Below are 57,671 nucleotides of genomic sequence, written 5' to 3' on the forward strand. Positions count from 1 at the left end.
GCTAAGGGTAAGGTTTACTACCGTCACTCTGAGTTCCCAGGTGGTCTTAAGACTATCACTTTTGAAAAGCTAATTGCTAAGAAACCAGAAATGGTTCTTGAACTAGCAGTTAAAGGTATGCTTCCACGTGGTCCTCTAGGCCGCGCGATGTACCGTAAGCTTAAAGTATACGCTGGTACTGAGCACAACCATGTTGCTCAACAACCACAAGTACTAGACATCTAATTGGGGATTAAGACAATGGCAGAGAATCAATACTACGGCACTGGTCGTCGCAAAAGCTCAGCAGCTCGTGTTTTCATCAAACCAGGCTCTGGTGAGATCGTAATCAACAAGCGTAGCCTTGATGTTTACTTCGGTCGTCCAACTTCTCGTATGGTTGTTAAGCAACCTCTTGAGCTAGTTGAACTAACTGAGAAACTTGACCTTTACATCACTGTTTCTGGTGGTGGTATTTCAGGTCAAGCTGGCGCAATCCGCCACGGTATCACTCGTGCTCTTATGGAATACGATGAAACTCTACGTCCTGCTCTACGTGCAGCTGGCTATGTTACGCGTGACGCTCGTTGCGTTGAACGTAAGAAAGTTGGTCTACGTAAAGCACGTCGTAAACCTCAATTCTCTAAGCGTTAATTTTTCCTTACCGAAAAATACACGCGACCAGTTTTATTACTGGAATTGTGGTTCAAAGCTCGGCTATATGCCGGGCTTTTTGTCTTTCTGGCCCCCGCTAAACGCTTTTCCCTCCTCGTTTTATTCCCAAATTCTTATATTTTGAAAGCTTTTGTAACCCAATGTGCGCTTTGCCTCATGATTGTTACAAAAAGGTAGCTTTATCTTGTCAAAAAGTAGGGTTTTATTTATCATTTGCCGTCAATAAATAGAACTAAATACATATTTTGTTAGCCATGCTCTTTATTCGGAATTATTTCAATCCATAAGGAGCAAATGGGAGAATGTTTGGATGAGCAACGCGCCTTTAAATAACGGTCGCAGGCGTTTCTTAACCGCAACAACAGCCGTTGTTGGTGGTTTAGGAGCAGCTGCTGTAGCCGTGCCTTTTATTAAATCATGGAATCCGAGTGCTAAGGCGAAAGCTGCAGGCGCGCCGGTGGAAGTGGAAGTCAGTAAGTTAGAACCGGGACAAATGGTTCGTGTCGAGTGGCAAGGTAAGCCTGTATGGGTTGTACGCCGAGCTGAATCGGTACTAGAGAACCTAAAAGCGATCGGTGGTCAACTTCGTGACCCTCAATCTGAGACTGAACAACAACCAGACTACGCACAGAACGAGTTCCGTTCGATTAAGCCGGAATTCTTCGTTGCTGTTGGTTTCTGCACACACTTAGGTTGTTCTCCAACTTACCTGCCAGATTCTTTCGCAGAACAGGTTCAGGGTGTTAAGTCTGGTTTCTTCTGTCCTTGTCATGGTTCAAAGTTTGATATGGCTGGTCGAGTATTCCAAGGCGTACCGGCTCCATTGAACCTTGTTGTACCAAAGCATATGTATTTGAGTGACACTAAGATCATGATCGGTGTGGACGAGGGAGACGCATAATGCAAGGATTGCTTGATTGGGTAGAAAAACGTCTACCCGCGATGAATGCTTACAAAAAGCACTTATCTGAATACCCAATGCCTAAGAACTTTAACTTTTGGTACCTTTTCGGTTCTTTGGCAATGTTGGTCCTGGTTAACCAAATCCTTACGGGTATCTGGTTAACAATGAACTACGTGCCGTCTGGTGAAGGTGCGTTTGCTTCTGTTGAATACATCATGCGTGATGTGGAATATGGTTGGTTACTGCGTTATATGCACTCGACTGGCGCTTCTGCGTTCTTCGTTGTTATCTACCTGCATATGTTCCGTGGTCTAATCTACGGTTCTTACCAAAAGCCTCGTGAGCTACTTTGGATCTTCGGTATGTTGATCTTCTTAGTACTTATGGCTGAAGCTTTCATGGGTTACTTACTACCATGGGGCCAAATGTCTTACTGGGGTGCTCAGGTAATCATATCTCTGTTTGGTGCGATCCCTGTAATTGGCGATGACCTAACGCTTTGGATCCGTGGTGACTACATCATCTCTGGTGCAACGCTGAACCGTTTCTTCGCACTGCACGTTATCGCGCTACCAATCGTACTGTTGCTGCTTATCGTACTTCACGTACTAGCGCTGCACGAAGTTGGTTCGAATAACCCTGACGGTATCGAGACTAAGCTTCCTAAAGGCACTATGGGCGACGACTACAAGACTCAGTTCCCATTCCACAAGGATTACACTAAGAAATACGACATCATCGACTCTATTCCTTTCCACCCATACGGGACGGTGAAAGATATGGTAGGTGTTGCTGGTTTCCTATTCTTGTTCTGTTACGTGCTGTTCTTTAACCCAGAGATGGGTGGGTACTTCCTTGAGCCGCCTAACTTTGAAGCTGCAAACCCACTGAAAACACCTGAGCACATCGCTCCAGTTTGGTACTTCACGCCGTTCTACGCGGTACTACGTGCTGTTCCAGATAAGCTACTGGGTGTGGTTGCAATGGGTGCTTCTATTGTTGTGCTATTCCTACTGCCATGGTTCGACCGTTGTAAAGTGCGTTCTTACCGTTACCGTAGCAAACTGCATTTGATTAACATCATCCAATTCACAATAAGCTTTATTGCGCTTGGTGTCCTTGGTGCGCTTCCAGCAACGCCAACATACACATTACTGGCTCAAATCTTTAGCTTAGGTTATTTCATGTTCTTCGTTCTGCTGTGGTTCTACAGTAAAAATGAAGCGACGAAACCATTACCAGAAAGGGTGACATTCAAATGAAAAAGTGGATTGTAATTTTATTTGCTATGTTGCCGTCTCTAGCGATGGCAGCGGGAGCAGGCGTACCATTAGACAAAGCAAACAATGATTTAACAGACAAAGCTTCATTGCAAAATGGCGCTAAGATGTTCATGAACTACTGTTTCGCTTGTCACTCAACGCAGTACCAACGCTATGAACGTGTTGCGAATGATTTAGAGATTCCTTTAGACCTAATGAAGGAAAACCTAATCTTCGATCCTGAAGTGAAAATTGGTAGCTTGATGGTTAACGCTATGCCTTCTGACCAAGCAGCTAGCTGGTTTGGTGCTCCACCACCAGATCTAACATTGGTTGCTCGTGTTCGTGGCGCAGATTGGCTATACACGTACCTTCGTACTTTCTATGAAGATCCGTCTCGTCCATTTGGTGTGAACAACATTGTTTTCCCAAGTGTTGGTATGCCGCATGTTCTGGAAGAGCTGCAAGGTATCCCAACGCCAATCTACGATACTCACATGGTAGATGGTGAGGAAGTTAAGGTTGTTGTTGGTACTGAAACTGACGGTTCTGGTGAATTGAGCACTGGTGAGTATGACAACGCGGTTCGCGATCTTGTTAACTTCCTAGTTTACTCGGGTGACCCAGTACAGCTTGAACGCCACGCTATGGGTTGGTGGGTAATGGCCTTCTTAGTAATCTTCACTATCATTGTGATTTTACTGAAGAAAGAGTATTGGCGTGATGTGCACTAATTGTGCTATAATACCGTGCTAATTCCCAAATTATGTTAATGTTCAATGGAGGCTTTAGGCCTCCATTGTTTTTATTTAAAGTGTACTGGAGGGCTCCATGGCTGTAGCTGCCAATAAACGTTCTGTAATGACTCTTTTCTCAAGTGCTTCTGATATGTATAGCCATCAGGTGCGCATTGTTCTTGCTGAAAAAGGCGTAAGTGTTGAAGTTGAGTTAGTAGATGAAAAAAATCTACCAGCAGAGCTTGTTGAACTGAACCCGTACAAATCAGTACCTACCCTTGTTGATCGTGAGCTTGCTCTATATGACTCAAAGATCATCATGGAATATCTAGATGAGCGTTTCCCTCATCCACCATTGATGCCTGTTTACCCGGTTGCACGTGGTAATAGCCGTCTAATGATGTACCGCATTGAGCGCAACTGGTATTCAGTTGCAGAGAAGATCGTTAAAGGCAACGCTGAAGAATCAGAAGCTGCTCGCGTTAAACTGCGCAATGATCTACTGACTCTTGCTCCTATCTTCGCTGAGTATGAATACTTCATGAGCGAAGAGTTTAGCCTAATTGATTGCTACCTTGCTCCGCTACTATGGCGTTTACCTGAGCTTGGTATCGAACTGATTGGTCCTGGTTCTAAAGAGCTTAAGATTTACATGAACCGCGTATTTGAACGTGATTCATTCCTAGCTTCTCTAACAGAAGCTGAACGTGAGATGCGACTCGTTCGCTAAGCGTATGGATATTTCTAATATGACACCACGCCGACCATACATGCTTCGTGCATTCTATGATTGGTTGGTTGATAACGAACTAACGCCACATCTTGTTGTTGAAGCAACACTACCGGGTGTGCGAGTTCCAGAAGAGTTTGTTCAAGATGGTCAGATCATTCTGAACATCGCGCCTCGTGCGGTTGGGCAACTTGAACTTAGTAACGAAGCTGTTACGTTCAGTGCTCGCTTTAGCGGACGTCCACACTCAGTGATCGTTCCTCTATATGCAGTACAAGCGATTTATGCTCGTGAGAATGGTGCTGGTACCATGTTTGAACCTGAAGAGGCATACATGGACGCGTTTGAAGAAGTGATTGAAGAAAGTCCTTTTGAAGAACCAGAAAAAGGCCCGTCTTTGAGCGTAGCAACGGCAGACGTTGATGCGGAAGAGCCTGATTCAGATCCTGAGCCACCTCGCCCTGCAAAAGGTCGACCAAGCCTTCGTGTTATCAAATAGCGTTATTTTTAAATAACTCCAAATAAAAAAAGCAGCGATTTATCGCTGCTTTTTCTTTTTGTGCTTTCTGGTTTTTATTCGCCTGATTCATTTCGTTAGGCTTTGTTAACTCAGTAGCTCAGTCAGTTAAGCCAGCTAAGTCATTTAAGTCTGTGTAAGTGAGCTCAAGGAACCTTAGTTTACCGAAGCGTCCTCTTCTCCATATTCGAATGCTCGAATCACCTGTTTTACGCCTGAAACATTACGGGCAACTTCTGTCGCGATATCAGCATGCTCTCGAGATACTAACCCCAGTAAAAATACCTCTGAATCTTCAGTGATGACTTTAACCTTAATGCCGTTGAGATCTGCGTTTGCAAGAAGGGCTGATTTCACTTTAGTGGTGATCCAGCTGTCGTTACTAATAGCACTGATGGTCAATGGTTCTTTTACTCGCACCTGATTATGGATGCTTTCTACGCCTGCCACGTCTTTGGCCTGGTTTTCAAACGCGCGACGTTCTGAGTCAGTGGTCGCTTGTCCCATCAATACAACCGAACCTCGGTAAGAGCTAGCAGTGATGCGAACGTTGCCACGGTATGGTTGTTTGTTGGTGATGGCTGCGACTTCAAATTCAATATTGTTGTCGTTCCAAATTTGTTTGGTGGTTCGTGTATCGGTGACTAAGTTCGCTGTGGTTGCTGCACCAGCAATGAAAATGCCAGCACAACCAGATAGGGAAAGTGTAAGTAGCGAAACACTAATCAGCTTAAACAGCGTCATAGAGGTGAATGATTTCATTGTGATGCTCCGTCTATCACTCTTCGTGAGCAGGGAAGAGTACTTGATCGATTAGGTCACATAGGCAGTGCAGTGTCACCATGTGAACTTCGTGAATGCGCGCTGTACGGTGTGAAGGGATACGAATTTCTACATCATGTTCGCCAAGCAAACCTGCCATTTCACCACCGTCTTTACCAGTGAAGGCGATGATAGTCATATCACGTGTTACCGCTGCTTCCATTGCTTTGATGATGTTCTTGCTGTTACCGCTAGTAGAGATAGCGAGCAGAATATCGCCAGTTTGACCAAACGCGCGTACTTGCTTAGAGAAGATCTCTTCATAGTGGTAGTCGTTTGCCACGGCAGTTAGTGTGGTGTTATCAGCCATAAGCGCCATTGCTGGTAGGCTAGGGCGCTCTGTTTCAAAGCGATTAAGTAGGCACGATACAAACTGCTGAGCATTAGACGCCGAACCACCATTACCACAACAAAGGATTTTGTTTCCGTTGAGCAGGGTCGCCACCATTGCTTGTGCGGCATGCGTGATTGCGTCAGGCAGTGCTTCTGCTGCTGCAATTTGGATTTGAATACTTTCTGTAAAACTTTCTTTAATGCTGTCTAGCATGTTTATCCTTGGGTAATGGCGTTTTTAATCCAGTCAATATCGTCATTCGGCCCTTCAATGGCAACAATATCAAACCTAAAATCTGTAGAGTGTACTGACAAACCTTGCTGCATAAGCCAAACATTGGCTGTCTTTAATAGCTTTTGTGACTTCTTTGCTGTCACCATTTCAGCGGCATGTCCGTAGCGTGTTTGCTTGCGGTATTTTACCTCAGCAAACACAACCGTATTGTTATGGCGCATTATAAGATCAATTTCGCCACACTTTGCTATGAAGTTTTGTTCAATTAACGATAAACCGTGGCGAACTAAATAATTCTTTGCCACGGTCTCGTATTTATCACCCACTTGTTTGTGGGTGATTGTTGGTTTGGAGAGAAACTGACGGCTAAAAAGCCCCATGCTCTGCCCAGCTGATTTCACGTTGTACGATGCAATTATTGTCGATAGTCAATACACCGGTTTCACCTGGAATGCTGTAACCTTGAACGGCTTTCATCTGTGGAAGCGCATCCATTAAGTAATAAGCATCCATTCCTAACGCTTGCAGACGTTTTTGGCCATTTGAATGTGCAGGCCATAGGTCGTTTAGCTCTTTGTTCAGCTCGTTCTTGTTCTCAACCAATAGTGGGATGTCGCTGTAGAACACTCCCGTTAGATCTTCGTACTGCTTATCACCGCTGTTGCTGCGTGAGTTTGAGAACAAGGCTGGTTGGTCAGCATCTGGGTTAATCGCGACTTCAATGAAAGGCTTGATCAACGTGAGCTCTGAGTTCTTAGCCACAATATAGACAGAGTCGATATCACGACGGCTACGTGGCTCCGTTTCTAGATCTAGGTTAAGGAGGCCATCCATTTGAGCGATACGCTGTTGGCTTTCTTGTAGTCCAAATACCTGATTCACATTGCGCTGAAGTTGGCGCTTGTCAGAGAACATGGTAATCGCAACTTCGTTACTGCTGTATTTTTTCCACTCTTCTTTAAAGGCTTGCTCTACTCGGTCACCTAAACGTCCTTTCGGCGCTAGGATAAGCGGGTACTTGTAGCCTTGAGCAAAAAGGTGTTTCGCTGCTTGAGCGACTTCTTGTTCTGGTGATAGAGCGAGGTAGCAGATATTAGTATCAGTTTCTAGTTGCGCTGGAATGTTCAGAGCTAACGCAGGAATCGAGTTCTCGTGATTTTTCTGAGCTTGTTGAAGCTTGGTGATGTTGCTCTTAATCAATGGACCAACAATGAAATCAACGTTGTTTTCTTCCAGTGTTGCTTTAATTTCAGCGGCACTTTGTACGTTGGTATCCATAACAGTCAGCGTTGCATCTTCTTCGCGCTCTTTATCATTCATCATTGCAAAGATAAAACCGTCACGAACGAGCTGTGCTTGCTTGCCGTACTTACCTGTTAAAGGTAGTAATAGCGCGGTGCTGGTCGGTTTGCTGATTTCTAACGCTAATATGTCGGTGATCGCTTGAGGCGTATAAAGCGCTGCTGGGTGACGAGAGTTCTCAGCTAACCAGTCAGACAGTGTCTTCTGTAGGTCTGGAAGATTTGAGTTGAGCGTCTTCATGTATATAGACAGCTGTAACCAGCCCGCTAAAACGTCTTCGGTAGGAGATGTTTTAAGCTCTAGAATCTCATATTGAGAATAGCTGTTCAGATTCTGCCAAATACGGTCAGCCGTTTGCTGCTGGATTTCTTCATCAGTATCTGCGTATTCTGAATAAAGCACTAACTCACGGCTCGCTTCGAAATACTCTTTCTTCATCTCAGAAATGTTAGCGCGTAGCTCGTGATAATCTTTCCATTGCTCGTTAGGCAGTTTCCACCACGGCTGGAAATTCAGTTGGCTATAGGCTTGATCTGGTTGTGAGTTATTTACTAATAACTGCGCGCGAGCCAGTTGCCATTCGGCTTGTTGCACTTCGCTAAGCTCTTGCTTTGCTAACCGTTTGATCAGCAAAGTCGCTTGATCGGTTTTGCCGGCCGGCACAGAGGCTTTCAGTGCCATGATTAGCCAATCGTTTTGCAGGCTTCCTTTACTGCTATCCGCTTGCATCATGTAACTTTCAGTTGATTGCGCTGGATCTAGTGTAATATCAACACGCGTTGGTGCTTGAGGGCCTGAAGAACAAGCCGCCAACGTAATTGCTAATGCAATTGGAGTGAGTAAGCGTGGTACACTGAGTCTCTTATGGTTCATCGTTGCCATGAGTTCTTTAAATTCCGTATCAATTTGTATCTATATTAATCGTTGAAGTGATGGTAAACAAATGACAGATAACAAAACCTTGCTCACAGAGAGCCCAACTCTCTATATTGTGCCAACCCCAATCGGAAATTTGGGAGATATCACTCAAAGAGCAATTGAAATTTTATCAAGTGTCGATGTTATTGCAGCCGAAGACACACGCCACACGGGTAAGCTGCTTGCTCACTTCAATATATCCACCAGAACGTTCGCTTTACATGATCATAATGAACAAACTAAAGCGCAAGTTCTAGTTGAAAGGTTATTAGAAGGTCAGTCTATCGCATTAGTCTCTGATGCGGGTACTCCTTTAATCAGTGACCCAGGTTACCATCTTGTATCACAATGTCGTCAAGCGGGTGTGAGAGTTGTGCCACTTCCTGGTGCTTGTGCTGTGATTACCGCACTTAGTGCGTCTGGTTTGCCGTCTGATCGTTTCAGCTTTGAAGGCTTCTTACCGCCAAAGAGCAAAGGTCGTAAAGACAAGTTCTTAGAGATCGCAAAAGCAGAACGCACGTGTATCTTCTACGAATCTCCGCACCGTATTACTGATTCTCTACAAGACATGCTAGAGATCTTAGGCCCTGACCGTGAAGTTGTGTTGGCGCGAGAGCTGACTAAGACATTCGAAACCATTCAAGGGTTGCCACTCGGTGAGCTTATTGAGTGGATTGAAGAAGATTCGAACCGTAAGCGCGGTGAGATGGTGCTGCTGATTCATGGTCATCGTGAAGAAGCGAGCACAGAGCTGCCAGACGAAGCAACTCGCACGCTGGGTATTCTAACCAAAGAGCTGCCCCTTAAAAAAGCAGCAGCGATGACAGCAGAAATCTACAACCTAAAAAAGAACGCTTTATACAAATGGGGCTTAGAGCATCTAGACAACTAGAGGTCGCTTTATAGAGTAGCTAACTTGTATTGAAAAGCTTGTGAGGAGTGAGGGTAATACCGTCGCTCCTTTTTTTGAGCCTGGATTGTGTGAAATTCGTGCACTTGCTTAATGGTTTGAAGCATATTTGTGATCTCGCTAGACACTGCACACTAATCTCTATACAATCCGCCCTCGGAGTTGAACGGGTAATCGCTGCTTTGCTGATGTCCTTCGGGAGACTGACGTTGAGGTCCTTCGGGAAACTGACGTTGAAGTCCTTCGGGAGACTGGTAGAGGGGAGGAACGTCCGGGCTCCATAGAGCAGGGTGCCAGATAACGTCTGGGGGGCGCGAGCCCACGACAAGTGCAGCAGAGAGAAGACCGCCGATGGCCTCATTTCTTCGGAAGAGGCACAGGTAAGGCTGAAAGGGTGCGGTAAGAGCGCACCGTGCGGCTGGCAACAGTTCGTAGCAAGGTAAACTCCACCCGGAGCAAGATCAAATAGGCCCTCGCATTGCGCTGCTCGCGTATGGGGGCGGGTAGATTGCTTGAGCCTGTGAGCGATTGCAGGCCTAGACGAATGGTTACCGCCGCGCAAGCGGAACAGAACCCGGCGTATGTGTCAACTCCACCTATATAAAGAACCCATCATTACTTAACAGTAGTGATGGGTTTTTTGCTTTATATTGACGTAAATTATTTAGATTTCCTTAGAATCCTTCACCCTGATATAAGCTTGGGTCAAAAATTCCCAAAGCCTATACACAATATGGTGGAGATACGGCGTGAAATCAGTACACTAAAACGTTAATAGAACAAATTATTGCCTAACTAACGGCTCAATCCACTCACTGAGAAGACTATGACAGAAGCATTCAAACATATTTCAGTATTGCTTAACGAATCTATTGACGGACTTGCGATCAAACCTGACGGTACCTACATCGATGGTACTTTTGGCCGTGGTGGTCACAGCCGTACAATCCTGTCTAAACTGGGCGAGAATGGACGCCTCTTTAGTATCGACCGCGATCCACAAGCGATTGCTGAAGCTCAGAAGATTGATGATCCCCGTTTTACAATTATCCATGGCCCATTCTCTGGTATGGCTGAATATGCAGAGCGTTATGACTTAGTCGGTCAAGTGGATGGCGTTTTACTGGATCTAGGTGTTTCTTCACCGCAGTTGGATGATGCTGAACGTGGTTTTAGCTTCATGAAAGATGGCCCGTTGGACATGCGTATGGACCCAACAACGGGTATTCCTGTTTCTCAGTGGTTAGTTGAAGCGGATCTTGATGATATCACTTGGGTTATTCGTGAGTTTGGTGAAGACAAACATGCTCGCCGTATTGCGAAAGGCATCATTGCTTATCAAGAAAACGAAGAGAACGAACCGTTAACGCGCACTGGCCAACTGGCTAAGCTTATCTCAGACGTAGCTCCAAAGAGCTTTAAAGAGAAAAAGCACCCAGCGACACGTGCATTCCAAGCGTTTCGTATCTATATCAACAGTGAACTTGAAGAGATCGATACCGCACTGAAAGGCGCAGCAAGCATTCTTGCTCCTCAAGGTCGTATCTCTGTTATCAGCTTCCACTCTCTTGAAGACCGCATGGTGAAGCGCTTTATTCGTAAAGAGAGCCAAGGACCACAAGTTCCTCACGGTTTACCGCTAACAGAAGACCAAATTAAAGCGTTAGGCAGTGCCGATCTAAAACCAATTGGTAAAGCGATCAAGCCTTCTAAAGATGAAGTGGATGAGAATACTCGTTCGCGCAGTTCAGTACTACGAATCGCAGAAAAGCTATAGTCAATGAAGACCTCCAAGCCAAACTTAGCCAAGATAATATTTTTTGATTTGATCTCCGTGGGTAAAGTCCCACTGGTGCTTCTTATCTGTATCTTCGCGAGTGCGATGGGGGTCGTTCTTACGACACATATGTCACGTCAGGCTATTACCCAAAAAGACACAGCATTAGTGGAACGAGAACAGCTTGATGATGAGTGGCGAAATTTAATGCTTGAAGAGACGGCTCTGGCTGAACATAGTCGCGTTCAAGCATCGGCAAAACGAGAGCTAGACATGAAACGTCCAGACTCTGACAAAGAAGTAGTGATCACACTGAAATGACCGGTAAAAAGGAAAAAGCACCCGCGAAAACCGTTAATAAATCAACGAAAGAGCGTGTGAAGAGCGAAAAGGATTCGGATCCAATTCTTATTAAGTGGCGTTTCAACGTCTTGATTGCTTTCGTGTTTCTTGCCTTTGCTGCACTCGTAGGCCGTGTCGCCTATATTCAAATTATTGAACCAGATAACTTAATTCGTCAGGGCGACCTTCGCTCGGTACGTGTTAAGGCAATTCCTTCCGCCCGCGGTATTATTTCAGATCGTAATGGCGAACCGCTTGCTGTGAGTGTTCCAGTTGAAGCGGTATGGGCCGATCCAAAAACGATTTTCGATAAAAATGGTATGGCCCAGATTGATCGTTGGTATGCGTTAGCCGACGTACTTGGCCTGAAACGCCAATCGATGATCGATAAAATCTCTAGCAACAAATCCCGTCGATTTGTTTACCTGCAAAGACAAGTTAGCCCTGCGATGGCTAAGTATATTCGTGAACTAAAGCTGGTGGGTGTTGGCCTTAAAGCGGAATCTCGACGTTACTACCCGGCAGGTGAAGTCAGCGCGCACCTTATCGGTGTGACCGGTATTGACGGGCATGGTTTGGAAGGCGTTGAACGTAGCTATGACAAATGGCTCACGGGCGAGGCGGGTAAACGGACTATTCGTAAAGATCGCTATGGACGTGTTGTTGAAAACATTGCTTTAGAAGAGCGTGAAGAAGGCAAACCACTCGAATTAACGATCGATCAACGATTACAAGCCATTGCCTATCGCGCTATCAAGCAAGCCGTGGCTGATCACAAGGCGACTTCAGGCTCTGCGGTACTACTCGATGTAAAAACGGGTGCTGTGTTAGCCATGGTTAATGCCCCTTCTTATAATCCGAACAACCGTGCTGATTTACAAAGCTTTAAGATGCGTAACCGCGTACTGACCGATGCCATGGAGCCGGGCTCTACCGTGAAACCTTTTGTGGTTTTGGCGGCGTTGGAGAACGGCACTGCAGACCCAGATATCATTATTGATACTGGCAATGGCATTATGCAGATCGGTGGTAGTCGCGTACGAGATTCTTCTAAAGTCGGTAAGGCTGACTTAGCGCTGATCCTCAAGAAGTCGAGTAATATCGGCGTTGCAAAACTGGCGCTTAACATGCCACTTGAAGCTTTGCTTGGTATGTACAGTTCAGTTGGCCTAGGCGAGATGTCTGGGCTCAATTTAGTTGGTGAGACGAGCGGTATTTTCCCGAATCGCCGTCGTTGGTCAAAGTTTGAAATAGCGACCTTAGCGTTCGGTTATGGCTTGTCTGTTACGCCTATGCAGTTGGCACATGCTTATGCAACGTTAGCCAACAAAGGCATGTATGAACCGATTCATATTATTAAGAGTAACGACCAAGATTTTTCTAAGCAAATCATCAAGCGCGAGAACGCGGAACTGGTTCTGAAAATGCTTGAAGGGGTCACTCAAAAAGGCGGCACAGCAACAAGAGCTGCTGTTCCGGGTTACCGAGTTGCAGCAAAAACGGGTACCTCTCGTAAGGCTGAAGCTGGCGGCTACAGTGATGAATACATCGCGGTGACCGCAGGCTTTGCTCCAGTCAGTGACCCAAGAGTCGCGTTGGTTGTTGTGGTTAATGAACCTCAAGGTGACCTTTACTATGGCGGTTCAGTCGCAGCCCCGGTTTTTTCTGAAATCATGAAGGGTGCACTGCAAATACTGAACGTCCCTGCTGATGAAAACAAGTTTCAAGAATAGAGCTAATCAGGATTCAATATGAGTAATAGCCTCACGCTGTCATCTTTACTTTCTCCTTGGGGAGACTTTCGTTCTCCTGAGTTGGAGTCGATTGCTGTTGAGCAATTGGAGTTGGATAGTCGTGCCATCAAGGACGGTGATATTTTTGTTGCCGTAGTTGGGCATGCTGTCGATGGTCGTCAGTTTATAGATAAAGCGGTCGCTCAAGGCGCGAAAGCCGTCATTGCACAAGCTGGCGATGACAAAGCTCACGGCTTGGTTGAGAAGCTAAACTCGGTTCCTGTGGTTTATGTTTCAGACTTAAACTTGATACTCTCTGAATTAGCTGGCCGTGTTTATTCTTCTCAAGCGACCACATTGGTCGGTGTCACTGGCACCAATGGCAAAACCACCATCACCCAGTTGATTGCTCAATGGCTTGATCTCGTCGGTCAACGTTCCGCGGTAATGGGTACAACAGGTAATGGTTTCTTAGATAATCTAAAAACCGCTGCTAACACCACGGGGAGTGCTATTGAAATACAGCGCACACTGAGTGAGTTAGCAGCAGATAAGGCGGTTTATACCGCAATGGAAATCTCTTCTCATGGTTTGGTGCAAGGTCGGGTAAAAGCGTTGGACTTTGAGGTTGGTGTATTTACTAACTTGAGTCGTGATCATCTTGATTATCATGGCACGATGGAAGAGTACGCATTGGCTAAGAAGAGCCTGTTTACTCAACATAAATGCAAGCACGCAGTCATTAATGTGGATGACGAAGTGGGTAAAGCTTGGGTGTCAGATTTATCCAATGCCATAGCCGTTTCACTGTCACCGCTAACGGGCTATCAACAATCGGTATGGGCATCTGATGTCGCTTATGCAGAAACTGGTATTCAGCTGTCTTTCGATGGTAGTTGGGGACAAGGGAAGCTTTCTGTTCCACTGATTGGTCAGTTCAACGCATCAAATGTACTGGTTGCTTTTGCGACTTTGCTTTCGTTGGGTATAGACAAACAAACCTTGGTCGACAGCGCGTCTCAGCTTCAGCCTGTTATTGGTCGTATGGAGCTTTTCCAAACTCCGAACAAAGCAAAAGTGGTTGTCGATTACGCTCATACGCCCGATGCGTTAGAGAAAGCATTGGCAGCACTGCGCGTGCATTGCTCTGGACAATTGTGGGCAATCTTCGGCTGTGGTGGTGATCGCGACACCGGTAAACGCCCAATGATGGCAGCAACCGCAGAGCAGTTCGCCGATAAAAGCATTATTTCAGATGACAACCCTCGCAGTGAAGACCCTGCGTTGATTGTTAAAGATATGCTGGCTGGCTTAAGTGAACCTGAAGCTGCATTTGTGGAACACGATCGCTATCAAGCCCTTAAGTTTGCTCTAGAGCAGGCTGGCAGCAATGACATTATTCTTCTGGCAGGTAAAGGTCATGAGGATTACCAAGTATTGAAAGACAAAACGGTACATTATTCAGACCGAGAGTCTGCGCTACAACTTTTAGGTATTTCATAATGATTGATGTATCACTCGAGCAGATTTGTTTTGCTGTTAATGGCGAGCTGATTGAGGCAGGAAACTCGAACAATACCGTAATCAATGCAGTTTCAACGGATACTCGTACCGTTGAAGAAGGCGCATTGTTTGTCGCTATCGTTGGAGAGCGCTTTGATGCGCATGACTTTTGCCATCAAGCCGTTGAGGCAAACGCGAGCGCGTTGTTAGTCGAACGAAAACTTGACCTAAATATTACTCAAGTTGTTGTTGAAGACACTAAACTTGCTTTAGGTCAGCTAAGTGCTTGGATCCATGAGCAATGTAATGTTCCAACCATGGCGATTACAGGCAGCTGTGGCAAAACGACCGTCAAAGAGATGGTGGCAAGTATTCTACAACAGCGTGGCAAGGTGCTGTTTACGGCAGGTAACTTCAATAATGATATTGGTGTGCCTTTGACTTTGTTACGCAGTGAACTAAGCGATGACTATGCGGTGATCGAATTAGGCGCTAATCATATTGGTGAAATCGCCTACACCACGCAGCTAGTCAAACCACAAGTTGCCTTGGTGAATAATGTGGCCGCGGCTCACTTAGAAGGCTTTGGTTCTATCGATGGCGTGAAACAAGCGAAAGGTGAAATCTTTCAGGGGCTTGCTGCCGGTGATACTGCTATTGTTAATTTAGAGAGCAACGGTGGGGGCTTTTGGAATGAAGTACTCGCGGATAAAACGGTACTGACTTTTTCTGAAAGTAACCATGAAGCCGATTATTTTGCTGAAAATATCGAAATCAACGACCAAGGCGAAGCTTGCTTTGATATGCAAACGCCATTAGGTGCTACGGCTGTTGAACTTGGTATTATTGGTCAGCAAAACGTGGCGAACGCGTTGGCGGCTGCAGCGTTGAGCATTCAATTTGGTGCAACGCTTGATGAAATAAAAAGTGGTTTAGCGAACCTTATCTCGGTCAAAGGACGAGTTGAGGTTCAACAATTAAGTCAGAATATCAAGCTGATAGATGACAGTTATAACGCTAGCGTGCCTGCAATGAAGGCGGCAGCTAAACTGCTGTCGAGCTTTAAAGGTCAACGTTGGTTGATTTTAGGCAATATGGCTGAATTAGGCGACGAAAGTCTTGCACTTCACCGTCAAGTCGGTGAATATGCTGCCCCATTCGCTTTTGAGCATGTACTCACTTACGGTGATGATACCAAGGTGATTAGTGAGGTCTGTAATGGCACCCACTTCGCAACGCATCAAGCGATGATCGCACACATAGAGCAGCACTTATGCTTGCCGAATAACGCGTCACACACCTTGTTGGTGAAAGGCGCAAACAGTGCAGGGATGAGTAAAATAGCCGCTGCTTTAAAGGAGAACTTTTCATGATAATTTGGCTTGCAGAGCTACTACAGCCATACTTTTCTTTTTTCCGTTTGTTCGAATACCTATCGTTTCGAGCAATCGCGAGTATTTTGACGGCTTTATGTCTGTCGCTGTGGATGGGACCTCGTTTAATTGAGCGTCTGCAAATGCTACAAATTGGCCAAGTTGTTCGTAATGACGGCCCTGAATCTCATTTCAGCAAACGTGGAACGCCAACCATGGGCGGTGTGATGATCCTGGCTGCGATCATTATTACGGTATTGATGTGGGCTGATCTCTCTAATCCTTATGTTTGGGCTGTATTAGTTGTACTTGCAGGTTATGGCGCGGTTGGCTTTGTTGATGACTACCGTAAAGTCGTTCGTAAGAACACTGATGGTTTGATTGCGCGTTGGAAGTATTTCTGGCAATCGGCTATTGCATTGGTTGTGGCGTTTGCTCTGTATGCTCACGGGCACGATACTGCAGCAACTCAATTGGTTGTTCCTTTCTTTAAAGATGTGATGCCACAACTTGGTTTACTGTATATCGTACTAACTTACTTTGTTATTGTGGGTACCAGTAACGCGGTGAACCTAACAGACGGCCTAGATGGTTTGGCCATTATGCCTACGGTTATGGTTGCGGCTGGTTTTGCTGTGATTGCTTGGGCGACAGGTAACGTTAACTTCGCGGCATATCTACACATTCCATACATTCCATACACCTCTGAGCTGGTTGTGGTTTGTACCGCTATCGTGGGTGCCGGACTTGGTTTCCTATGGTTCAACACCTACCCAGCACAAGTATTCATGGGTGATGTTGGTTCGCTAGCACTTGGCGGTGCATTGGGTGTGATTGCTGTGTTAGTTCGCCAAGAGTTGGTACTGGTTATTATGGGCGGTGTGTTTGTAATGGAGACTCTGTCAGTGATTCTGCAGGTGGGCTCTTACAAATTGCGTGGTCAGCGTATTTTCCGCATGGCACCGATTCACCACCACTATGAACTGAAAGGTTGGCCAGAACCGCGTGTAATCGTGCGTTTTTGGATCATCTCAATGGTATTAGTACTGGTTGGCCTAGCAACGCTGAAAGTTCGTTAATCCTATGTGAGCCTCTTAATGAGAGGCTCTTTAAAACTATTAAGAGCATCTTGTTTAAATGGAACGTTGGCAAAATATTCAAAATGTAGTGGTTGTGGGGCTCGGTATTACCGGGCTCTCTGTCGTTAAACATCTCGTAAAATATCAGCCTCACACTCATGTGAGAGTGATTGATACACGAGAACTACCACCAGGCCGAGAATCTTTGCCTGAATCGGTAGAACTGCATTCTGGAAGTTGGAATAGCCAATGGTTAGCGGAAGCTGATTTAGTGGTTGCTAACCCAGGTATCGCCTTAGCGACCCCTGAAATACAAGATGTTATTCAAGCGGGAACTTCGGTTGTTGGCGATATTGAACTGTTTGGTTGGGCGGTAGACAAACCCGTCGTGGCAATAACAGGTTCTAATGGCAAAAGTACGGTGACCGATCTAACGGGTGTGCTTGCTAAGGCTGCCGGTCTTAACGTAGGTGTTGGTGGCAACATCGGTATTCCTGCCTTAGACCTTCTTGAGCTTGATGCTGATTTGTATGTCCTTGAGCTTTCGAGCTTTCAGCTAGAGACAACATCCAGTCTAAATCTTGCAGCGGCGGCCTTTTTGAACCTGTCAGAAGATCATATGGATCGCTATCAAGGCATGGCCGACTACCGTGACGCTAAATTAAGAATTTTTAATAATGCTCAGTACGCGATTGTAAACCGCGAAGACAAAGAGACTTATCCTGACCATACGATGTCATTGGTGACATTTGGACTTGATGACCAAGAGTTTGGTGTATCAATGGTCGATGGCACCGAATGGCTAGTGGATAATGGTAAGTCAGTACTTGCTACTCAAGATTTAACATTGGTTGGACGTCATAACGTGGCGAATGCGTTAGTCTCGTTAGCATTATTGAAGCAAGTTGGTATTGATTACAGCAAAAGCCTTGAAGCTCTGAAAGCCTACAACGGTTTAACGCATCGCTGCCAAGTAGTGGCTGACAAACGCGAAATCAAATGGGTTAACGACTCGAAAGCGACCAACGTAGCCAGTACATTAGCGGCTTTGTCGGGATTAGAATACCAAGGTACTTTGTATCTCTTAGTCGGAGGTGTGGGCAAAGGTGCTGACTTTAGCGAGCTTAAACCCGTGTTGGCGCAACTAGACCGCGTACAACTGTGTTGCTTCGGTGAAGATGCTGCGCAATTTATGCCATTACATCCATCGGCTAAGACGTTTGATACCATGCGTGACATCATCGAGAGTATCTCTGCACAATTGGTGTCGGGTGACATGGTGATGTTGTCTCCTGCATGTGCAAGCTTCGATCAATTTAATAACTTCATGGCGAGAGGTGATGCGTTCACTGAACTTGCTCATGAGTATGCCTAACGTGTTGAAGGACTAACATTCAGTGCAAAGAGTGAAAGAGATTAATCAATCTATTTGGCAATGGCTTAACCGTGCCACACCAGAGGCGCTCTACGATCGTCAGTTGGTATGGATTGCTCTTGGACTGATGCTGACGGGCTTGGTAATGGTAACGTCGGCTTCGTTCCCAATCAGTGCTCGTTTAACCGATCAGCCGTTTCACTTTATGTTCCGTCACGCCATTTTCTTGGTGTTAGCGTTAATCGTATCCAGCGTCATATTGCAAATTCCAATGAAGCGTTGGTTTCAATACAGCATGTATCTACTGGGTTTATCCTTCTTTTTACTGGTCGTGGTATTGGCTGTCGGTAAGTCGGTGAACGGTGCATCGCGCTGGATTCCGCTTGGGTTGTTTAACTTACAACCGGCCGAAGTCGCTAAACTATCGCTGTTTATCTTTATGGCGGGTTATTTAGTTCGTAAACAAGACGAAGTGAGGAAAACCTTCTTCGGTGGTTTTGGTAAGCCAATTATGGTGTTTGGTGCCTTTGCAGTATTACTCCTTGGCCAACCCGATTTAGGTACCGTTGTTGTAATGCTGGTTACCTTATTTGGCATGCTATTTATCGCGGGCGCCAAGCTTTCACAGTTTATTGCCTTAATGGTGGCGGGTATTGCTGCGGTCGTCGGCTTGATTGTTATTGAACCCTACCGTGTTCGACGTGTGACCTCATTCTGGGAACCTTGGAATGACCCGTTTGGCAGTGGCTACCAGTTAACTCAGTCATTGATGGCATTTGGCCGTGGTGATTGGATGGGACAAGGTCTTGGTAACTCGGTTCAGAAGTTAGAATATTTACCAGAAGCACATACCGATTTTGTGTTTGCTGTATTGGCTGAAGAGTTGGGCTTTGTTGGCGTGACTCTAGTGCTTATCCTTATTTTTAGTCTGGTGCTTAAAGCTATTCTAATTGGTAAGAAAGCCTTCGAAAACGACCAGTTATTCAGTGGCTACCTTGCCTTTGGTATTGGTATTTGGTTTGCTTTTCAAACGCTTGTTAACGTGGGCGCGGCGTCAGGAATCGTTCCAACCAAAGGTCTGACATTGCCATTGATCAGTTACGGCGGGTCAAGTTTGATTGTGATGTCGGTGGCGGTTTCGATGCTGCTACGTATCGATCACGAGTGCCGAATACAACAAAAAAAACAAGCCGACAATCAAAACGAATTAGTAGAATAAGAATCTAACGCGATGAAAAAAAACAAAAAACTTTTAGTGATGGCTGGTGGTACTGGCGGTCACGTTTTCCCTGGCTTAGCCGTGGCTAAAAAGCTTCAGCAACAAGGTTGGGAAATTCGCTGGTTAGGAACTGCGGACCGAATGGAAGCGGATCTGGTGCCAAAGCATGGTATTGAGATCGACTTCATTAAGGTGAAAGGCCTGCGTGGTCAAGGCATTAGCAAGCTAATTAAAGCGCCTTTCCAGATTATTAATGCCATACTTCAAGCAAGACAGCACATCAAAGCATGGCAACCAGATGTTGTACTTGGAATGGGTGGTTACGTGAGTGGTCCCGGTGGCATCGCGGCATGGTTATCCGGTATTCCTGTGGTTCTACATGAACAAAATGCAGTGGCAGGTTTAACCAACCAATGGCTCTCTAAAATTGCTAAAAAAGTCTTCCAAGCTTTCCCAGGCGCGTTTCCTACTGCACAGGTGGTGGGTAACCCAGTACGTGAAGATGTTGTTGCCTTAGCTGAACCCGAGCAACGCATGGCAGAGCGTGACGGCGATATTCGTATCCTTGTGATGGGTGGCAGTCAGGGCGCTAAGATCCTGAACGATACCTTGCCCGTTACCATGGCTCAACTTGGTGAAGGTTTTACTGTGGTGCATCAAGCCGGTAAGAACAATCAACAGCAAGTGATTGAACAATACAAATCACATTCTGTAGATAATGTTCAAGTGACTGAATTTATTGATGATGTGGCGCAAGCTTATGAGTGGGCAGATCTATTAGTGTGTCGCTCAGGTGCATTAACCGTATCTGAAGTTTCTGCTGCTGGTGTAGGTTCTATTTTCGTTCCGTTTATGCACAAAGACAGACAGCAAGCGCTGAATGCCGATCACCTCGTTGAATGTGGCGCGGCGTTAATGATTGAACAGCCTCAACTGACGGCTGATAAGCTAGCGAATACTATCGCTCAGCTTGATAGAAATGAATTAAAAATGATGGCAACAAAAGCTCGTCAAGCAGCCAAGCTTGATGCGGATGTGACCGTCGCTGAAGCGATTAAAGCTTTAGCAAAATAATGAGATTGAATTGATGACGATTGAACATACCCAAGACTTAGCGCAAATCCGTGCAATGGTGCCAGAGATGCGCCGTGTTAAATCTATCCACTTCATTGGTATTGGTGGCGCAGGAATGAGCGGGATTGCTGAAGTCTTGCTTAATGAAGGCTACCAGATTACAGGTTCTGACATTGCTCAAAATCCAGTGACCGCTCGTTTAGTTAGCAAGGGTGCGACCGTTTATATCGGTCACCAAGCAAGTAACGTTGCCGACGCAAGTGTGGTAGTGGTTTCAACCGCTATCAACGAAGAAAACCCAGAAATTATTGCCGCTCGTGAAGCGCGCACACCTATCGTTCGTCGTGCTGAAATGCTGGCTGAGCTGATGCGTTTTCGTCATGGCATTGCTGTGGCAGGTACGCACGGTAAAACCACGACAACTGCGCTAGTGACACAGATTTACTCGGAAGCGGGTTTAGATCCAACCTTCGTAAATGGTGGTTTGGTGAAGAGTGTGGGCACGAATGCTCGTCTAGGCTCGAGTCGTATTCTTATCGCTGAAGCCGATGAAAGTGATGCGTCATTCTTACATCTGCAACCAATGGTTAGTATCGTTACTAACATTGAAGCGGATCATATGGATACCTACGGCGGCGATTTTGAAACGCTAAAGCAGACGTTCATTGATTTCTTACACAACCTGCCATTCTACGGTCAGGCGGTGATGTGTGTTGATGATCCGGTAGTGCGTGAGCTTATTCCTCAGGTTAGTCGTCAAGTGATTACCTACGGCTTCTCAGAAGATGCGGATATCCGTATTGAAAACTACGTACAAGAAGGCCAACAAGGCAAGTTCACTGTGGTACGTGAAGGCAAAGCGAACCTAGGTATTACGTTGAACATTCCAGGTCGCCATAACGCACTGAACGCTTCAGCGGCGATTGCGGTTGCGACTGAAGACGACATCAGCGACGAAGCGATTCTAAAAGCAATGGCGGGAACGGAAGGCACTGGCCGTCGTTTCGATCACCTTGGTGAGTACGAAACGGGTAAAGGTATTGCAATGTTGGTTGATGATTACGGTCATCACCCAACCGAAGTCGATGTAACGATTCAAGCTGCCCGTAGTGGCTGGACAGACAAACGTCTTGTGATGATTTTCCAACCACACCGCTACAGCCGAACTCGTGATCTGTATGATGACTTTGCTAACGTTCTTGAGCAGGTTGATGTTCTAATCTTATTAGATGTGTACTCAGCAGGTGAGAAACCGATTGCAGGGGCTGACGGACGCTCGTTAAGCCGAACTATTCGTGGGCGTGGTAAGATTGATCCGATCTTCGTTGCTGATATCAACACGCTACCATCGGTTCTAGCCAACGTCATTCAAGGCGGTGACCTTGTTTTAACGCAGGGTGCAGGTGATGTTGGTCGTGTTGCTAAGCAACTCGAATCGTTACAGTTAGACATTAATAATATGCAGAACGCGTAGCAGAATACTGTCTACAGACTGTGGTCAATCACTCACTTCTTGCGATTGACCTAAAATTGACCAAAAATCTTATTATCAACGTTTGATAGTTTGATTTTGCTCAGTATAATTCATAGGTTAAAGTAAGTGCTTTTACCTCTATTACGAAGATAGGGAATAGAATTGCGAACCAACGACAGGGAATGCGGGCTTTGGTAGAAAGTACTTTTAGCGAAAACCGCCACCTATTCAGTTTACCATCGCTCAAGAAACACGCCTTAGGCGGGTCTTTTTTAGTCGTGGTATTGCTATTCATTGGGTTTCTTTTCTATACCACACTGACTTGGATGTGGGACGATCAGCGATTGCCTCTTTCCAAAATAGTACTTCAAGGCGACTTAACTTATGTAACGGCTGGTGATGTTCAGCATGCTTTTGGCGAGTTAGAACATATTGGCACCTTCATGTCGCAAGATATTGGGGTGTTACAAGACAGTTTAGAGGCGTTACCTTGGGTATCTGTTGTCTCGATTCGTAAACAGTGGCCAGACACAATAAAAGTATTTTTGACTGAATACCAAGCGGCAGCAATCTGGAATGGCAACATGCTGCTGAACGAAAACGGTCAAGTGTTTAATGGCGATATCGGCCTGTTAAAGGGTGATAGAGTTAAGCTTTACGGCCCGGAAGGGACCAGCCAAGAAGTGATAGCAAAATGGCGACAGATTACTCCTTTGATTAACAGTCTAGGATTAACCGTTACCTCACTCGTTCTTAATGAACGTCGCGCTTGGCAAATAATCCTAGATAACGGTATCCGTTTAGAACTAGGTAAAGATTCTTTAGATGAGCGTGTTGAACGCTTTATTTCGCTTTATAACGAATTAGGAAGTAAAGCGAATCAAGTGAGCTACATCGACCTCAGGTATGATACGGGAGCCGCTGTAGGCTGGTTTCCAGAGCAAGAGTTAGAAGAGAGCAGAAATGACTAAGACCGCAGATGACAACATAATCGTTGGTCTTGATATAGGCACTGCGACCATATCAGCTCTAGTTGGTGAAATACTGCCTGATGGTCAAATCAATATCATTGGTTCAGGGCAAAGCCCATCCAGAGGTATGGATAAAGGTGGTGTAAACGACCTAGAGTCGGTAGTGAAGTCGGTTCAGCGAGCGATTGATCAAGCAGAGTTGATGGCTGAATGCCAAATCAGCAATGTATTTATTTCGCTGTCCGGTAAGCATATCGCAAGCCGAATTGAAAAAGGCATGGGCACTATTTCAGATGAAGAAGTGTCTCAAGACGATATGGATCGAGCGATCCATACCGCGAAATCGATTAAAATAGGTGATGAGCAGAGAATTCTGCACGTGATTCCACAAGAATTTACCATCGACTACCAAGAAAGCATTAAGAATCCACTTGGTTTATCTGGTGTTCGAATGGAAGTCAGTGTTCATCTAATTTCTTGCCATAGCGACATGGCGAGAAACATTATTAAAGCTGTTGAACGATGTGGTCTCACTGTAGAACAAATCGTGTTTTCAGGACTTGCCTCAAGTAATGCGGTAATTACTGACGACGAGAGAGAGCTCGGAGTATGTGTTGTTGATATTGGTGCCGGTACGATGGATATTTCCATTTGGACTGGCGGCGCACTGCGACACACAGAAGTCTTTTCCTACGCAGGAAATGCAGTAACCAGTGATATTGCCTTCGCTTTTGGCACGCCAGTGAGCGATGCTGAAGAGATAAAAGTAAACCATGGTTGCGCTCTGAGTGAGCTCGTAAGCAAGGATGATTCTGTTAACGTCCCTAGTGTAGGTGGCCGTCCATCGAGAAGTTTGCAAAGACAAACTTTGTCGGAAGTGATTGAACCACGTTACACTGAACTTATGGGTCTCGTTAACCAAACTATTGATACGGTTCAATTGCAGCTACGAGATGAGGGTATTAAGCACCACCTTGCAGCTGGCGTCGTTCTCACTGGTGGAGCGGCACAAATTGACGGATTGGTAGAGTGTGCGGAACGTGTTTTCCGCAATCAAGTTCGAGTTGGTAAGCCGTTAGAAGTTAGTGGCTTAACTGACTATGTTAAAGAGCCGTATCATTCTACGGCGGTTGGTTTACTTCATTACGCAAGAGATTGTCAGATAAGTGATGAGGGTGATTACAGCGAACCTAAGCGTTCAGCACCTTCTATGTCAGGTTTATTTGGTAAATTGCGTAATTGGATACAAAAAGAGTTTTAACCTGAGTTGCAGGAAAAAACGGAGATAACACATGTTTGAACCGATGATGGAAATGTCTGACGATGCAGTAATTAAAGTCGTTGGAGTTGGTGGCGGTGGCGGTAACGCTGTTGAGCACATGGTACGTGAGTCAATTGAAGGCGTGGAATTCATCAGTGTTAACACTGATGCTCAAGCTCTTCGTAAAACAAGCGTGAGCAGCGTGATCCAGATTGGTGGTGATATCACTAAAGGCTTGGGCGCTGGTGCAAACCCACAAGTAGGCCGTGATGCAGCTCTCGAAGATCGAGAAAGAATTAAAGAAGTTCTAACTGGCGCCGATATGGTATTTATCGCAGCTGGTATGGGCGGTGGTACAGGTACTGGTGCTGCTCCAGTGATTGCTGAAGTTGCGAAAGAGTTGGGTGTGCTAACGGTTGCTGTTGTAACTAAGCCATTTAGCTTTGAAGGCAAAAAGCGTTTAGCGTTTGCTGAGCAAGGTATCGAAGAGCTTTCTAAACATGTGGATTCTTTAATTACGATTCCAAATGAAAAGCTACTTAAAGTACTTGGCCGTGGCGTAACACTGCTAGAAGCTTTCGCAAGTGCAAATGATGTACTTAAAAACGCTGTACAAGGTATCGCTGAGCTAATTACTCGCCCTGGTATGATCAACGTCGATTTCGCGGATGTTCGCACTGTGATGTCGGAAATGGGTCATGCAATGATGGGTAGCGGTATCGCAAAAGGTGAAGACCGTGCTGAAGAAGCTGCTGAAACGGCAATTTCTAGCCCATTATTAGAAGACATCGACCTAGCTGGTGCTCGTGGCGTTCTTGTTAACATCACTGCTGGCCTAGATATGCGCTTAGATGAATTCGAAACTGTGGGTAATACAGTTAAGGCATTCGCTTCTGATAACGCAACGGTTGTTATTGGTACTTCTCTAGACCCTGATATGACGGATGAAATCCGCGTAACTGTTGTTGCAACAGGTATCGGCACAGAGAAAAAACCAGACATTACTTTAGTTGCTGGTGGTAAAGCAAAAGTAGCGCCAACGCCTCAACCTCAAGTTGCTGTTCAAACAGCAGCAAAAGTGGAAGAGAAAGTGGCACAACCATTGCAGGAAAAAACTGAGGTAAAACCTCAAGTTAAACCACAGCCAACAACGTCACCTGTTTCTTCAGGTACAGGCGCTAGCCAGAGTGCTGCACCTAAAGCTGAGAAAGAGAGCGGATATTTAGATATCCCAGCATTTTTACGACGTCAGGCTGATTAACAAATACCCAAAATTTGACTATCGTCGAATTAATGGTAAAATTCGCGGTCGGTAAATACTGACCGTGATTTGTAGCACTGATAACGAGGCAAGCAGATGATCAGACAACGTACTCTGAAAGAAATTGTGAAAACAACTGGTGTGGGTCTCCACTCTGGTCGTAAAGTCACACTTACTCTTCGCCCGGCAGCTGCAAATACAGGTATTGTTTATCGTCGTACAGATGTAAATCCACCTGTAGATTTCCCAGCTGATCCAGCATCAGTTCGTGACACTATGCTATGTACCGCTCTTGTTAATGACGAAGGCGTACGTATCTCTACAGTGGAGCACCTTAACGCAGCTCTAGCCGGAATGGGTATCGACAACATTATTGTTGAAGTAGATGCTCCAGAAATTCCAATTATGGATGGTAGCGCAAGCCCATTCGTATACTTGCTACAGCAAGCGGGTGTAGAAACACTGAATGCAGCGAAGCGTTTTATTCGAATCAAAAAGCCTATTCGTTTTGAAGATGGCGATAAGTGGGCAGAGTTTGTTCCATTTAACGGCTTCCGTATGGACTTTGAGATCGACTTTAACCACCCTGCAATTGAATCCGATGAGCAACGTTTGTTGTTTGATTTCTCATCACAAGGTTTTGTGAAGCAGATTTCTCGTGCTCGTACTTTCGGTTTTATGCGCGATATTGAGTACCTTCAGTCTCAAAACCTAGTACTTGGCGGTAGCTTTGATAATGCTATCGTACTGGACGAATACCGAATTCTTAATGAAGAAGGCCTTCGTTTCGACAATGAGTTTGTAACTCATAAAGTATTGGATGCGATTGGTGACCTTTACATGTGTGGACACGCTATTATTGGTGAGTTCCGTGCATACAAATCAGGTCACGGCCTAAACAACCAACTTTTACGTGCAGTTCTTGCTGACGCAGAAGCTTGGGAATGGGCAACATTCGAAGAAGAAGCTGGCTCTCCAGTTGCTTTCGCAGAACCGGGTATGGTTCTAGCGTAATTGTTGTTTACAACAATATAAGATTTCAAAAACCAGGTCATCGGCCTGGTTTTTTTGTATCTATTTTCCAGATACAGTGTCGTTAACCTCCGGAAATTGCTGGCCAATGGGCCGCAGTCTGCTTAATCCATCAGCAATTAGAAAGAAAAGTTCCAAGCACATCAAACAAATGGTGTTCTAAATGGTCGTTAGTGTGAAAATTACTTACACTAAAGGGCATTAATTTTAACTCAAGCCTTGAAAACTCTACTCTCAAGTACAATATCAAAGATACTAGATTTATCTCAGTATCCTTGGTTAGTAACTGAAGACTAGTTCATAGCTAGTAGAGACTGACGGCATTTAAAATAGATCGCGGACGATCTGAGAACGAAGAGATTCCAAGCACATGATTACTAAGCTGCTGACAAAGGTAATTGGCAGTCGCAATGACAGAACACTGCGCCGCCTTAGAAAAATTGTAAAAGAAATTAATAACTACGAACCAACGTTTGAAGCACTTTCTGATGAAGAGCTAAAAGCAAAAACGGTTGAGTTTCGTGAGCGCTTAGATAAAGGTGAATCGTTAGATCAACTTCTACCTGAAGCATTCGCTACGGTACGTGAAGCGTCGAAGCGTGTTTACGGCATGCGTCACTTTGACGTGCAAATGATTGGTGGCATGGTTCTAAATGCTGGCCAAATTGCAGAGATGCGTACTGGTGAAGGTAAGACACTTACCGCAACCCTACCAGCTTATCTAAACGCGCTACCAAGCAAAGGTGTTCACGTAATAACGGTGAACGATTACCTAGCGAAGCGTGATGCGGAAACAAACCGCCCATTATTTGAATTCCTTGGCATGACTGTTGGCGTGAATGTGGCAAACATGGCTCCGCCAGAGAAAAAAGAAGCGTACCAAGCTGACATCCTATACGGAACAAACAACGAGTTTGGTTTTGATTACCTTCGTGACAACATGGCTTTCCGTGCTGAAGACCGAGTTCAACGTGAGCGCTTCTTTGCTGTAGTCGATGAGGTTGACTCAATCTTAATTGATGAAGCTCGTACTCCGTTAATTATCTCTGGCCCCGCTGAAGATAGTTCTGACCTTTATACGCGCATTAACACTCTAATTCCTTCTCTAGAGCGTCAAGATAAAGAAGATTCAGAAGAGTACCGTGGTGAAGGTCACTACACCATGGACGAAAAGTCAAAACAGGTTCACCTGACTGAAAACGGTCAAGAATTTGTAGAAGAACTAATGGTCAAAAACGGCTTGATGGAAGAGGGTGACACACTTTACTCTCCAACCAATATCAGCCTATTGCACCACGTAAATGCGGCTCTGCGTGCACACGTATTGTTTGAGAAAAACGTCGACTACATCGTTACTGAAGAAGGCGAAGTGGTTATCGTTGATGAACATACTGGTCGTACTATGCCAGGTCGTCGTTGGTCTGAAGGTTTACACCAAGCTGTTGAAGCTAAAGAAGGTGTGAAGATTCAGAATGAAAACCAAACATTAGCATCGATCACATTCCAGAATTTCTTCCGTCTGTATGAAAAACTGTCAGGTATGACAGGTACTGCTGATACAGAAGCGTTCGAATTCCAGTCTATCTACGGCCTAGAAACGGTGGTTATCCCAACCAACAAGCCTATGGTTCGTAACGATATGCCAGATGTGGTTTATCGTACTGAAGAAGACAAGTTCAATGCGATCATTGAAGACATCAAAGACCGTGTAGCGGCTGGTCAGCCATCACTGGTTGGTACAGTTTCTATCGAGAAATCTGAACTGCTGTCTAACGCATTGAAAAAATCAAAAATTAAGCACAACGTTCTAAATGCTAAGTTTCATGAAATGGAAGCTGAGATCGTTGCACAAGCTGGTATGCCTGGTGCGGTAACTATCGCAACTAACATGGCCGGTCGTGGTACCGATATCGTGCTAGGTGGTAGCTGGCAGGCACAACTTGAGAAGATTGAGAACCCAACCAAAGAGCAGATCGAGAAGATCAAAGCTGATTGGAGAATCATTCACGATAAAGTACTTGAGTCAGGTGGTCTGCACATTATTGGTACTGAGCGTCATGAATCTCGCCGTATCGATAACCAGCTACGTGGTCGTTCTGGTCGTCAAGGTGATGCGGGTTCTTCTCGTTTCTACCTATCAATGGAAGATTCTCTGCTACGTATCTTTACGTCTGATCGTATGGCTGGTCTTATCCAAAGTGGTATGGACGAAGGCGAAGCGATTGAATCTAAGATGCTGTCTCGCTCAATTGAAAAAGCACAACGTAAAGTGGAAGGTCGTAACTTCGACATCCGTAAGCAGCTTCTTGAGTACGATGATGTAGCCAATGACCAACGTAAGGTTGTTTATGAGCTACGTGATGAACTGATGAGTTCAGATGACATCAGTGAAATGATCGAACACAACCGTGAAGATGTACTGGCGTCAGTTATTGATGAATACATCGCTCCTCAGTCTCTTGAAGACATGTGGGATATCGCAGGTCTGCAAGATCGTCTGAAGAACGACTTCGATCTAGACTTTGACATTCAAGGTTGGTTAGACGAAGACGACAAGCTTTATGAAGAAGCATTGCGTGAACGCATTCTTGGTATGGCAGTAGATTCGTACAAACAGAAAGAAGAAGTGGTTGGTGCTCAAGTACTGCGTAACTTCGAGAAGTCTGTGATGCTACAAACGCTAGACGGCCTTTGGAAAGAGCACTTGGCTGCGATGGATCACCTTCGTCAAGGTATCCACTTACGCGGTTATGCTCAGAAGAACCCGAAACAAGAGTACAAGCGCGAGTCGTTTGAACTGTTTGAAGGCCTACTAGATGTACTGAAAACAGACGTTGTTACCATCCTTTCTAAAGTTCGCGTTCAGCAACAAGAAGAAGTTGAAAAGATGGAAGCTCAACGTCAAGCTCAAGCTGAACAAGCGGCGCGTCGTGCACAAGCACAACATGCAACGGCTGAAAACCAGCTAGCTGACGATGAAGCTGATGCGGCATCTCCACAAACGGTAGTGCGCGATGAGCGTAAAGTGGGTCGTAACGAACCATGTCCATGTGGAAGTGGTAAGAAGTACAAACAGTGTCACGGTAAAATAGACTAAGTCTGGTGAATCGTTGCTGTAACGGATGATTGCAGTGTCGGAGGTACTCACTTACTAACGTAAGCTCCGTGCCTCCTCCTTGCACTCACCACGTCACAGCTTAGCTTCACACAAACTTATTGATAAAAAGAGTCGCTTAGGCGGCTCTTTTTGTATGTGAATTTCATGGCTTACCTTTAATTAGAAGGTAAGTCGTCATTCCCTACAGCGAGGAACGAGCGCAGTAGGGAATCTCGTTTGATAGTTAGGCTCACGCTGTTGTATTAGATCCCCAACTCAGTCGCTCCTCCTTCTAGAGGATGACTTGTTGAGGAGTTGCGTGAGCAAAGCGTTTTATTAAGGAACATCATCATATGAAAAGAATCCACATTGTAGCTGGCATCATCTTCAATCAAGATAAGTCGCAGGTATTTATCACTAAGCGCCCAGACGACAAGCATAAAGGCGGCTTCTGGGAGTTTCCTGGAGGTAAGGTTGAAGTGGGTGAAACCATTGAGCAGGCGATGGCTCGTGAACTTAATGAAGAGATTGGTATTAAGGTGACAGAACAGTTTCTGTTTGAACACCTTGAGTTTGATTACAGTGATAAGTCACTTAAGTTTGATTTCATCCTTGTGACCGATTTCGAGCAACAGCCTTATGGTAAAGAAGGGCAACAAGGTGAATGGGTCGATCTTGAATCATTGAGCCAATACGCCTTCCCCGAAGCAAACGTGCCAATTTTAGAGCGAGTAATAAAAGAGTTTTCGTAATTGCTAGCCTGAGTTTGAGATTGTTGTTAGTTTAAAGATATTAATCGAATGAACGTTGCTGCGACAGATGAGCAGTGACGGTAACCAAAACAATGGAGATATTCGCAGTGGTAAGAATTGCAATTGCAGGAGCAGCTGGCCGTATGGGTCGTAACTTGGTGAAAGCCGCTCACCATAATTCAGAAGCAAGCGTTGGTGCTGGTTCAGAGCGTCCAGAATCATCTTTGGTCGGTGTTGACGTTGGCGAGTTATGCGGTGAAGGTCGTTTTGATGTGGCTCTAGTTGATGACCTTTCGAAAGCGGTCGAAGAGTTTGACGTGATCGTCGACTTTACCGCACCTGTAAGCACATTAGCGAATATTGAACTTTGTAAACGTCACGGTAAGAAACTGATTATTGGTACTACAGGTTTCTCTGAAGAAGAGAAGCAGGTTATTGATGCGGCTTCAAAAGAGATGGCTATCGTAATGGCACCGAACTATAGCGTTGGTGTGAACTTGGTTTTTAAGCTGTTAGAGAAGGCCGCTAAAGTGATGGGCGATTACTGTGATGTTGAAATCGTAGAGGCTCACCACCGTCATAAAGTCGATGCACCTTCTGGTACTGCGATTGGTATGGGCGAAGCGATCGCTGGTGCGATGGGCAATGAGCTAAACGATGTCGCTGTATGGTCACGCGAAGGCATTACGGGCGAGCGTACCAAAGATGAGATTGGTTTTGCGACAATCCGTGCCGGTGACATCATTGGCGAGCATACCGCAATGTTTGCTGATATTGGTGAGCGCGTTGAAATTACCCATAAAGCAACGGATAGAATGACCTTTGCTAATGGTGCGATAAAGGCAGCTGTTTGGCTAAATGATAAGCCAGCAGGCTTTTATACCATGACAGACGTCCTTGGTTTAAACGATCTATAAATAGATATTTATGCGCTGGCAATTGCCGGCGCTTTCTTTATTTGCCCCTTTTTTCTACTTAAACTCCTCTTGGTCACTTTCTTCTTATTCTCTAATTTTCCTGATTAGAACTGCACTTAGCTGTTATTTATCACTGCTTGGTTGTTGTTTTTGATTTAAAGCTTCAAATCTATATGTTTACTCATTGTATTTATCGATTGCGTTTTGTTGGTGATATTTTTGCCACCTAATGGTGGGTGAAAATGACGGGTGAAAATTAGAAAATCGTAATATTCCTATTAATAGAGTATGAAAGTTGAACTTTTGAAGCTTTGATGGGAGAAATTGAATTAGTTCTTACAAATGTTTAATTTCTTTTGCGTTAAATGTTGACACGTATCACGCAGATCACTAAAATACCGCCAATTTGTCTAATTTCCATAAACACGCAGTTTTTGGTGTTGCAGGAAGGTAGATTTGCAAATTAAATCAATTTTAATGCATTTTTATTTCTGGAGGTTGTCTTGAAGAAGTCAGCACTACTCGTCCTAGAAGATGGGACAGTATTTCACGGTGAAGCCATTGGCGCTGTAGGTTCTGCAGTTGGTGAAGTCGTTTTTAATACCTCGATGACGGGGTACCAAGAAATCCTCACTGATCCTTCCTATTCTCAACAAATCGTTACCCTTACTTACCCTCACATTGGCAATACCGGAACCAATTCCGAAGACGAAGAATCTTCTTCAATCCACGCTCAAGGCCTTGTGATTCGCGATCTCCCTCTAATCGCTTCTAACTTCCGTAATGAACAATCCCTTTCTGATTACCTTAAGTCGCAAAACGTTGTTGGTATCGCTGATATCGATACTCGTAAGCTGACGCGTATTCTTCGTGAAAAAGGCGCACAGAACGGTTGTATCGTAGCGGGTAACAATTTAGACGAAGCTTTGGCTCTAGCTAAAGCAAAAGAATTTCCTGGCCTGAAAGGTATGGACCTTGCGAAAGAAGTTACAACAAAAGAAGCGTATCAATGGAAACAAGGTTCGTGGACGCTTACGGGTGGACTTCCTGAAGCGAAAGCAGACTCTGAATTGCCATACCACGTTGTTGCTTATGACTTCGGTGCAAAACGAAACATCCTACGAATGCTTGTTGACCGCGGCTGCCGCCTAACGGTTGTTCCTGCTGAAACTTCAGCAGAAGAAGTGCTCGCTCTAAACCCAGATGGTGTTTTCCTTTCAAATGGCCCTGGTGACCCAGAACCATGTACTTACGCAATTGAAGCAACAAAAGTGTTCCTAGAAAAAGGCTTACCAATCTTTGGTATCTGTCTAGGTCACCAGATTCTTGCTCTTGCGTCAGGCGCTAAGACAGTGAAGATGAAGTTTGGTCACCACGGTGCAAACCACCCGGTTAAAGATTTAGATCGTGATGTTGTGATGATTACTTCACAAAACCACGGCTTCGCTGCTGACGAAGATACGCTTCCAGAGACATTACGAGCGACTCATAAGTCTCTATTTGATGGTTCTCTACAAGGTATCCACCGTACAGATAAACCAGCATTTAGCTTCCAAGGTCACCCAGAAGCAAGCCCAGGTCCAGAAGATGCGGCGCCGCTATTCGACCACTTCATTGAATTAATTAAACAGCACACAGCGTAATCCGGAGTAGTAGATAATGCCAAAACGTACTGACATTAAAAGTGTTCTAATTCTAGGTGCTGGTCCGATTGTTATCGGTCAAGCATGTGAGTTTGATTACTCTGGTGCTCAAGCTTGTAAAGCACTTCGCGAAGAAGGTTACCGAGTTATTCTTGTAAACTCGAACCCAGCGACAATCATGACTGATCCAGACATGGCTGATGCGACTTACATCGAACCTATCCAATGGGAAGTGGTTCGTAACATCATCGCTAAAGAGAAGCCAGATGCAGTTCTACCGACAATGGGCGGCCAAACTGCACTTAACTGTGCGTTAGATTTAGAAAAATACGGCGTACTTGAAGAGTTCGGCGTAGAGATGATTGGCGCAACTGCTGACGCTATCGATAAAGCTGAAGACCGCTCTCGTTTTGATAAAGCAATGAAATCGATTGGTCTTGAGTGTCCAACGGCTGATACAGCGAAAACGATGGAAGAAGCTTATAAAGTTCAAGAAATGGTTGGCTTCCCTTGTATCATTCGTCCATCGTTTACGATGGGTGGTACAGGCGGTGGTATCGCTTATAACAAAGAAGAATTTGAAGAAATCTGTCGTCGTGGTTTGGACTTGTCTCCAACCAACGAACTTCTAATCGATGAGTCACTTATCGGTTGGAAAGAGTACGAGATGGAAGTGGTTCGCGACAAAAACGACAACTGCATCATCGTATGTGCGATTGAAAACTTCGACCCAATGGGTATTCACACGGGTGACTCAATCACCGTAGCTCCAGCACAAACGCTGACAGATAAAGAATACCAACTAATGCGTAATGCATCTCTAGCAGTACTGCGTGAGATTGGTGTTGAAACAGGTGGTTCAAACGTACAGTTTGGTATCAACCCGAAAGATGGCCGTATGGTTATCATCGAGATGAACCCACGTGTATCTCGCTCTTCGGCACTAGCATCTAAAGCAACAGGTTTCCCAATCGCTAAGATTGCAGCGAAACTGGCTGTTGGCTTTACGCTAGACGAGCTAATGAATGACATCACTGGCGGCGCAACGCCAGCATCATTCGAACCAACAATCGACTACGTAGTAACTAAGATTCCTCGTTTTAACTTCGAGAAGTTTGCAGGTGCTAACGACCGTCTAACGACGCAAATGAAGTCGGTTGGTGAAGTTATGGCTATCGGCCGTAACCAACAAGAATCTCTACAGAAAGCACTTCGCGGTCTAGAAGTTGGCGCAACTGGTTTTGACGAAATGGTCGACCTAGATGCACCTGACGCTCTAACGACGATTCGCCATGAGCTTAAAGAAGCTGGTTCTGACCGTATTTGGTACATCGCAGATGCTTTCCGTGCTGGTATGTCAGTTGATGGTGTATTCAACCTAACGCAAATTGACCGTTGGTTCCTAGTTCAAATCGAAGACATCGTAAAACTAGAGCAAGAACTTAAAGCGAAAGGCTTTGCTGGTCTGAATAAAGACGAGCTAATGAAGCTTAAGCGTAAAGGTTTTGCTGATGCGCGCCTATCTAAGATTCTAGGTGTAGCAGAAAGCGAAATCCGTCGTCTACGTGACCAATACGATATCCACCCGGTATACAAGCGTGTAGATACGTGTGCGGCTGAGTTCTCTTCTGATACGGCTTACATGTACTCATCTTACGATGACGAATGTGAATCGAACCCAACAGACAAAGAGAAAATCATGATCTTAGGCGGCGGTCCAAACCGTATCGGCCAAGGTATTGAATTCGATTACTGTTGTGTACATGCATCTCTAGCACTACGTGAAGATGGCTACGAAACAATCATGGTTAACTGCAACCCTGAGACAGTTTCGACAGACTACGATACGTCTGACCGTCTGTACTTTGAACCAGTAACTCTGGAAGACGTACTAGCAATCGTTCGTGTTGAGAAGCCAAAAGGCGTTATCGTTCAGTACGGTGGTCAAACACCACTGAAACTGGCTCGTGAGCTTGAAGCTGCTGGCGTACCAATCATTGGTACTAGCCCTGACGCAATCGACCGTGCAGAAGACCGTGAGCGTTTCCAAGTTGCTGTTGACCGTCTTGGTCTTCTACAACCAGAAAACGCGACAGTAACAACAATGGAGCAAGCGGTAGAGAAATCTCGCGAAATCGGCTTCCCATTGGTTGTTCGTCCTTCTTATGTTCTTGGTGGTCGTGCGATGGAAATCGTATACGACGAGCAAGACTTACGTCGCTACTTCAACGAAGCTGTAAGTGTTTCAAACGAATCTCCAGTACTACTTGATAGCTTCCTAGATGATGCAATTGAAGTAGACGTTGATGCGATTTGTGACGGTGAGCGCGTTGTTATTGCGGGTATCATGGAACATATCGAACAAGCGGGTGTTCACTCAGGTGACTCAGCATGTTCGCTTCCTGCTTACACGCTAAGCCAAGAAATCCAAGACGTAATGCGTGAGCAAGTTGAAAAGCTAGCGTTCGAGTTGGGTGTTCGTGGTCTAATGAATACGCAGTTTGCTGTTAAGAACAACGAAGTGTACCTAATCGAGGTTAACCCTCGTGCCGCACGTACAGTACCGTTCGTATCAAAAGCAACAGGCGCAGCAGTCGCTAAGATTGCAGCTCGTGTTATGGCGGGTCAATCGCTAGAGTCTCAAGGCTTTACGAAAGAAATCATCCCACCATACTACTCAGTGAAAGAAGTTGTTCTTCCGTTCAACAAATTCCCTGGTGTTGACCCACTATTAGGCCCAGAAATGCGCTCTACTGGTGAAGTTATGGGTGTTGGTGCAACGTTTGCTGAAGCATACTCTAAAGCTGAATTGGGTTGTGGCAACATCTACCCAGAAGGCGGCCGTGCACTTCTTTCTGTTCGCGAAGGCGACAAAGAGCGCGTTGTTGACCTAGCATCTAAGCTATCTAAGCTTGGTTACCAGCTAGACGCAACACACGGTACTGCAGTTATCCTTGGCGAAGCGGGTATCAACCCACGTCTAGTAAACAAGGTACACGAAGGTCGTCCTCACATTCTTGACCGTATCAAGAACAACGAGTACACGTACATTGTGAACACTGCAGCTGGCCGTCAAGCGATTGAAGATTCTAAAGTTCTTCGTCGTGGCGCACTGGCTGAGAAAGTGAACTACACGACTACGCTAAACGCTGCATTCGCGACTTGTATGGCGCACACTGCAGACGCGAAAACGTCAGTAACTTCAGTTCAAGAGCTACACGCACAAGTTAAAGCTTCTCAAGCTTAATTGACTCACGTGTATCGCTGTTAAGCGGATATAAATGCTCAAAGCCCACTCTTCGGAGTGGGCTTTTTTATGTCTGTCATCTGGTGAAAATCTGGTAATGGCTAAATGATGAAAATTTGGAATAGGTTACAATCTTGTGTTTCGTTGTTGATTGTTTGCTCGCGGTGGTAAGTTGTCGCTACACGAGAATTTAAGGCGTTGGGTATATGGAAATCACTCTAGAAATATTGGCTATCTTGTTTGTTGTTGCAACGGCGGCAGGCTTTATTGATGCAATGGCTGGCGGTGGTGGGTTGTTGACTCTACCTGCATTGCTAGCGGCCGGAGTGCCACCAACGCAAGCACTGGCAACCAACAAACTTCAAAGCTCATTTGGTAGTTTTTCTGCCAGTTGGTATTTCGTTCGCAACGGTATCGTTAGTATTAAAGAGATGCGCCTCGCGATCTTTTGTACTTTTATTGGCTCTGCAATTGGCGCCGAGTTAGTCCAGCACATTGATGCGAGTTTACTGACTAGCGTGATACCGCTGCTGCTTATCGCTATCTCTCTCTATTTCCTGTTAGCACCCCAAACTAGAGCGTCTGAAGGAAAGCAGAAGATCTCTGAGGCGATGTTTGCTTTGTGTATTGGTGGCGGAGTTGGCTTCTACGATGGCTTTTTTGGCCCAGGAACAGGTTCAATTTTCACGGTATGTTTTGTCGCTATCGGCCATTTCTCTTTAGTGGATGCAACGGCACGCACCAAGATACTTAACTTCACATCGAATATAGCCGCATTGATCTTCTTTATTTTGGCTGGCTTGCCAATTTGGGAATTAGGATTAGTGATGGCAGTTGGTGGTTTTATGGGCGCTCAACTTGGCGCTAAAGTCGTGGTGACAAAAGGGCAGAAATGGATTCGCCCTCTTGTGATCGTGATGTCGATGTTAATGGCGTCTAAACTGCTTTGGGAACAGCATCAACAATGGATTCTATCAGTATTTTAACTCGCGGAGATTGATAGCTGTTCGGCCTTACACAGATATGAATAGGTCGAATTAATCCCTCTAACTCTGGAAAGCTAAACAGGTATTGAGGCTCAATATTGAGTGTCTTTACGATAGAGAGCGGGATCAAAGCCGGCCCTGTCCCACCCAACGCTAGCTGAGCAGCTGCGGTGTAAGCATCCATCTCCATTAAGGGTTTGATGCCGAACTTTTCAAGCACAGATAACTGATACGAGTTTGCCGGATTGGTCATGTCGTTAGTGATGACCCTTGGAGGAAGCTCCGTTAACGGCGACTTACTTACTATGTAAAACGGCTCATCAAACAGGTGGAATGTCATCAATCCATGATGCGGCGGCAGTAAACCAGCACACAAACCCAAGGTCGCCTTACCAGACTGCACTCGCTCGATAATTCTTGGTGTATGGTTAGTGGTGATGGTGATGTATTTATCTTGCTGGATAAATTTCCCCATCATTTCACCTAGATAACCTGCGATCAGCGACTTAGAGCTATCTAAAGTAATGAGAGTGGTATCTTCCAACTCTTGCTGTTCATAAATAAGCCCTCTAAGTTCATTGAATGCGGGGCCAATACTCTCGATGAGCGCGATCGCATCCGGAGTCAGTTTTATCTGTCGGCCACTCGGTTCTATGAGTTTCTTACCTAACTTCTTCTCTAAATTTGCAATCCGTTTACTGACCGCCGATTGGCTGATATAAAGCAAACTGCCGGTGCGGCTCATGGTCTTTGCTTTGCTCAACACCAATAGAGTTTCGATTCCTTCGAGTAACATTGAGTGATATTCATGAAAGTTGGGAATGATTGAACCAAGTTACCTTAAACGCCATTCATTCTCTAGTCTGAGCTCATAGATATCAGACAAGCTAGGAGCTTTGAAGCTAGCTAGGTTCTTTTAACTAGGCTCGCGATGCGTTGCCCAAAATAGAAAGCGGTTTTAAGATCATTACTATGGATGTGATTATTGGTGCTCTCAGCCGTCTGATCATCACTGGCGACCAAACCAATACTAGAACCGGTGCGATTCAAACCTAAGTCATCGATATGCTTTGAGATATCAAGCCCTGCCCAAACCATGCCATGCTGACAAGCCAGAGTGAAAAAACTTAACAAGGTTTGTTGTTGCTCACCGTTCAGGCTACCACCAGTAGTGAAACCTGCAGCGAGCTTATTTCGCCATGCTTTCTTACAGTAGGTATCACTGCTCGCATCCATAAAGCTTTTAAACTGTGCGGCTGGTGAGCCCATATAAGTAGGAGCGCCAAAGATAATCGCATCACAATTGTTTAATGCGTTGAGCTTGCCGTCATTGTCATACCTTCCTTCGACTATTTCAGACGAGAGGACTTCAATGAGCAGTGCTGAGTCAGGTTGTTGAGTGTTAATACCTTCAGCGATTGTCTCAGCGACTTGCTTGGTCGCTCCATTCTTAGAGAAGAAAACAATGCCTACTTTATTGATACTCATCTTGAACTCCCTTTTACCAATGTTAGTAAATAAATTAGTTTATAAAGTTATTTGTTTATTAATATAGCCTGTGAATTGGATAAGTAAACAAAAAAGATTACTAAACTAGTAATGAATGAGCTAACTAGAGTGTTAGGAAAGGAGGGGATCTTTGAATAATGGAAATAGAGGAGATAAGTGATTTGAAAGCGAATTAAAAAAGGCTCCTTTGTGGAGCCCATTTCTATTTTGTAACGCTAGCCTATTTGATAGCGAAGGTTGGTAATGACAAGTGCCAGCGAATAGCGCCAAGCCTAATTAATAGTGTCGTAAACACACCGGCTAAAAAGGCAGTTTCTGAGTCGTGCCCCATGGTAATTGCCATGGTATGGAAAGCGCCGCCAATGATACAAGCAGTTGCGTAGACTTCACTTCTTAGGATCATTGGGACTTCACGAGCAAGTACGTCACGGATAATACCGCCACCACAGCCTGTGATCACACCCATGATAATAGCAACCAATGCAGAATCTTGATAAATCAGTGCCTTCTCAACACCAATGCCAACAAACACCGCTAATCCAATCGCATCACATACTGGCAGGATCCACCAAGCCAGACGCTTTGGACGCCTTACTATAATCATGGTCAGCAAGCAGGTGGTAATGATGACCCAAAGGTAGGTGGTATCGGTGATCCAAAACACGGGAGTTGCACCCAATGCCATGTCACGAATTGTACCGCCGCCAATCGCGGTTACGCTACCTAAAACGGCGACACCAAAGGGATCCATCTTAAGACGGCCAGCGACAAATACGCCTGAGACAGCAAAAATGGCAGTGCCAAATAAATCGATAATATAAAGCAGCATGGAGTCCATGATACTGGTGCTCTTATGGTTGAAATTGTAGGGACAGGTCGGTGGCGAATTGTACGAAAAAACGCAGCAAATAGTTAGTGATTTTGCCTAGCTCTATCGAAGAAATCGCATACTTGTTGGATCGCTTTCAAAGTTCTCGTCGTCGGGCGATTAATCCAATCAGAGTTGAGTGACCAAATCTGATTTTGAGCGACTGCTGGGATCTCATCTTCCCAAGTTTGCCACATGGTTCCATTCTCAATCGCGTGCTGAGAAGTGAAGATCACTTGCGGCTTCCTTAATACAACTTGCTCAATGCCAACTTGCGGGTATGGGGAAGCACTGTCTTCGAAAATATTGTGGCCGCCACAAAACTCAAACACCTCACTTGGCCAGTGTCCTTGAGCGACGGTGATGATCGGCTTTTCACTGAGCTGATAAAAGTAGTCTACGGGCTCCGCATCTTTGTATTTTAGTCTCAACGCGTTGAGCTGCTCTCTGTATTGCTGAGCGTTATTTTCACCAATACTTGGATCGTTAGCGTATTGGCTGAGTTGTTCAATATTGGTCGCAATGCTGTCTAGGCTTTTAGTTTTCGAGTAGTAAATATTAAATCCAAATTGCTCTAGTTTCGCGAGTTCTCTTGGTGGGTTCCCTGCAGGCCACGCGAGAATCAAATCAGGTTGCAGGGCGATGACCTTCTCAACCTTGATGCCTTGGTAATTCGCCACTTTCTCTAGCTTGTCAGCTTGTGGTGGGTAATCACTTCGCTCACTCACCGCAATCAAGTTATCACCTAAACCAGCACTGTACGCAAGCTCGGTTGCGTGAGGAGCAAGGCTGATAACACGTTCGGCTGTTGCTACTTCTGTCGCAAATGAAGTGGATGCCCACAAACTGAAGCCGAGAGTGAACGCGAGGGCGGTACATCGTGTAACAAGTTGAGAGGGTTTCACTTTAAATCCCTTGGTGAATAATGAGTAAGGCTAGGCTTTGTAAGAATATCCAAATCGCGATGCGACCAAAAAGCAGCTTTTGAACCTGAGATAAGTGCAGCGCTGAAGGTGCGATTCTGCCGCCTAATTTTGCTCGAATGGCTTTGGTATTGTCGTAAATAGCAGGACCGCCCAGTGACAGCTCAAGCTTGTTGCCGACAGCGGTAATCAACCATGCTGGGCCGGGTAATGGCCAAGAGCGACTCTGAACGAGCATCATCTTGAACGTGTGAGACGCTTTATCACCACATACAATCATCAAGGCAAATAATCGCATTGGTATAAATTCTAGGATAGCGACGATCTTGATAGCGGTTGAGCCAAATGGAGAGAACTGCTTACGGCTTGGTGACCACGCTCGCGCTAATTCGACAATTAGGCGATACATTAAAGCGGCGATTCCACCACCAATGGCGTACCAGAATAAAACACAAACCACATTACGAGCGTAACCCATGATGATAGTTTCAGCAGCGGCTTTGCCAAGCCCAAGTGATGACAGTGATTCAGTTTGACGATTAACAATAGGCGCCAATAACTGGCGAGCAGCGGCTTTATCTTCTCGGCCAAGAGCTTTGATCAACTGATTTGCCAACTTTTCATTGTTACGCCAATCAATGGCGAGTAACAACAGCGCTAATTCAAACAGTTGTGATTGCCAAACCAGTGGCTGCAGTGCCAATAGAATAAGCAGAGCCGGCAAGACCATTAACCCCCAAGCTAAAGTGCCTGAGATTAAGCTTTGGGAATAATTTTGATTGTTATTAACCTTGGTTGCTAAAAGTTCAGCAAACTTATGCCATAAGGTCGTGGGATGTGCGGCATGGGGGATAGGTAAAATTAAATGAAAAAGCAGTGCTCCCCACATTACAAGGAGCACGCCATTTGCAAATACCTGATCAAACAGTGTTTGCATGTCTAGTCGCTTATTTTAGTAGGGCAACCATCTTGATAACCATCTCAGAAGAGCTTTGCGCTGCTAGTGGCAGGAACTCTTCGAAGCTCATTGGTGATTCTTTGTCTGCAACATCAGAGATTGCACGAACAACCACGAATGGTACTTGGAATTGGTGACAAGCTTGAGCGATAGCCGATGCTTCCATCTCTACAGCAACCACTGATGGGAAGTGCTTGCGGATGAACGCTTGACGTTCAGCGGTGCAAACAAATGCGTCGCCAGTACAAATAAGACCGCGAACGGCGTGCTTATCTTCCATTTGTGCTAGAGCTTGTTCAGCAACAGCCATCAGTTTGTCGTCAGCTTTGAACGCTGCAGGTTGACCTGCCATTTGGCCGATTTCGTAACCGAAAGCTGTAACGTCAGCATCGTGGTGACGAACTTCAGTAGAGATAACCACATCGCCAAGGTTCAGTGTTGAATCAAAACCGCCAGCAGAGCCAGTATTTAATACTACATCTGGTTGGTATTCACTTAGCAGGATTGAAGTACCAACAGCGGCTGCTACTTTACCAATGCCTGATTGAAGCAAAACAACGTCAACACCATTTAGCTGACCAGAGAAAAAGGTACAACCGCCTTTATTAACTTCAGTAATGTCTGAAATTGCTGCTTTTAGGATCGCAACTTCTTGCTCCATTGCGCCAATGATGCCGATTTTCATGTGTAGTCTCTTAATAAAAATTATTTAAACAGTAGAGCAAAATTGTAGCATGGAAGAGAAGTGTCGAGCGACAGCCCAGAAGCACTTCTCATCCGAATACAGACGATTTATCTGTGTATTCTTTTATCTATTTGATTAAGCCTTCGCTTTTCAAGCTAGCACGAAGTTGTTCAGCACGTTTTCGGTTTACGCCAAAGTCAGAATGGCCAGTGCGAGACTCTGAACGCACGATCAGTTTGCCATCAGTGATCTTAAGCTCTAAGTCATCGACAAAGCGCATGATACGCGAGGTGCATTCAACACGTAGATAGTCTTCCGTTTTACTGGCTGTTTTTGCTCCCGGTAAGGTCAGCGCAACCTGCTCAATCGCATCTAAGTTTGCTGAATCTGATAACTCAAACGAGGCCAATGCATGCTGTTCACGGTCATCTTGAGTTGAAACGCAGTTTGGTTTGTCTCCACAAGGTGATGAAGTTCTGTCTTTCATGTCCGTGATTCCTTGGCTGCAAGCGGTTAGAGTTAAAAGAGATAGAGAAAGGAGAGCGGCTTTTTTCATAGTGTTTCCTATGGCTTGTTTTTAATTCTAATTGTAGTTATCGGTATTGGCTTATTTGTAATTGTTTTACGTATTTTCGTGATGCTTGTGATAAACGAATCTAATTCAAAAAAGGATCCATAATTGGATCCTTTTTTATAGTAACGAACTGAGTAATAAAGGAAACCCAATCACACTTCTAGGTAGTCCAAGATCCCTTCTGCGGCTTTACGGCCTTCATCGATAGCGGTCACCACTAAGTCAGATCCTCGAACCGCATCGCCACCAGCAAATATTTTGCTGTTGGTGGTTTGGTATTGAAACTCTTGTTTACCGGGAGCTTTGATGCGCCCCCATTGGTCGAGCTCTACACCAAATGGTTCTAGCCATTCCATTGCATGAGGTTGGAAACCAAATGCCATGATCACGGCATCAGCCTCAAGAACATGCTCACTGCCTTCAACGGGTTCAGGGCGACGACGACCGGCCTCATCCGGTTCACCCAAGGCTGTTTTCACCACTTTTACGCCAGTCACATGACCGGATGAATCGGTTTCCAGTGCTAACGGTTGAAGGTTGAACATGAACTTCACGCCTTCCTCTTTCGCATTCTTCACCTCACGGCGAGAGCCTGGCATGTTTGCTTCATCTCGGCGATAAGCACAAACAACATTAGCAGCGTGTTGACGAATCGACGTTCGGACACAGTCCATCGCAGTATCACCACCACCAAGCACGACCACCTTCTTGCCTTTCATGTCGATGAATGGCGTTGGGTTATCCAGACCCATGACCTTGTAGGTGTTGGAAACAAGAAATGGTAGGGCATCATAAACGCCCGGTGCTTCTTCGTTGTCTAATCCAGCACGCATATTTTTATAGGTGCCGACACCTAAGAAAACAGCATCATAGTCATCGACCAGTTGTTGCAGCTGAACGTCTTTACCGACTTCGGTATTCATTTTAAATTCGACACCCATACCACTAAAGATACGGCGACGGTTTTCCATGATGCCTTTTTCAAGCTTGAACGATGGGATACCAAACGTCAGCAGGCCACCGATCTCAGGGTAGCGGTCAAATACCACGGCCTTCACACCGTTTCGAACTAAGATATCAGCGGCAGCAAGACCAGCTGGGCCAGCCCCGATGATCGCGACCTTTTTGTCGGTCCATTCAACGTGAGACATGTCTGGCTTCCAGCCCATCTCAAACGCTTTGTCATTGATGTATTTTTCAATGTTGCCGATGGTGACTGCACCGAAATCATCATTGAGGGTACAAGATCCTTCGCACAGTCGATCCTGAGGGCAAACTCGCCCACATACCTCAGGTAAGCTGTTGGTTTGGTGAGACAGTTCAGCCGCTTCGATAATGCGTCCTTCATTGGCAAGCTTAAGCCACTGAGGGATGTAGTTATGGACTGGACATTTCCATTCACAGTAAGGATTACCACAGTCTAGACAGCGGTCAGCTTGCGCCTTGGCTTGTTGCTTAGTGAAAGGTTCGTAGATCTCTACAAACTCAATCTTACGTATCTTGATTGGCTTCTTCGCTGGGTCTACGCGATTCACATCAATAAATTGGTATACATTCTGGCTCATTATTGGCTCCTTCCAATTATTGCGCTTGAACACGAAGTTCAGCAGAGCTACGGCTTTGGTGACCGAGCAAGGTGTTAAGATCCGCCGTCTTTGGCTTCACTAGGTAGAACTTCGGAATCCATTCATCAAAGTTCGCCAGAATAGCTTCAGCGTGTACTGAGCCAGTCTCTTCTAAGTGCTCCGCAATCAGGCCGCGCAGATGTTCTTGGTGGATAAATAGATCAGACAGAGAAAGCGCTTCGACCGATTCGTTGTTCACTCGGCCTTGGAAGTCGTCATTCTTGTCCATCACATAAGCAAAACCACCCGTCATACCGGCACCGAAGTTCACTCCGGTTGCGCCAAGAATGGCAACAATACCGCCTGTCATGTATTCACAAGCGTTGTCACCTGCACCTTCAATCACCGCAACAGTACCTGAGTTACGTACGCCAAATCGCTCGCCTGCAGTACCCGCAGCGAACAGCTTGCCTCCGGTTGCGCCATACAAGCAGGTATTGCCGATGATGGTCGCTTCATTACAAGTAAACGCTGTGCCTTGGTGAGGTTTGATTACTACTTTGCCGCCCGCCATGCCTTTGCCGACATAGTCATTGGCATCACCAGTTAGATACAGCTCTACGCCGCCGGCGTTCCAAACCGCAAAGGATTGGCCTGCGGTGCCATCGAGATATAACTTAATGGGTGAACCCGCCATACCTTGGTTACCGTAGCGTTTGGCAATTTCGCCAGAGATACGAGCACCAATCGAGCGATCAGTATTGATCACGTTGTAGTAGAGGCTGGTGGGTTGACGTTTCTCAATCGCATCAATTGCGTCATCAAGGATCTGTTGGTTGAGCTGAGCCTTATCAAAAGGTGCGTTTGGCTCTGTCCAAAACAGTGGGTGACCTTCTGGAGATACCGGAGCTTCCAATATCGAAGAGAGATCGAGCTTGCTCTGCTTCGCCGTGAGGCCTTGAACGGTTTCAAGCAAATCAGTACGACCAATCAGATCAGTAAGTTTCTCTACGCCAAGTTCTGTAAGGTACTGGCGAACTTCATCGGCTAGGCCTGTAAAGTAGTTCACCACCATGTCTGGTAGGCCTTTGAAGTATTCGCGGCGTAGGGTTTCATCTTGAGTCGCCACACCTGTCGCACAGTTATTTAGGTGACAAATTCTTAAGAATTTACAACCCATTGCGACCATTGGTGCAGTACCAAAACCAAAGCTTTCAGCGCCTAAAATCGCGCCCTTGATAACATCGAGGCCGGTTTTTAAACCACCATCGACTTGCAGGCGGATCTTATGACGAAGTCCGTTGGCGACGAGTGCTTGTTGAGTTTCTGCTAAGCCAAGCTCCCAAGGACAACCTGCGTATTTCACTGAAGTCAGCGGGCTTGCCGCGGTACCACCGTCGTAACCGGAGATCGTAATCAGGTCGGCATAAGCTTTCGCCACACCTGTGGCAATGGTACCTACACCCGGTTCAGAGACTAACTTCACTGAAACCAAGGCTTTAGGGTTAACTTGCTTAAGGTCGAAAATCAGCTGCGCCAGATCTTCGATAGAATAAATATCGTGATGTGGAGGAGGGGAGATCAATGTTACGCCTTGAACTGAGTATCTCAGCTTGGCGATTTCTGCTGTGACCTTATGACCTGGCAGTTGACCGCCTTCTCCTGGCTTCGCACCTTGTGCAACTTTGATTTGTAGAACATCCGCATTGGTTAAGTAATGTGGCGTCACACCAAAACGACCAGAAGCTATCTGTTTGATTCGTGAGTTGCGATCAGTCCCAAAGCGTCGTGGATCTTCACCGCCTTCACCAGAGTTAGAATAACCACCCAAGCGGTTCATCGCCATGGCTAGCGCTTCATGAGCTTCTGGGCTCAACGCACCAATCGACATGGCCGCCGAGTCGAAGCGCTTAAAGAGATCGCTACTTGGCTCGACTTGTTCTAGAGGTAGAGGTTGATCGGCTTTTTTGAGGCTCATTAAGTCGCGCAGCATAGCAGCAGGACGAGCATTAACTTGCTTCGCAAAAGATTGATAATCCGATGTTTCACCTGTCTTTACTGCGGTTTGTAAGGTGCTGACTACGTCTGGGTTGTAGGCGTGGTATTCGCCGCCATGTACGTATTTGAGTAAGCCACCATGTTCCAGTGGTTTACGTTTAGTCCATGCTTTACGAGATAGGTTATAGATATCTTGTTGGAAGTCGCTAAAGCTAGCGCCTTGGATACGAGTCGTTACGCCACGGAAACACAGATTAACAACATCGGTATGTAAACCGACTGCCTCAAATAACTGCGAGCAGCGATAAGAGGCAATTGTCGAGATACCCATCTTCGACATGATCTTATACAGGCCTTTGTTAATACCGTTTTGGTAATTTTGTAATGCAGTGCGATAGTCTTTATCTAATGAACCATCGTCCAACATTTTGCCCAGAGCTTCATAAGCGAGATAAGGGTAAACTGCGGTTGCACCGAAGCCTAGCAGCACTGCAAATTGGTGTGGGTCGCGTGCAGTTGCTGTTTCAACCACGATGTTAGCATCACAACGTAGGTTGGTGTCTGCAAGTCGAGTTTGCACCGCACCGACCGCCATCGCTGCTGGAACGGGTAGCTTACCTTTCTCTAAACCTTTGTCTGAAAGCACAACCAAAACGGCGCCGTCACGTACATCTTGAACCGCACGATCACACAAGTCATTGATGGCTTGTTCGAGATCTTTTTCTGCTGGGTCATAGTGCATGCTAAGAATCGTATGGCCATAATGCTTTTGGTTTAATTGCAAAAGTTGCTGCATATCAGAATAAAGCAGAACGGGTGAATCAAACGTCACACGGTAAGCATGCCCATCGGTTTCACAGAACACATTCATCTCTTGGCCGATACTGGTTGCCAGAGACATAACGTGTTTTTCACGCAAAGGGTCAATTGGTGGGTTGGTGACTTGAGCAAACTTCTGACGGAAATAGTCGGTGATTAGGCGCTCTTTAGAAGACAGCACTGCCATTGGCGTATCGTCGCCCATAGAACCGACCGCTTCTTGTCCCATGTCACCGAGTACACGCAGTACTTGGTCTGACTCTTCGTTGCTCATTGCAAACTGTTTTTGATAGGTCTTTAGGGTGTCATCATCAAAATTACGCTTACCGACTTGGTCATCTGCTAGTGCTGAAAACGGTGTTAACTTGTGAACGTTCTTATCCATCCACTCTTTATATGGGTGACGGCCTTTAAGATCATTGTCGATCTCGTTCGACTGCCATAGCTTACCGCGACGCGTATCAATAACGAGTAATTCACCAGGGCCAACACGTCCTTTCTCTGCCACTTCGTCTGGCGCATAATTCCAGATACCGACTTCAGATGCCAAGGTGATTAGGTTGTCTTTTGTGATCACATAGCGAGCAGGGCGTAATCCGTTTCTGTCGAGGTTACATGCAGCATAACGGCCGTCAGACAGTACGATACCCGCAGGGCCATCCCACGGTTCCATGTGTTTTGAGTTGAAATCGTAAAAGGCACGAAGCTCTGGATCCATGTCTGGGTGGTTTTGCCAAGCGGGCGGCACAAGCATACGCATCGCTCGGAATACATCCATACCACCGGCAAGGAATAGATCGAGCATGTTGTCTAGGCTTGAGGAGTCTGATCCTGTCTCATTCACAAAAGGTGCGGCCGTTTGTAAATCGGGCAGCAGCGGCGAAGAGAATTTATAGGCACGAGCCTTGGCCCATTGACGGTTACCTTCAATGGTATTGATCTCACCATTGTGCGCCAAATAACGGAATGGTTGAGCAAGTGGCCAACGCGGTTGTGTGTTAGTTGAGAAACGCTGGTGGAACAGACATATTGCTGATTCCATACGTAAGTCAGCAAGATCGAGGTAAAATCGCGGAAGATCGGCGGGCATACACAAGCCTTTGTAGACCATGACTTGAGTCGACAGGCTACAAATATAAAAATCTTTGTCTTCGGTGATCTGCTTTTCAATTCGACGGCGAGCGATATAAAGGCGTCGTTCAATATCGCGTTCACGCCAACCCGCAGGGGCTGAGATAAATACTTGTTGAATATTGGGAACAGAATCTTTAGCGATTGGGCCTAATACGTCGGTGTTGGTTGGCACGACACGCCAGCCAGCTACGGTTAAAGTCTCTTGAGCGAGTTCTTTATTGACGATGTCTTGCGCCGATTGCGCTTTGATTGGGTCTTGGCTGAAAAAAATCATGCCGACAGCGTATTGCTTGCCGAGCTTGAAGTTATTCTCTTCAGCAATAATTCTGAGATAAGAGTCGGGCTTCTGTAGCAATAAGCCACAGCCATCTCCGGTTTTACCATCCGCAGCGATACCACCACGGTGTGTCATGCGATCGAGGGCTGAAATAGCAGTTCGTACCAACTTATGACTCGGTTGGCCTTCCATTTGCGCTATTAAACCAAATCCACAGTTGTCTTTTTCAAGACTAGGATCATATAGAGCCATTGCAATTCTCCCTTTTGCTTCGCTGTCATCCAGACAGTAAATGACTAACTATTCATATACTTGTTATTTTTTATAAGCTTATAGTTTGTCTTTAGCTAGTTAAAACGTTATTGGTTGTGTTAACAAAACCTATTGGTTTTATTTTCACCAGCTTTACAACGTATAGCTAATTGTGTTTAACGTCAAGTTCATGGTTAATTATCATGCGTAAACGCGATTAACCACGTAATAATCTAAAATAGTCGATGAAGATCAATGAGATATAAAAGCCAGATGTTAACGGAATTTAACATTCACAGCTGGAGTGATTGAGAAAGAGTTAAAGGCCAGATAGAAAAAAGGCTAGCATCGAGTGCTAGCCAAATATAAAAGTTAGGAAGGGTGTTGCTTTTTCCCTAGGCTAACATCAACGACATTAGCCCGAGAAATATTATGCGGAAAGCATGAGTGAATCAGCTTTCGCTTCTAAGTTTGAATTACCCATTAAGAAGTCATCAATGGCAATTGCACATTCACGACCTTCATTAATACAACGTACAACCAGAGACTGACCAGTACGCATATCACCAGCAGCGAAAACGCCTTTCTGGTTCGTCGCATAACCTTCAGAGGCCACGTTGCCGCGCTCGTCCAGTTTAATGTCTAGCTGGGCCAGTACACCTGTTGGTTCTGGGTGTAAGAAGCCCATTGCTAGAAATGCCATATCACAAGGGATAACACGTTCAGAGTTTGCTACTTCATCAAAACCTGGACGTTCACCTGGTTTCGCATCTTGCCAAACGATGTCAGCAATGCGAAGTCCGGTTACATTACCGTTATCGTCAGAGATGAACTCTTTAGTGAGGATGTTCCAATGACGTTCACAACCTTCTTCGTGAGAAGTGGTGGTCTTCATGATCATTGGGTATTGAGGCCAAGGCATATTAGCAGGGCGCTTCTCTGGTGGGATCGGCATGATCTCAACCTGAGTAATGCTTGCTGCTTTATGACGGTTTGATGTACCCACACAGTCAGAACCCGTATCACCACCACCGATAACCACAATGTGCTTATCTTTAGCGTGAAGCTCTTCTGTTTTTAGGTCTAAGTCGTTGGCTCGGCGGTTATTTTGACCAAGAAATTCCATGGCAAAGTGAACGCCTTTCAGCTCACGACCTGGGATTGGCAAGTCACGTGGAACCGTAGAACCACCCGTTAGCAATACCACATCAAACTCTTGGCGTAGCTGTTGAGCATTAACATCAACACCGATGTGTTGGTTCACTTTAAACTCAACACCAGCTTCAGCCATTAGGTTGATCTTACGATCAATCACATCCATACCCAGTTTGAAATCTGGGATACCGAAACGCAGTAGGCCACCCACTTTCTCATCACGTTCAAATACCGTCACAGAGTGACCGGCACTGTTTAGTTGCTCAGCAGCGGCTAGACCTGCAGGGCCTGAACCGATAACAGCAACGGTTTTACCCGTACGTGAACGAGGTATTTTAGGTTTTGCGTACCCTTCACGGTACGCAGTTTCTACAATTGTTTTCTCGATATTACAGATAGTGATTGGGTCTTGGTTGATACCAAGAACACAAGCGCTTTCACAAGGAGCAGGGCACACACGACCTGTAAATTCAGGGAAGTTATTGGTAGAGCTTAGAATGTTCCAAGCTTCTTCCCAGCTGTCACGGTAAACCGCATCATTGAATTCTGGGATGATGTTACCAATCGGACAACCGCTGTGACAAAAAGGTACGCCACAGTCCATACAACGAGAGGCTTGAGTATTGATCTTTTCACCAAACTCTTCGTTAAGTACGAACTCTTTGTTGTCTTCAATTCGAACTGACGGGTCGAGCTTCTTTGGAAGCTCACGACCGTGTTCTAAAAATCCAGTAGGCTTACCCATTATACTGCCTCCACTTCTTCCGTTTGTGCTTGTTGTGCTTCAGCTTTACGCTTTTGAAGAACCGCTTTGTAGTCACGTGGCATTACTTTAATCAGTGATGCAACACTTACTTCAAAGTTGTCTAGGAAAGACTGAGCAACTTCACTTCCTGTGAATTCAACATGCTTAGTTAGCATATCTAGTAGAAGATCTTTATCTTCTTGTTCAATTGGATCTAGGTCGACAAGCTCTGCGTTGAGCTTGGTTTCGAAGTCGCCTGCTTTATCCCAAACATAAGCGACACCGCCACTCATACCTGCAGCAAAGTTACGGCCTGTTGAACCAAGGATAATTGCCGCGCCACCTGTCATGTATTCACAACCGTGGTCACCAACACCCTCAACAACAACCTTCGCACCAGAGTTACGAACACAGAAACGTTCGCCAGCCATACCGCGAATGAAAGATTCACCTGAGGTTGCACCGTAGAAACATACGTTACCGACCACGATATTATCTTCCGCGACGATAGTAGATTTCGCATCTGGGTACAGTACCAAAGTACCGCCAGACAGACCTTTACCCCAGTAATCGTTCGCGTCGCCCTCTACTTCGAACTTAACGCCTTTCGCAAGGAACGCACCGAACGATTGGCCCGCACTACCGTGGAACTTAACGTTCATTGGCTGTGGTAAACCTTGGTCTTTGTAAACCTTCGAGATTTCGTTCGACAGCATCGTGCCTGCTGAACGGTCCGTGTTGATGATAGGGAACTGAGCGGTAACCGCTTCACCTTTCTCAAGCGCTGGGATTGCAGCCTGAATCAACTTACGGTCTAGAACGTCTTCAAGATTATGATTTTGTGTTGTCTGGTTGTAGATACCATCTTCTGCACGAGCCTGCTCAATGTGCAGTACCGGTGTTAGATCTAGGTTCTTGTACTTCCAGTGACCGATGTCATCACGAACTTTAAGTTTGTGCGATTGACCAACCATCTCATCAATAGAGCGGAAGCCAAGTTCAGCCATTACTTCACGTAGACCTTCAGCCATGTATTGGAAGAACGTTACTACGTCTTCTACGCGGCCGTCGAAACGCTCACGAAGAGTTTTGTTTTGTGTTGCGATACCAACAGGACATGTATTCTTGTGACACTTACGCATCATGATACAGCCTTCAACAACTAGAGCAGCTGTTGCTACACCCCATTCTTCAGCGCCAAGTAACGTTGCGACTGCAAGGTCACGTGGTGTTTTCATCTGACCATCAGACTGAACAACGATACGGTTACGTAGGCCGTTTTTCAGTAGTGTTTGGTGCGTTTCCGCTAGACCCAGTTCCCAAGGCAGACCTGTGTGACGGATAGAAGACATCGGAGATGCACCCGTACCACCATCAAAACCTGCGATAAGTACTACGTCAGCTTTCGCTTTTGCTACACCTGATGCAATCGTACCTACGCCAGCTTCTGATACTAGCTTCACGTTGACACGGCCGTTACGGTTCGCGTTTTTCAGATCGTAGATCAGCTGAGCCAAATCTTCGATTGAGTAGATATCGTGGTGTGGCGGTGGAGAGATAAGACCTACGCCCGGAGTCGAGTGACGTGTTGCACCGATCCAATCATCAACCTTATCACCAGGTAGTTGACCACCTTCGCCAGGTTTCGCACCTTGAGCCATCTTGATTTGCAGCTCATCAGCGTTAGATAGGTAGTAAGACGTTACACCAAAGCGACCAGAAGCCACCTGTTTGATTGCTGAACGTTCCCAGTCACCGTTTTCTTTGCGTTCGAAACGTGCTGGATCTTCACCACCTTCACCTGAGTTTGATTTCGCGCCAATGCGGTTCATTGCAACAGCCAGTGTTGAGTGAGCCTCATGTGAGATTGAACCAAAGCTCATTGCACCTGTTGCGAAACGCTTAAGGATTTTTTCAATAGGTTCTACTTCTGCTAGAGGAATAGAGCCTGCTGGGTTCTTGATGAAATCAAGTTGGCTACGTAATGTTGCTGCGTTGTCGCCTTGAGCATCAACGGCGTTCGCGTACTTTTTGAATTGACCGTAATCTTTGTTACGCGTCGATTCTTGAAGTAGAGAAATCGTTTCTGGGTTGAATAAGTGTTTCTCACCACGTTGTTTCCACTGGTAAACACCACCAACATCAAGGATTTGAGCTGGGATTTCACGAGCAGGGTAACCAACACGGTGACGTACTAGGACTTCGCGTGCGATATCATCGATCGTTAGACCTTGAATACGAGAAACCGTACCTGTGAAGTATTTTTCAACCACTGATTTGCTGATACCAAGAGCTTCAAAAATTTGAGCGCCGTGGTAAGACTGCAGGGTAGAGATACCCATCTTCGAGAAGATCTTCAGTAGACCGCCGTTAACACCTTTACGGTAGTTATCGAATAACTCACGTGGATGAACGTTTGGATCTAGCTTCTTAGTACGTTGCAGTTCAACAATCGTTTCGATAACTAGGTATGGGTTAACTGCGTTTGCACCGTAACCGATTAAGGTTGCGAAGTGGTGCGTTTCACGCGCGTCACCCGTTTCAACCACGATGTCACACTTAGCACGTAAACCTTTACGGATTAGGTGGTGGTGAACAGCGCCAACCGCCAGCATTGCTGGGATAGCTGCGTGGTTTGAGTTAACCGCACGGTCAGTCAGTAGAATGATAGAGTAACCATCAATAACCGCATCTTCCGCATATTGGCAGATACGTTTAAGTGCGCGCTCTAACTTACCTTGGTCGCCATTTGCTTGGAATACGATATCCAGCGTCTTCGATTGAAGGTGCTCGTTATCGATTGCACGCAGTTTCTCTAACTCTGAGTTAGAAAGAACAGGAGACTCAAGTTCTACTTTTTGACAGTGTTCAGGTGTTTCAGCAAGTAAGTTCTGATCTTTACCTAGGTAAGTGTTCAGAGACATAACCATACGCTCACGAATCGGGTCGATCGGCGGGTTAGTTACTTGTGCAAACAACTGCTTAAAGTAGTTTGAAAGGTGCTGCGATTGATGAGAAAGAATCGCTAGCGGCCAGTCAGCACCCATTGCAGAAAGTGGCTCGTAGCCTGTTTTTGCAAGAGGGAGAATGATTTCATTTACTTCTTCAGAGCTCACACCAAACGATTGTTGTTTGTGTAGCAGTTTCTCTGGAGAAGGTTGGTTAAATTCGTTGCTCGCATCCGGTAGCTTTTTCAAGCTCAGAAGATTCTCTTCAACCCATTTTTCGTAGGGTTGTGATTTAGCGATGCCGTCTTTCACTTCTTCATCAGAAATGATGCGGCCTTGCTCAAGGTCAGCAACGAAGATACGACCAGGTTGTAGACGACCACGGTATTCAACGTTTTCCGGTGCGATTTCAACTACGCCAGATTCAGACGCCATTACTAGGAAGTCGTCTTTTGTCACTGTGTAGCGAGAAGGGCGCAGACCGTTACGGTCAAGCGTTGCACCAACTTGAACACCATCGGTGAAACATACTGATGCCGGGCCATCCCATGGTTCCATTACGTTCGCGTGGTACTGGTAGAACGCACGACGAGTTGGATCCATGTTTTTGTTTTCTTGCCATGCTTCCGGGATCATCATCATCAATGCGTGTGGCAGAGTACGACCTGAAAGAACAAGTAGCTCAAGCGCCATATCGAAGTTTGATGAATCCGAGCTACCTTCCTGACAGATAGGCAGTAGCATGTCGATTTCAGCTTGTGTGAACAGATCCGATTCAAGGATCGCTTCACGTGCTTTCATCCAGTTTAGATTGCCGCGAACCGTGTTGATTTCGCCATTATGCGCAATGTAACGGAAAGGCTGAGCTAGACGCCAACGTGGGAATGTATTGGTAGAAAAGCGAGAGTGTACAAGTGCTAGAGCTGTCACCATGGTTGGGTTTTGCAGATCTAGGAAGTACTGAGGAACTTGTTCTGTTGTTAGCTGACCTTTGTACACCAATGTCTTGTAAGACATAGAGTTGATGTAGAAGTCATCACCAATATTTGACACGCTTTCTAGGCATACACGAACCGTGTAGTTACGCAGAACATACAGTTTGCGTTCAAGCTCTTCTGGTGTAGTACCAGGGCCGCCAGAGATAAAGACGTGTTCAAATTGAGGTTCAGTACTCAGTGGGTCAGCACCAATCATTGAATTATCAGTTGGAAGTTCACGGTAGCCGATAACTTCTAACTCAAGGCGTTGTGCATTGCGCTCTAAAATATCGCGGCACTGTGCACGTTTGTGTTCATCTTTAGGGAAAAGTACAACACCAACACCATATTTTTCAAAAGATGGCAGTTTAATTCCAAGCTTCACGGCTTCTTCTAATAAGAATTCGTGCGGCTTCTGTAGCAGGATACCTGCACCATCACCAGAACACGGATCGCAGCCTTGGCCGCCACGGTGTTCCATACGTGCAAGCATATCGAGTGCTTGAGTTACTACATCATGAGATTTGCGATTCTTTAGATGCGCAACAAAACCGATACCACAAGCGTCATGCTCCAGTTCAGGAGTATACAGACCCTGTGAGTTCTGCTCTTGATCTACCATAGATACATCCTTCCAGTTAAATCTAGGCGCAACTTATTTGTATAAAGTTAGCCTTGTCCTTTTATATTTATGGGTCTAAACCTGCCTATGCTGGCGGTTTGAATCCTTTCCGTATCTCGCAGGAAAAGTATTGCGAGAAAAACAATCCTTAGTGATATCCGTTTATTTTTAGCCACAAACTAGTGGTTTATATAGGTGGGATATGGATATCACCGACTTATTAACAAGTTTTCGTTGTAAGTAAATACACAAAAATAGCCAATATGTGTAAGTATCCTACAATTTTGTCTAGGCGAATTGCAATGAAAGTTGCCCCATGTAGACCATTTTTTTCGTTTTATTTTGAATTTAATGTCTAACAAATGTGCAACATTAGGCAAATAGAGCCGATTTTTTGCATGTTTATTGATATTTGATAGGTTGCTCGCAAAAGGCCTTGAGTAAACTAATTGGTTGAATTTTGCAGGGATGTAATTTTTTTTCAGAAATAGACTGATATTCATTCTTATTTACTTGAGCACTTTCAAAATATGCAATTACACGAGTTGGTTAATACTATCGGCCAAGACCTTCAGCGCCGTTATGGCGAAAAGGTTCATAAACTGACACTGCACGGCGGCTTTAGCTGCCCAAACCGCGACGGAACAATCGGCCGTGGTGGGTGTACTTTCTGTAATGTCGCTTCATTTGCCGACGAACAAACTCAAATTCAAAGTATTGCTGATCAGTTAAAAGATCGTGCGGGTGAAATTGCCCGAGCTAAGAAGTACCTTGCCTATTTTCAGGCTTACACCAGTACTTATGCTGAAGTGCAAGTGCTCAAGAATATGTATGAAGAAGCGCTTAGAGCACCGGGTGCTGACATTGTTGGTTTGTGTGTCGGAACAAGACCTGATTGTGTTCCTGATTCTGTGTTAGAACTGCTGGCGGGTTATGTGGAGCAAGGCTATGAAATATGGCTTGAGCTAGGCTTACAAACCGCAAACGACAAAACATTGAAGCGGATTAATCGTGGTCATGATTTTGCGGTGTATCAAACGATCACCCAGCGTGCACGTGCTTTAGGAATAAAGGTGTGTACCCACCTTATTGTTGGCCTGCCGAAGGAAACTAAAGCCGATAATCTTGAAACTTTAAACAAAGTACTCGCCGTTGGCACCGATGGTATCAAATTACATGGACTGCATATTGTAGAGGGCAGCACCATGGCCAAGGCGTGGAAAGCTGGCAAGCTCGAGGCACCAACCTTGGAGGAGTACATTGATATCGCTAGTGCAATTATCCAACGTACGCCTGCTCATGTGGTCTATCACCGAGTTTCTTCTGCCGCACGACGTCCTACACTGCTCTCTCCTTTGTGGTGTGAAAACCGATGGCTAGCGATGACAGAAATTGGCCGCTCGTTAGACAAGACGGGCGCTCAAGGCATTGAAACGGGCGCTGTGTTTGAATACACATTGCCTGTATTAAACAGCGGGAATTGATAGATTTGAGCAGAAAGTAGGTAACAGCAGATAATCCCCATAATTAGTGGTAACATTTCCCTCACAGAATTAATGGTAAAGATTGAGAGTAAATGGAACTGGTTATGACTTGGTTGTGGGACAGGGCGTATGGCTACGGTATTTATATCGTGATCATTCTGCTCATTGGTCTCATCTGCTGGCACCTTTATTCTCGTTATCAGTTACATATAGAAAAACTTCTGCTTGCTACGCCATCGCCACTCTACTTTGTCGACATCCGAAGTGGCGAAATTTTATATGCCAATCGTCAAGCGATGCAGTTGCTCGGCATTCGTCAAATTGGTATCAATTTTCGTTTCCCCACCATCGAGAGTGAGAATAGCTTTCGTCATTATCTGACCAATCATCGTAACTCCCGAGCGTTTGAACAGCTTTCACTTTGGGCGCTTTCAGAGTTCGAATTTTTCAAAGTGAATTTAGTTGGTCGTCGGATCGTTTTTAGAAGTAAAAGCGCGTGGATGATCCATGCATCCCCTTATAAAAATACCGACGAAGAATACTCCCAAGAAGTGCGAGAGTTAAATGTCTCGCGTACTGCCTTAGACTCTTTATCTGAGTTGATCTACGTGAAAGATCCAAAGGGTGAATTGGTCGCGAGTAACCGATCTTTTAAGAAGTTTTGGCATGGCCGCCCAGAAGAAGGCACCTTGAGTGTTTCTGGTGGCGCGTTGAAAGGGCGTGTGAGTGAACGATCTT

At 45.6% G+C, this 57,671-nt stretch carries 45 protein-coding genes and 1 other RNA gene (2 of these 46 cut by a window edge); 31 read left to right on the forward strand and 15 right to left on the reverse strand.

All coding sequences use genetic code 11. The features are described 5' to 3' along the window. The 7 genes from rplM to sspB form a co-directional block, all read left to right on the forward strand. A protein-coding gene (gene rplM, locus AC3CKG_RS02050) for a 50S ribosomal protein L13 (protein ID WP_010434689.1) crosses the window boundary here: on the forward strand, positions 1–225 show its 3' portion. Its footprint begins 204 nt before the window's first position; only the last 225 of its 429 coding nucleotides appear in the window; its start codon lies beyond the left edge, outside the window; its stop codon occupies positions 223–225. A gap of 15 nt (positions 226–240) precedes the next feature. Then, positions 241–633 carry a 30S ribosomal protein S9 gene (gene rpsI, locus AC3CKG_RS02055; protein ID WP_004740758.1) on the forward strand — a complete coding sequence of 131 codons (393 nt, stop codon included), beginning with the start codon at positions 241–243 and terminating at the stop codon, positions 631–633. Positions 634–964: 331 nt separating this feature from the next. Next, positions 965–1,555, forward strand: coding sequence for a ubiquinol-cytochrome c reductase iron-sulfur subunit (petA, locus tag AC3CKG_RS02060; RefSeq protein ID WP_065105600.1), 591 nt, complete (start codon positions 965–967; stop codon positions 1,553–1,555). Continuing rightward, the gene (locus AC3CKG_RS02065) at positions 1,555–2,820 is read left to right on the forward strand and encodes a cytochrome b (RefSeq protein WP_009848941.1); all 1,266 of its coding nucleotides are present in this window, start codon (positions 1,555–1,557) and stop codon (positions 2,818–2,820) included. The genes petA and AC3CKG_RS02065 overlap by 1 nt, the downstream gene beginning before the upstream one ends. After that, positions 2,817–3,554 carry a cytochrome c1 gene (locus AC3CKG_RS02070; protein WP_017106828.1) on the forward strand — a complete coding sequence of 246 codons (738 nt, stop codon included), beginning with the start codon at positions 2,817–2,819 and terminating at the stop codon, positions 3,552–3,554. The genes AC3CKG_RS02065 and AC3CKG_RS02070 overlap by 4 nt, the downstream gene beginning before the upstream one ends. A 97-nt stretch (positions 3,555–3,651) precedes the next feature. Then, positions 3,652–4,287: a stringent starvation protein SspA gene (gene sspA, locus AC3CKG_RS02075; protein WP_009848943.1), complete on the forward strand. Its 636-nt coding sequence runs from the start codon at positions 3,652–3,654 to the stop codon at positions 4,285–4,287. A 19-nt stretch (positions 4,288–4,306) separates the two neighbouring features. Further along, positions 4,307–4,786 (forward strand): ClpXP protease specificity-enhancing factor, encoded by a 480-nt coding sequence (sspB, locus tag AC3CKG_RS02080; protein WP_488528746.1) that lies wholly within the window; start codon positions 4,307–4,309, stop codon positions 4,784–4,786. 174 nt (positions 4,787–4,960) lie between these two features. Here the strand turns inward: sspB and AC3CKG_RS02085 are convergent, their stop codons facing one another. The 4 genes from AC3CKG_RS02085 to AC3CKG_RS02100 are packed head-to-tail and all read right to left on the reverse strand — an operon-like array spanning position 4,961 to position 8,378. Further along, positions 4,961–5,566 (reverse strand): BON domain-containing protein, encoded by a 606-nt coding sequence (locus AC3CKG_RS02085; protein ID WP_281052619.1) that lies wholly within the window; start codon positions 5,564–5,566, stop codon positions 4,961–4,963. A 16-nt stretch (positions 5,567–5,582) separates the two neighbouring features. Beyond that, a complete protein-coding gene (locus tag AC3CKG_RS02090) occupies positions 5,583–6,173 on the reverse strand; it encodes a phosphoheptose isomerase (RefSeq protein WP_010434705.1) in 591 nt (196 codons plus the stop codon). Between the two features lie 2 nt (positions 6,174–6,175). After that, positions 6,176–6,574, reverse strand: a complete 399-nt coding sequence (locus tag AC3CKG_RS02095) for a YraN family protein (protein WP_029223330.1) — start codon at positions 6,572–6,574, stop codon at positions 6,176–6,178. Beyond that, positions 6,561–8,378: a penicillin-binding protein activator gene (locus AC3CKG_RS02100; protein ID WP_488528747.1), complete on the reverse strand. Its 1,818-nt coding sequence runs from the start codon at positions 8,376–8,378 to the stop codon at positions 6,561–6,563. The genes AC3CKG_RS02095 and AC3CKG_RS02100 overlap by 14 nt, the downstream gene beginning before the upstream one ends. Positions 8,379–8,439: 61 nt before the next feature. Here AC3CKG_RS02100 and rsmI point away from each other — a divergent pair, with 61 nt between their 5' ends. From rsmI to AC3CKG_RS02210, 22 genes are all read left to right on the forward strand, one after another. Continuing rightward, positions 8,440–9,306, forward strand: coding sequence for a 16S rRNA (cytidine(1402)-2'-O)-methyltransferase (gene rsmI, locus AC3CKG_RS02105; protein WP_017106823.1), 867 nt, complete (start codon positions 8,440–8,442; stop codon positions 9,304–9,306). Positions 9,307–9,482: 176 nt separating this feature from the next. Then, positions 9,483–9,922: RNase P RNA component class A (rnpB, locus tag AC3CKG_RS02110), an RNA gene on the forward strand. Between the two features lie 228 nt (positions 9,923–10,150). Continuing rightward, the gene (gene rsmH, locus AC3CKG_RS02115) at positions 10,151–11,101 is read left to right on the forward strand and encodes a 16S rRNA (cytosine(1402)-N(4))-methyltransferase RsmH (protein WP_017084764.1); all 951 of its coding nucleotides are present in this window, start codon (positions 10,151–10,153) and stop codon (positions 11,099–11,101) included. Positions 11,102–11,104: 3 nt separating this feature from the next. Beyond that, entirely contained in the window at positions 11,105–11,422 is a 318-nt protein-coding gene (gene ftsL / locus AC3CKG_RS02120) for a cell division protein FtsL (protein WP_017056040.1), read from the forward strand. Then, positions 11,419–13,176, forward strand: coding sequence for a peptidoglycan glycosyltransferase FtsI (locus AC3CKG_RS02125; protein ID WP_017109284.1), 1,758 nt, complete (start codon positions 11,419–11,421; stop codon positions 13,174–13,176). The genes ftsL and AC3CKG_RS02125 overlap by 4 nt, the downstream gene beginning before the upstream one ends. Positions 13,177–13,194: 18 nt before the next feature. Then, positions 13,195–14,679: a UDP-N-acetylmuramoyl-L-alanyl-D-glutamate--2,6-diaminopimelate ligase gene (murE, locus tag AC3CKG_RS02130; protein ID WP_488528748.1), complete on the forward strand. Its 1,485-nt coding sequence runs from the start codon at positions 13,195–13,197 to the stop codon at positions 14,677–14,679. Further along, positions 14,679–16,052 carry a UDP-N-acetylmuramoyl-tripeptide--D-alanyl-D-alanine ligase gene (locus AC3CKG_RS02135; RefSeq protein WP_488528749.1) on the forward strand — a complete coding sequence of 458 codons (1,374 nt, stop codon included), beginning with the start codon at positions 14,679–14,681 and terminating at the stop codon, positions 16,050–16,052. Before murE ends, AC3CKG_RS02135 begins: the two co-directional genes overlap by 1 nt. Continuing rightward, the gene (gene mraY, locus AC3CKG_RS02140; RefSeq protein ID WP_017109281.1) at positions 16,049–17,131 is read left to right on the forward strand and encodes a phospho-N-acetylmuramoyl-pentapeptide-transferase; all 1,083 of its coding nucleotides are present in this window, start codon (positions 16,049–16,051) and stop codon (positions 17,129–17,131) included. Before AC3CKG_RS02135 ends, mraY begins: the two co-directional genes overlap by 4 nt. Before the next feature lie 58 nt (positions 17,132–17,189). After that, the gene (gene murD / locus AC3CKG_RS02145) at positions 17,190–18,506 is read left to right on the forward strand and encodes a UDP-N-acetylmuramoyl-L-alanine--D-glutamate ligase (protein WP_488528750.1); all 1,317 of its coding nucleotides are present in this window, start codon (positions 17,190–17,192) and stop codon (positions 18,504–18,506) included. A 22-nt stretch (positions 18,507–18,528) separates the two neighbouring features. Continuing rightward, entirely contained in the window at positions 18,529–19,725 is a 1,197-nt protein-coding gene (ftsW, locus tag AC3CKG_RS02150) for a cell division protein FtsW (RefSeq protein WP_488528751.1), read from the forward strand. Positions 19,726–19,737: 12 nt separating this feature from the next. Continuing rightward, a complete protein-coding gene (gene murG, locus AC3CKG_RS02155; RefSeq protein WP_102281953.1) occupies positions 19,738–20,799 on the forward strand; it encodes an undecaprenyldiphospho-muramoylpentapeptide beta-N-acetylglucosaminyltransferase in 1,062 nt (353 codons plus the stop codon). 13 nt (positions 20,800–20,812) lie between these two features. After that, positions 20,813–22,273, forward strand: coding sequence for a UDP-N-acetylmuramate--L-alanine ligase (gene murC, locus AC3CKG_RS02160; protein WP_488528752.1), 1,461 nt, complete (start codon positions 20,813–20,815; stop codon positions 22,271–22,273). A gap of 182 nt (positions 22,274–22,455) precedes the next feature. Continuing rightward, entirely contained in the window at positions 22,456–23,244 is a 789-nt protein-coding gene (locus tag AC3CKG_RS02165; protein ID WP_020477273.1) for a cell division protein FtsQ/DivIB, read from the forward strand. Further along, positions 23,237–24,505, forward strand: coding sequence for a cell division protein FtsA (ftsA, locus tag AC3CKG_RS02170; RefSeq protein WP_488528753.1), 1,269 nt, complete (start codon positions 23,237–23,239; stop codon positions 24,503–24,505). Before AC3CKG_RS02165 ends, ftsA begins: the two co-directional genes overlap by 8 nt. 31 nt (positions 24,506–24,536) lie before the next feature. Beyond that, positions 24,537–25,766 (forward strand): cell division protein FtsZ, encoded by a 1,230-nt coding sequence (gene ftsZ / locus AC3CKG_RS02175; RefSeq protein ID WP_017084771.1) that lies wholly within the window; start codon positions 24,537–24,539, stop codon positions 25,764–25,766. A gap of 96 nt (positions 25,767–25,862) precedes the next feature. After that, on the forward strand, positions 25,863–26,780 hold the full coding sequence (lpxC, locus tag AC3CKG_RS02180; RefSeq protein ID WP_017087510.1) for a UDP-3-O-acyl-N-acetylglucosamine deacetylase: 918 nt from the start codon (positions 25,863–25,865) through the stop codon (positions 26,778–26,780). A gap of 388 nt (positions 26,781–27,168) precedes the next feature. Continuing rightward, a complete protein-coding gene (gene secA / locus AC3CKG_RS02185; RefSeq protein ID WP_017109275.1) occupies positions 27,169–29,895 on the forward strand; it encodes a preprotein translocase subunit SecA in 2,727 nt (908 codons plus the stop codon). 353 nt (positions 29,896–30,248) lie between these two features. Beyond that, positions 30,249–30,647 (forward strand): 8-oxo-dGTP diphosphatase MutT, encoded by a 399-nt coding sequence (gene mutT, locus AC3CKG_RS02190; RefSeq protein WP_488528754.1) that lies wholly within the window; start codon positions 30,249–30,251, stop codon positions 30,645–30,647. 92 nt (positions 30,648–30,739) lie between these two features. Next, complete coding sequence (gene dapB, locus AC3CKG_RS02195; RefSeq protein WP_017106812.1) at positions 30,740–31,564, forward strand: 4-hydroxy-tetrahydrodipicolinate reductase; 825 nt, start codon at positions 30,740–30,742, stop codon at positions 31,562–31,564. A gap of 503 nt (positions 31,565–32,067) precedes the next feature. After that, positions 32,068–33,207 (forward strand): glutamine-hydrolyzing carbamoyl-phosphate synthase small subunit, encoded by a 1,140-nt coding sequence (carA, locus tag AC3CKG_RS02200; protein WP_017109272.1) that lies wholly within the window; start codon positions 32,068–32,070, stop codon positions 33,205–33,207. 16 nt (positions 33,208–33,223) lie between these two features. Beyond that, positions 33,224–36,454 (forward strand): carbamoyl-phosphate synthase large subunit, encoded by a 3,231-nt coding sequence (gene carB, locus AC3CKG_RS02205; protein ID WP_004734974.1) that lies wholly within the window; start codon positions 33,224–33,226, stop codon positions 36,452–36,454. Between the two features lie 206 nt (positions 36,455–36,660). Further along, positions 36,661–37,440 carry a TSUP family transporter gene (locus AC3CKG_RS02210; RefSeq protein ID WP_009848394.1) on the forward strand — a complete coding sequence of 260 codons (780 nt, stop codon included), beginning with the start codon at positions 36,661–36,663 and terminating at the stop codon, positions 37,438–37,440. Here the strand turns inward: AC3CKG_RS02210 and AC3CKG_RS02215 are convergent. The 11 genes from AC3CKG_RS02215 to gltB (AC3CKG_RS02265) all read right to left on the reverse strand — a co-directional run bounded on the left by AC3CKG_RS02215 (position 37,391) and on the right by gltB (AC3CKG_RS02265) (position 55,449). Continuing rightward, a complete protein-coding gene (locus AC3CKG_RS02215) occupies positions 37,391–38,236 on the reverse strand; it encodes a LysR family transcriptional regulator (protein WP_076670697.1) in 846 nt (281 codons plus the stop codon). The genes AC3CKG_RS02210 and AC3CKG_RS02215 overlap by 50 nt on opposite strands. Before the next feature lie 110 nt (positions 38,237–38,346). Next, positions 38,347–38,928 (reverse strand): flavodoxin family protein, encoded by a 582-nt coding sequence (locus AC3CKG_RS02220; RefSeq protein WP_065113179.1) that lies wholly within the window; start codon positions 38,926–38,928, stop codon positions 38,347–38,349. 241 nt (positions 38,929–39,169) lie between these two features. Continuing rightward, on the reverse strand, positions 39,170–39,787 hold the full coding sequence (locus tag AC3CKG_RS02225; RefSeq protein ID WP_017100513.1) for a TRIC cation channel family protein: 618 nt from the start codon (positions 39,785–39,787) through the stop codon (positions 39,170–39,172). A 74-nt stretch (positions 39,788–39,861) separates the two neighbouring features. Further along, a complete protein-coding gene (gene btuF / locus AC3CKG_RS02230; RefSeq protein WP_488528755.1) occupies positions 39,862–40,722 on the reverse strand; it encodes a vitamin B12 ABC transporter substrate-binding protein BtuF in 861 nt (286 codons plus the stop codon). 1 nt (position 40,723) lies between these two features. Next, positions 40,724–41,677, reverse strand: a complete 954-nt coding sequence (locus AC3CKG_RS02235) for a cobalamin biosynthesis family protein (RefSeq protein WP_488528756.1) — start codon at positions 41,675–41,677, stop codon at positions 40,724–40,726. A gap of 10 nt (positions 41,678–41,687) precedes the next feature. Further along, positions 41,688–42,383, reverse strand: a complete 696-nt coding sequence (gene mtnN / locus AC3CKG_RS02240) for a 5'-methylthioadenosine/S-adenosylhomocysteine nucleosidase (protein WP_017100512.1) — start codon at positions 42,381–42,383, stop codon at positions 41,688–41,690. 127 nt (positions 42,384–42,510) lie between these two features. Beyond that, positions 42,511–42,939 (reverse strand): DUF1499 domain-containing protein, encoded by a 429-nt coding sequence (locus tag AC3CKG_RS02245; protein WP_076670705.1) that lies wholly within the window; start codon positions 42,937–42,939, stop codon positions 42,511–42,513. A 170-nt stretch (positions 42,940–43,109) separates the two neighbouring features. After that, entirely contained in the window at positions 43,110–44,522 is a 1,413-nt protein-coding gene (locus tag AC3CKG_RS02250) for an FAD-dependent oxidoreductase (protein ID WP_488528757.1), read from the reverse strand. Positions 44,523–44,538: 16 nt separating this feature from the next. Next, positions 44,539–49,002: a glutamate synthase large subunit gene (gene gltB / locus AC3CKG_RS02255; RefSeq protein ID WP_488528758.1), complete on the reverse strand. Its 4,464-nt coding sequence runs from the start codon at positions 49,000–49,002 to the stop codon at positions 44,539–44,541. A gap of 430 nt (positions 49,003–49,432) precedes the next feature. Continuing rightward, the gene (locus AC3CKG_RS02260) at positions 49,433–50,902 is read right to left on the reverse strand and encodes a glutamate synthase subunit beta (protein ID WP_017106804.1); all 1,470 of its coding nucleotides are present in this window, start codon (positions 50,900–50,902) and stop codon (positions 49,433–49,435) included. Next, the gene (gene gltB, locus AC3CKG_RS02265) at positions 50,902–55,449 is read right to left on the reverse strand and encodes a glutamate synthase large subunit (protein WP_017109264.1); all 4,548 of its coding nucleotides are present in this window, start codon (positions 55,447–55,449) and stop codon (positions 50,902–50,904) included. Before gltB (AC3CKG_RS02265) ends, AC3CKG_RS02260 begins: the two co-directional genes overlap by 1 nt. Positions 55,450–55,979: 530 nt before the next feature. On the opposite strand from gltB (AC3CKG_RS02265), the gene mnmL reads away from it, so the two are divergent. Beyond that, entirely contained in the window at positions 55,980–56,933 is a 954-nt protein-coding gene (mnmL, locus tag AC3CKG_RS02270) for a tRNA modification radical SAM protein MnmL/YtqA (protein ID WP_488528759.1), read from the forward strand. Positions 56,934–57,025: 92 nt separating this feature from the next. Further along, positions 57,026–57,671, forward strand: partial view of a diguanylate cyclase domain-containing protein gene (locus AC3CKG_RS02275; protein WP_017106801.1) — the start only. The gene runs 1,106 nt beyond the window's last position; the window shows 646 of its 1,752 coding nt (coding positions 1–646); it begins with the start codon at positions 57,026–57,028; its stop codon lies off the right edge, out of view.

This window comes from Vibrio sp. QJM3NY_15, from assembly GCF_057785995.1.

Bases quoted from the DNA above. Each gene is read 5' to 3' on its own strand.
- rpsI (WP_004740758.1), top strand. From the start codon at position 241: ATGGCAGAGAATCAATACTACGGCACTGGTCGTCGCAAAAGCTCAGCA.
- petA (WP_065105600.1), top strand. From the start codon at position 965: ATGAGCAACGCGCCTTTAAATAACGGTCGCAGGCGTTTCTTAACCGCA.
- AC3CKG_RS02065 (WP_009848941.1), top strand. From the start codon at position 1,555: ATGCAAGGATTGCTTGATTGGGTAGAAAAACGTCTACCCGCGATGAAT.
- AC3CKG_RS02070 (WP_017106828.1), top strand. From the start codon at position 2,817: ATGAAAAAGTGGATTGTAATTTTATTTGCTATGTTGCCGTCTCTAGCG.
- sspA (WP_009848943.1), top strand. From the start codon at position 3,652: ATGGCTGTAGCTGCCAATAAACGTTCTGTAATGACTCTTTTCTCAAGT.
- sspB (WP_488528746.1), top strand. From the start codon at position 4,307: ATGACACCACGCCGACCATACATGCTTCGTGCATTCTATGATTGGTTG.
- AC3CKG_RS02085 (WP_281052619.1), bottom strand. From the start codon at position 5,566: ATGAAATCATTCACCTCTATGACGCTGTTTAAGCTGATTAGTGTTTCG.
- AC3CKG_RS02090 (WP_010434705.1), bottom strand. From the start codon at position 6,173: ATGCTAGACAGCATTAAAGAAAGTTTTACAGAAAGTATTCAAATCCAA.
- AC3CKG_RS02095 (WP_029223330.1), bottom strand. From the start codon at position 6,574: ATGGGGCTTTTTAGCCGTCAGTTTCTCTCCAAACCAACAATCACCCAC.
- AC3CKG_RS02100 (WP_488528747.1), bottom strand. From the start codon at position 8,378: ATGGCAACGATGAACCATAAGAGACTCAGTGTACCACGCTTACTCACT.
- rsmI (WP_017106823.1), top strand. From the start codon at position 8,440: ATGACAGATAACAAAACCTTGCTCACAGAGAGCCCAACTCTCTATATT.
- rsmH (WP_017084764.1), top strand. From the start codon at position 10,151: ATGACAGAAGCATTCAAACATATTTCAGTATTGCTTAACGAATCTATT.
- ftsL (WP_017056040.1), top strand. From the start codon at position 11,105: ATGAAGACCTCCAAGCCAAACTTAGCCAAGATAATATTTTTTGATTTG.
- AC3CKG_RS02125 (WP_017109284.1), top strand. From the start codon at position 11,419: ATGACCGGTAAAAAGGAAAAAGCACCCGCGAAAACCGTTAATAAATCA.
- murE (WP_488528748.1), top strand. From the start codon at position 13,195: ATGAGTAATAGCCTCACGCTGTCATCTTTACTTTCTCCTTGGGGAGAC.
- AC3CKG_RS02135 (WP_488528749.1), top strand. From the start codon at position 14,679: ATGATTGATGTATCACTCGAGCAGATTTGTTTTGCTGTTAATGGCGAG.
- mraY (WP_017109281.1), top strand. From the start codon at position 16,049: ATGATAATTTGGCTTGCAGAGCTACTACAGCCATACTTTTCTTTTTTC.
- murD (WP_488528750.1), top strand. From the start codon at position 17,190: ATGGAACGTTGGCAAAATATTCAAAATGTAGTGGTTGTGGGGCTCGGT.
- murG (WP_102281953.1), top strand. From the start codon at position 19,738: ATGAAAAAAAACAAAAAACTTTTAGTGATGGCTGGTGGTACTGGCGGT.
- murC (WP_488528752.1), top strand. From the start codon at position 20,813: ATGACGATTGAACATACCCAAGACTTAGCGCAAATCCGTGCAATGGTG.
- AC3CKG_RS02165 (WP_020477273.1), top strand. From the start codon at position 22,456: ATGCGGGCTTTGGTAGAAAGTACTTTTAGCGAAAACCGCCACCTATTC.
- ftsA (WP_488528753.1), top strand. From the start codon at position 23,237: ATGACTAAGACCGCAGATGACAACATAATCGTTGGTCTTGATATAGGC.
- ftsZ (WP_017084771.1), top strand. From the start codon at position 24,537: ATGTTTGAACCGATGATGGAAATGTCTGACGATGCAGTAATTAAAGTC.
- lpxC (WP_017087510.1), top strand. From the start codon at position 25,863: ATGATCAGACAACGTACTCTGAAAGAAATTGTGAAAACAACTGGTGTG.
- secA (WP_017109275.1), top strand. From the start codon at position 27,169: ATGATTACTAAGCTGCTGACAAAGGTAATTGGCAGTCGCAATGACAGA.
- mutT (WP_488528754.1), top strand. From the start codon at position 30,249: ATGAAAAGAATCCACATTGTAGCTGGCATCATCTTCAATCAAGATAAG.
- dapB (WP_017106812.1), top strand. From the start codon at position 30,740: ATGGAGATATTCGCAGTGGTAAGAATTGCAATTGCAGGAGCAGCTGGC.
- carB (WP_004734974.1), top strand. From the start codon at position 33,224: ATGCCAAAACGTACTGACATTAAAAGTGTTCTAATTCTAGGTGCTGGT.
- AC3CKG_RS02210 (WP_009848394.1), top strand. From the start codon at position 36,661: ATGGAAATCACTCTAGAAATATTGGCTATCTTGTTTGTTGTTGCAACG.
- AC3CKG_RS02215 (WP_076670697.1), bottom strand. From the start codon at position 38,236: ATGTTACTCGAAGGAATCGAAACTCTATTGGTGTTGAGCAAAGCAAAG.
- AC3CKG_RS02220 (WP_065113179.1), bottom strand. From the start codon at position 38,928: ATGAGTATCAATAAAGTAGGCATTGTTTTCTTCTCTAAGAATGGAGCG.
- AC3CKG_RS02225 (WP_017100513.1), bottom strand. From the start codon at position 39,787: ATGGACTCCATGCTGCTTTATATTATCGATTTATTTGGCACTGCCATT.
- AC3CKG_RS02235 (WP_488528756.1), bottom strand. From the start codon at position 41,677: ATGCAAACACTGTTTGATCAGGTATTTGCAAATGGCGTGCTCCTTGTA.
- mtnN (WP_017100512.1), bottom strand. From the start codon at position 42,383: ATGAAAATCGGCATCATTGGCGCAATGGAGCAAGAAGTTGCGATCCTA.
- AC3CKG_RS02245 (WP_076670705.1), bottom strand. From the start codon at position 42,939: ATGAAAAAAGCCGCTCTCCTTTCTCTATCTCTTTTAACTCTAACCGCT.
- AC3CKG_RS02250 (WP_488528757.1), bottom strand. From the start codon at position 44,522: ATGAGCCAGAATGTATACCAATTTATTGATGTGAATCGCGTAGACCCA.
- gltB (WP_488528758.1), bottom strand. From the start codon at position 49,002: ATGGCTCTATATGATCCTAGTCTTGAAAAAGACAACTGTGGATTTGGT.
- AC3CKG_RS02260 (WP_017106804.1), bottom strand. From the start codon at position 50,902: ATGGGTAAGCCTACTGGATTTTTAGAACACGGTCGTGAGCTTCCAAAG.
- gltB (WP_017109264.1), bottom strand. From the start codon at position 55,449: ATGGTAGATCAAGAGCAGAACTCACAGGGTCTGTATACTCCTGAACTG.
- mnmL (WP_488528759.1), top strand. From the start codon at position 55,980: ATGCAATTACACGAGTTGGTTAATACTATCGGCCAAGACCTTCAGCGC.